This is a genomic window from Streptomyces sp. NPDC025806 (assembly GCF_055558275.1).
In genome coordinates, this window is the sequence record NZ_JBVHMU010000007.1 from 109,009 (window position 1) to 164,422 (window position 55,414).

54 protein-coding genes (2 of these 54 running past the window's edge) are annotated in these 55,414 nt (G+C 72.1%); 25 read left to right on the plus strand and 29 right to left on the minus strand.

Features of this window, described 5'->3' with window-relative positions; all coding sequences use genetic code 11:
* The 9 genes from ACZ4E1_RS18100 to ACZ4E1_RS18140 all read right to left on the minus strand — a co-directional run.
* A protein-coding gene (locus tag ACZ4E1_RS18100) for a hypothetical protein (RefSeq protein ID WP_467540222.1) crosses the window boundary here: on the minus strand, positions 1 to 174 show its 5' portion. It extends 60 nt beyond the left edge of the window; only the first 174 of its 234 coding nucleotides appear in the window; its start codon is at positions 172 to 174; its stop codon lies off the left edge, out of view.
* Positions 171 to 902, minus strand: a complete 732-nt coding sequence (locus tag ACZ4E1_RS18105; RefSeq protein WP_467540224.1) for an exonuclease domain-containing protein — start codon at positions 900 to 902, stop codon at positions 171 to 173. The genes ACZ4E1_RS18100 and ACZ4E1_RS18105 overlap by 4 nt, the downstream gene beginning before the upstream one ends.
* Positions 899 to 1,915, minus strand: coding sequence for a recombinase RecT (locus ACZ4E1_RS18110; RefSeq protein WP_467540226.1), 1,017 nt, complete (start codon positions 1,913 to 1,915; stop codon positions 899 to 901). Before ACZ4E1_RS18110 ends, ACZ4E1_RS18105 begins: the two co-directional genes overlap by 4 nt.
* Before the next feature lie 2 nt (positions 1,916 to 1,917).
* On the minus strand, positions 1,918 to 2,988 hold the full coding sequence (locus ACZ4E1_RS18115) for a YqaJ viral recombinase family nuclease (protein ID WP_467540228.1): 1,071 nt from the start codon (positions 2,986 to 2,988) through the stop codon (positions 1,918 to 1,920).
* Entirely contained in the window at positions 2,985 to 3,299 is a 315-nt protein-coding gene (locus ACZ4E1_RS18120) for a hypothetical protein (RefSeq protein ID WP_467540230.1), read from the minus strand. The genes ACZ4E1_RS18115 and ACZ4E1_RS18120 overlap by 4 nt, the downstream gene beginning before the upstream one ends.
* Positions 3,296 to 3,847, minus strand: coding sequence for a hypothetical protein (locus ACZ4E1_RS18125; RefSeq protein WP_467540233.1), 552 nt, complete (start codon positions 3,845 to 3,847; stop codon positions 3,296 to 3,298). Before ACZ4E1_RS18125 ends, ACZ4E1_RS18120 begins: the two co-directional genes overlap by 4 nt.
* Positions 3,847 to 4,062 carry a hypothetical protein gene (locus ACZ4E1_RS18130; protein ID WP_467540235.1) on the minus strand — a complete coding sequence of 72 codons (216 nt, stop codon included), beginning with the start codon at positions 4,060 to 4,062 and terminating at the stop codon, positions 3,847 to 3,849. The genes ACZ4E1_RS18125 and ACZ4E1_RS18130 overlap by 1 nt, the downstream gene beginning before the upstream one ends.
* 88 nt (positions 4,063 to 4,150) lie before the next feature.
* Positions 4,151 to 4,453: a hypothetical protein gene (locus ACZ4E1_RS18135; protein ID WP_467540237.1), complete on the minus strand. Its 303-nt coding sequence runs from the start codon at positions 4,451 to 4,453 to the stop codon at positions 4,151 to 4,153.
* Entirely contained in the window at positions 4,450 to 4,707 is a 258-nt protein-coding gene (locus tag ACZ4E1_RS18140; protein WP_467540239.1) for a helix-turn-helix domain-containing protein, read from the minus strand. The genes ACZ4E1_RS18135 and ACZ4E1_RS18140 overlap by 4 nt, the downstream gene beginning before the upstream one ends.
* Positions 4,708 to 4,956: 249 nt before the next feature.
* On the opposite strand from ACZ4E1_RS18140, the gene ACZ4E1_RS18145 reads away from it, so the two are divergent.
* Together ACZ4E1_RS18145 and ACZ4E1_RS18150 are read left to right on the plus strand one after the other, a co-directional pair.
* Positions 4,957 to 5,427 (plus strand): helix-turn-helix domain-containing protein, encoded by a 471-nt coding sequence (locus tag ACZ4E1_RS18145; RefSeq protein ID WP_467540241.1) that lies wholly within the window; start codon positions 4,957 to 4,959, stop codon positions 5,425 to 5,427.
* Positions 5,428 to 5,437: 10 nt separating this feature from the next.
* Positions 5,438 to 6,136: a hypothetical protein gene (locus tag ACZ4E1_RS18150; protein ID WP_467540243.1), complete on the plus strand. Its 699-nt coding sequence runs from the start codon at positions 5,438 to 5,440 to the stop codon at positions 6,134 to 6,136.
* 82 nt (positions 6,137 to 6,218) lie between these two features.
* On the opposite strand, the gene ACZ4E1_RS18155 is transcribed toward ACZ4E1_RS18150, so the two are convergent.
* The 4 genes from ACZ4E1_RS18155 to ACZ4E1_RS18170 form a co-directional block, all read right to left on the minus strand.
* A complete protein-coding gene (locus ACZ4E1_RS18155) occupies positions 6,219 to 7,955 on the minus strand; it encodes a tyrosine-type recombinase/integrase (protein ID WP_467540245.1) in 1,737 nt (578 codons plus the stop codon).
* A gap of 197 nt (positions 7,956 to 8,152) precedes the next feature.
* Positions 8,153 to 9,598: an aldehyde dehydrogenase family protein gene (locus ACZ4E1_RS18160; RefSeq protein WP_467540247.1), complete on the minus strand. Its 1,446-nt coding sequence runs from the start codon at positions 9,596 to 9,598 to the stop codon at positions 8,153 to 8,155.
* A gap of 333 nt (positions 9,599 to 9,931) precedes the next feature.
* Positions 9,932 to 11,581: a PucR family transcriptional regulator gene (locus ACZ4E1_RS18165; protein WP_467540249.1), complete on the minus strand. Its 1,650-nt coding sequence runs from the start codon at positions 11,579 to 11,581 to the stop codon at positions 9,932 to 9,934.
* Between the two features lie 134 nt (positions 11,582 to 11,715).
* Positions 11,716 to 14,145 (minus strand): type IV secretory system conjugative DNA transfer family protein, encoded by a 2,430-nt coding sequence (locus tag ACZ4E1_RS18170; RefSeq protein ID WP_467540251.1) that lies wholly within the window; start codon positions 14,143 to 14,145, stop codon positions 11,716 to 11,718.
* Positions 14,146 to 14,424: 279 nt separating this feature from the next.
* Between ACZ4E1_RS18170 and gabT the strand changes: the two genes are divergently transcribed.
* From gabT to ACZ4E1_RS18205, 7 genes are all read left to right on the plus strand, one after another.
* The gene (gene gabT / locus ACZ4E1_RS18175; RefSeq protein ID WP_467540253.1) at positions 14,425 to 15,759 is read left to right on the plus strand and encodes a 4-aminobutyrate--2-oxoglutarate transaminase; all 1,335 of its coding nucleotides are present in this window, start codon (positions 14,425 to 14,427) and stop codon (positions 15,757 to 15,759) included.
* A gap of 439 nt (positions 15,760 to 16,198) precedes the next feature.
* Complete coding sequence (locus ACZ4E1_RS18180; protein ID WP_467540255.1) at positions 16,199 to 16,750, plus strand: phosphatase PAP2 family protein; 552 nt, start codon at positions 16,199 to 16,201, stop codon at positions 16,748 to 16,750.
* A gap of 125 nt (positions 16,751 to 16,875) precedes the next feature.
* Positions 16,876 to 18,147 carry a flavin-containing monooxygenase gene (locus tag ACZ4E1_RS18185; protein WP_467540257.1) on the plus strand — a complete coding sequence of 424 codons (1,272 nt, stop codon included), beginning with the start codon at positions 16,876 to 16,878 and terminating at the stop codon, positions 18,145 to 18,147.
* 10 nt (positions 18,148 to 18,157) lie between these two features.
* Entirely contained in the window at positions 18,158 to 18,616 is a 459-nt protein-coding gene (locus tag ACZ4E1_RS18190) for a RidA family protein (RefSeq protein ID WP_467540259.1), read from the plus strand.
* On the plus strand, positions 18,613 to 19,287 hold the full coding sequence (locus ACZ4E1_RS18195) for a DUF1028 domain-containing protein (RefSeq protein ID WP_467540261.1): 675 nt from the start codon (positions 18,613 to 18,615) through the stop codon (positions 19,285 to 19,287). The genes ACZ4E1_RS18190 and ACZ4E1_RS18195 overlap by 4 nt, the downstream gene beginning before the upstream one ends.
* A complete protein-coding gene (locus ACZ4E1_RS18200) occupies positions 19,287 to 20,456 on the plus strand; it encodes a M20 family metallopeptidase (protein ID WP_467540263.1) in 1,170 nt (389 codons plus the stop codon). The genes ACZ4E1_RS18195 and ACZ4E1_RS18200 overlap by 1 nt, the downstream gene beginning before the upstream one ends.
* The gene (locus tag ACZ4E1_RS18205; RefSeq protein ID WP_467540265.1) at positions 20,453 to 21,388 is read left to right on the plus strand and encodes a LysR family transcriptional regulator; all 936 of its coding nucleotides are present in this window, start codon (positions 20,453 to 20,455) and stop codon (positions 21,386 to 21,388) included. Before ACZ4E1_RS18200 ends, ACZ4E1_RS18205 begins: the two co-directional genes overlap by 4 nt.
* A 19-nt stretch (positions 21,389 to 21,407) precedes the next feature.
* On the opposite strand, the gene ACZ4E1_RS18210 is transcribed toward ACZ4E1_RS18205, so the two are convergent.
* Positions 21,408 to 22,025, minus strand: a complete 618-nt coding sequence (locus tag ACZ4E1_RS18210) for a TetR/AcrR family transcriptional regulator (RefSeq protein ID WP_467540267.1) — start codon at positions 22,023 to 22,025, stop codon at positions 21,408 to 21,410.
* A 247-nt stretch (positions 22,026 to 22,272) separates the two neighbouring features.
* Here ACZ4E1_RS18210 and ACZ4E1_RS18215 point away from each other — a divergent pair, with 247 nt between their 5' ends.
* From ACZ4E1_RS18215 to ACZ4E1_RS18230, 4 genes are all read left to right on the plus strand, one after another.
* Positions 22,273 to 23,748: an aldehyde dehydrogenase gene (locus ACZ4E1_RS18215; protein WP_467540269.1), complete on the plus strand. Its 1,476-nt coding sequence runs from the start codon at positions 22,273 to 22,275 to the stop codon at positions 23,746 to 23,748.
* A gap of 73 nt (positions 23,749 to 23,821) precedes the next feature.
* The gene (locus tag ACZ4E1_RS18220; protein WP_467540271.1) at positions 23,822 to 25,189 is read left to right on the plus strand and encodes an aminotransferase family protein; all 1,368 of its coding nucleotides are present in this window, start codon (positions 23,822 to 23,824) and stop codon (positions 25,187 to 25,189) included.
* Between the two features lie 134 nt (positions 25,190 to 25,323).
* A complete protein-coding gene (locus tag ACZ4E1_RS18225) occupies positions 25,324 to 26,814 on the plus strand; it encodes an APC family permease (protein ID WP_467540273.1) in 1,491 nt (496 codons plus the stop codon).
* 136 nt (positions 26,815 to 26,950) lie between these two features.
* Positions 26,951 to 27,592 carry a hypothetical protein gene (locus ACZ4E1_RS18230; protein WP_467540275.1) on the plus strand — a complete coding sequence of 214 codons (642 nt, stop codon included), beginning with the start codon at positions 26,951 to 26,953 and terminating at the stop codon, positions 27,590 to 27,592.
* A 189-nt stretch (positions 27,593 to 27,781) separates the two neighbouring features.
* On the opposite strand, the gene ACZ4E1_RS18235 is transcribed toward ACZ4E1_RS18230, so the two are convergent.
* Positions 27,782 to 28,234, minus strand: coding sequence for a hypothetical protein (locus ACZ4E1_RS18235; protein ID WP_467540277.1), 453 nt, complete (start codon positions 28,232 to 28,234; stop codon positions 27,782 to 27,784).
* 116 nt (positions 28,235 to 28,350) lie between these two features.
* On the opposite strand from ACZ4E1_RS18235, the gene ACZ4E1_RS18240 reads away from it, so the two are divergent.
* The gene (locus ACZ4E1_RS18240) at positions 28,351 to 28,731 is read left to right on the plus strand and encodes a DUF4440 domain-containing protein (protein WP_467540279.1); all 381 of its coding nucleotides are present in this window, start codon (positions 28,351 to 28,353) and stop codon (positions 28,729 to 28,731) included.
* Between the two features lie 15 nt (positions 28,732 to 28,746).
* On the opposite strand, the gene ACZ4E1_RS18245 is transcribed toward ACZ4E1_RS18240, so the two are convergent.
* From ACZ4E1_RS18245 to ACZ4E1_RS18270, 6 genes are read right to left on the minus strand one after another with little or no spacing between them, the layout of a single operon-like run.
* Positions 28,747 to 30,174 carry an NAD(P)/FAD-dependent oxidoreductase gene (locus ACZ4E1_RS18245; RefSeq protein ID WP_467540281.1) on the minus strand — a complete coding sequence of 476 codons (1,428 nt, stop codon included), beginning with the start codon at positions 30,172 to 30,174 and terminating at the stop codon, positions 28,747 to 28,749.
* A gap of 38 nt (positions 30,175 to 30,212) precedes the next feature.
* Positions 30,213 to 31,001, minus strand: a complete 789-nt coding sequence (locus ACZ4E1_RS18250) for an ABC transporter permease (RefSeq protein ID WP_188336575.1) — start codon at positions 30,999 to 31,001, stop codon at positions 30,213 to 30,215.
* Positions 31,001 to 31,933, minus strand: a complete 933-nt coding sequence (locus tag ACZ4E1_RS18255) for an ABC transporter permease (RefSeq protein ID WP_467540283.1) — start codon at positions 31,931 to 31,933, stop codon at positions 31,001 to 31,003. Before ACZ4E1_RS18255 ends, ACZ4E1_RS18250 begins: the two co-directional genes overlap by 1 nt.
* Positions 31,930 to 33,087 carry an ABC transporter ATP-binding protein gene (locus ACZ4E1_RS18260; protein WP_467540285.1) on the minus strand — a complete coding sequence of 386 codons (1,158 nt, stop codon included), beginning with the start codon at positions 33,085 to 33,087 and terminating at the stop codon, positions 31,930 to 31,932. The genes ACZ4E1_RS18255 and ACZ4E1_RS18260 overlap by 4 nt, the downstream gene beginning before the upstream one ends.
* A 55-nt stretch (positions 33,088 to 33,142) precedes the next feature.
* Positions 33,143 to 34,396, minus strand: coding sequence for a polyamine ABC transporter substrate-binding protein (locus ACZ4E1_RS18265; RefSeq protein ID WP_467540287.1), 1,254 nt, complete (start codon positions 34,394 to 34,396; stop codon positions 33,143 to 33,145).
* Positions 34,397 to 34,446: 50 nt separating this feature from the next.
* On the minus strand, positions 34,447 to 36,006 hold the full coding sequence (locus ACZ4E1_RS18270; RefSeq protein WP_467540289.1) for a gamma-aminobutyraldehyde dehydrogenase: 1,560 nt from the start codon (positions 36,004 to 36,006) through the stop codon (positions 34,447 to 34,449).
* A 216-nt stretch (positions 36,007 to 36,222) separates the two neighbouring features.
* Here ACZ4E1_RS18270 and ACZ4E1_RS18275 point away from each other — a divergent pair, with 216 nt between their 5' ends.
* Positions 36,223 to 36,804: an NADAR family protein gene (locus tag ACZ4E1_RS18275; protein ID WP_467540291.1), complete on the plus strand. Its 582-nt coding sequence runs from the start codon at positions 36,223 to 36,225 to the stop codon at positions 36,802 to 36,804.
* 33 nt (positions 36,805 to 36,837) lie between these two features.
* Here the strand turns inward: ACZ4E1_RS18275 and ACZ4E1_RS18280 are convergent, their stop codons facing one another.
* Positions 36,838 to 37,482, minus strand: coding sequence for a DUF4190 domain-containing protein (locus ACZ4E1_RS18280; protein ID WP_467540293.1), 645 nt, complete (start codon positions 37,480 to 37,482; stop codon positions 36,838 to 36,840).
* Between the two features lie 129 nt (positions 37,483 to 37,611).
* Between ACZ4E1_RS18280 and ACZ4E1_RS18285 the strand changes: the two genes are divergently transcribed.
* Positions 37,612 to 38,676, plus strand: a complete 1,065-nt coding sequence (locus ACZ4E1_RS18285) for an adenosine deaminase (protein WP_467540692.1) — start codon at positions 37,612 to 37,614, stop codon at positions 38,674 to 38,676.
* Between the two features lie 57 nt (positions 38,677 to 38,733).
* Positions 38,734 to 39,408 carry a glycerophosphodiester phosphodiesterase gene (locus ACZ4E1_RS18290; protein WP_467540295.1) on the plus strand — a complete coding sequence of 225 codons (675 nt, stop codon included), beginning with the start codon at positions 38,734 to 38,736 and terminating at the stop codon, positions 39,406 to 39,408.
* A 201-nt stretch (positions 39,409 to 39,609) separates the two neighbouring features.
* Here the strand turns inward: ACZ4E1_RS18290 and ACZ4E1_RS18295 are convergent, their stop codons facing one another.
* The 3 genes from ACZ4E1_RS18295 to ACZ4E1_RS18305 form a co-directional block, all read right to left on the minus strand.
* Complete coding sequence (locus tag ACZ4E1_RS18295) at positions 39,610 to 40,155, minus strand: HXXEE domain-containing protein (protein ID WP_467540297.1); 546 nt, start codon at positions 40,153 to 40,155, stop codon at positions 39,610 to 39,612.
* Positions 40,156 to 40,187: 32 nt separating this feature from the next.
* The gene (locus ACZ4E1_RS18300) at positions 40,188 to 41,393 is read right to left on the minus strand and encodes a polyamine ABC transporter substrate-binding protein (RefSeq protein ID WP_467540299.1); all 1,206 of its coding nucleotides are present in this window, start codon (positions 41,391 to 41,393) and stop codon (positions 40,188 to 40,190) included.
* A gap of 192 nt (positions 41,394 to 41,585) precedes the next feature.
* Positions 41,586 to 42,434, minus strand: a complete 849-nt coding sequence (locus ACZ4E1_RS18305; protein WP_467540301.1) for a helix-turn-helix transcriptional regulator — start codon at positions 42,432 to 42,434, stop codon at positions 41,586 to 41,588.
* 149 nt (positions 42,435 to 42,583) lie between these two features.
* On the opposite strand from ACZ4E1_RS18305, the gene ACZ4E1_RS18310 reads away from it, so the two are divergent.
* Positions 42,584 to 43,615, plus strand: a complete 1,032-nt coding sequence (locus tag ACZ4E1_RS18310) for an aldo/keto reductase (protein WP_467540303.1) — start codon at positions 42,584 to 42,586, stop codon at positions 43,613 to 43,615.
* An 85-nt stretch (positions 43,616 to 43,700) separates the two neighbouring features.
* Here the strand turns inward: ACZ4E1_RS18310 and ACZ4E1_RS18315 are convergent, their stop codons facing one another.
* From ACZ4E1_RS18315 to ACZ4E1_RS18325, 3 genes are all read right to left on the minus strand, one after another.
* On the minus strand, positions 43,701 to 46,298 hold the full coding sequence (locus ACZ4E1_RS18315; protein ID WP_467540305.1) for an MXAN_6230/SCO0854 family RING domain-containing protein: 2,598 nt from the start codon (positions 46,296 to 46,298) through the stop codon (positions 43,701 to 43,703).
* 174 nt (positions 46,299 to 46,472) lie between these two features.
* The gene (locus ACZ4E1_RS18320) at positions 46,473 to 46,952 is read right to left on the minus strand and encodes a DUF1990 family protein (protein WP_467540307.1); all 480 of its coding nucleotides are present in this window, start codon (positions 46,950 to 46,952) and stop codon (positions 46,473 to 46,475) included.
* Positions 46,953 to 46,966: 14 nt separating this feature from the next.
* Positions 46,967 to 48,409, minus strand: a complete 1,443-nt coding sequence (locus tag ACZ4E1_RS18325; RefSeq protein WP_467540309.1) for a gamma-aminobutyraldehyde dehydrogenase — start codon at positions 48,407 to 48,409, stop codon at positions 46,967 to 46,969.
* Between the two features lie 218 nt (positions 48,410 to 48,627).
* Between ACZ4E1_RS18325 and ACZ4E1_RS18330 the strand changes: the two genes are divergently transcribed.
* The 7 genes from ACZ4E1_RS18330 (at position 48,628) to ACZ4E1_RS18360 (ending at position 55,246) form a co-directional block, all read left to right on the plus strand.
* A complete protein-coding gene (locus tag ACZ4E1_RS18330; RefSeq protein ID WP_188336588.1) occupies positions 48,628 to 49,143 on the plus strand; it encodes an Lrp/AsnC family transcriptional regulator in 516 nt (171 codons plus the stop codon).
* Positions 49,128 to 50,507, plus strand: coding sequence for an aspartate aminotransferase family protein (locus ACZ4E1_RS18335; RefSeq protein ID WP_467540311.1), 1,380 nt, complete (start codon positions 49,128 to 49,130; stop codon positions 50,505 to 50,507). The genes ACZ4E1_RS18330 and ACZ4E1_RS18335 overlap by 16 nt, the downstream gene beginning before the upstream one ends.
* 240 nt (positions 50,508 to 50,747) lie before the next feature.
* On the plus strand, positions 50,748 to 51,488 hold the full coding sequence (locus tag ACZ4E1_RS18340) for an ABC transporter ATP-binding protein (RefSeq protein ID WP_467540313.1): 741 nt from the start codon (positions 50,748 to 50,750) through the stop codon (positions 51,486 to 51,488).
* The gene (locus tag ACZ4E1_RS18345; RefSeq protein WP_467540315.1) at positions 51,470 to 52,645 is read left to right on the plus strand and encodes a hypothetical protein; all 1,176 of its coding nucleotides are present in this window, start codon (positions 51,470 to 51,472) and stop codon (positions 52,643 to 52,645) included. Before ACZ4E1_RS18340 ends, ACZ4E1_RS18345 begins: the two co-directional genes overlap by 19 nt.
* An 82-nt stretch (positions 52,646 to 52,727) precedes the next feature.
* Positions 52,728 to 53,147: a VOC family protein gene (locus ACZ4E1_RS18350; RefSeq protein WP_399129511.1), complete on the plus strand. Its 420-nt coding sequence runs from the start codon at positions 52,728 to 52,730 to the stop codon at positions 53,145 to 53,147.
* Positions 53,148 to 53,242: 95 nt separating this feature from the next.
* On the plus strand, positions 53,243 to 54,361 hold the full coding sequence (locus tag ACZ4E1_RS18355) for an LOG family protein (protein WP_467540694.1): 1,119 nt from the start codon (positions 53,243 to 53,245) through the stop codon (positions 54,359 to 54,361).
* 201 nt (positions 54,362 to 54,562) lie between these two features.
* Positions 54,563 to 55,246 (plus strand): LAETG motif-containing sortase-dependent surface protein, encoded by a 684-nt coding sequence (locus ACZ4E1_RS18360; RefSeq protein WP_467540317.1) that lies wholly within the window; start codon positions 54,563 to 54,565, stop codon positions 55,244 to 55,246.
* Positions 55,247 to 55,316: 70 nt separating this feature from the next.
* Here the strand turns inward: ACZ4E1_RS18360 and ACZ4E1_RS18365 are convergent, their stop codons facing one another.
* On the minus strand, positions 55,317 to 55,414 hold the 3' end of the coding sequence (locus tag ACZ4E1_RS18365; protein WP_467540319.1) for a maleylpyruvate isomerase N-terminal domain-containing protein. 715 nt of this gene lie beyond the right edge of the window; 98 of the gene's 813 nt are visible here — the last part of the coding sequence; its start codon lies off the right edge, out of view; its stop codon occupies positions 55,317 to 55,319.

The following is a 55,414-nucleotide window of genomic DNA, read 5'->3' on the forward strand; positions in this document are numbered from 1 at the left end:
CGCGTGGGGGCGCACGCGCTGCTCGCGCGGGCAAAGGTCGTAGTCGAGGGAGTCGAAGTCGCTGCCGTTGAACAGGCCGTCGGCGTCGACGTGGGAGGGGAAGCCGGGGTCTTCGGGGGCGGGCTGCCGCCCGGGCCCGATGGCCCGGACGACAGCGGCGAGCAGGCCGCTCACGAGGCGGCCCCCGACTGGGCCTGGCGAGGGATGACCGGCCACTCGGTGCGCACGGTCAGCGCCTGGTGCTCCTTGCCGGGCGTACGCGCGAAGTAGTCGCGCAGCCCGGCCTGCTGCTCCGCCGCCCAGTACGTCTGCTGCTCGTGCAGCTCCGGGAGCGACAACTGCGTCAGCCAGCGGTGCCGGTTCGCGATCTTCCAGGTGACGCCGCACGCGGCGACCGCGTCCGCCGCGCAGTCGTGCGCGGCGGTGAGCGGCACCACGTAGTGGCCGCACAGGTCCTCCAGGCGGCGGCCGCCGCGCCGGTACCGGTCGACGTGCTTGTCCAGCACGCGCGGGTCCAGCACCAGCGGCGAGACCTGGGCGAACAGCGACGCCACACCGTGCCGGGCGGCCTCGGCCTCCAGCATCGTCAGGTCGTACGTCGCATTCATCACGACGAGGGGAAGGCCCTCGTCGGCCAGCTCGGCGAGCGCAGCCACGATCTCGCCGACCACGGCCCCCGCGGGGCGGCCCTGCTCGCGGGCCGCCCACGTCGTGTAGCCGTGCACGTCGGTCGCGGCGGCGGGGATCTCCACGCCGTCGACGTCCGAGACCCAGGTGCGGGTCTCGGTGGGCTGGCCGCCGCCGTAGCGGACGACGGCGGCCGTGACGATCCGGTCCTCGCCGGGGTCGATGCCCGTGCTCTCCAGGTCGAACCCGGCGAGCGGGCGACGGTGCCAGGTCACCGGCGGCGCCCCTTCCCGCGGCGGGCCTTCCGGCTGTCCCGCTTGGGCTGCACCCGCTTACGGGGCAGCCGCGCCGTGGCCGTCGTACGGGGCTCCTGCGAGCCCTCCGCCGCCTCGTGCGCCCACTCGGCGTCGGCGACGAGCTGCGCGTCCTCGGACGGCGCGTGCACGACCTGCACCTGACCCGCGTCACCGGCCTCGTCGGCCTTCAGCAACGCGACCAGCTCGGCCGACATCGGGACGACCTTGTGCAGCCGCCGCAGCGCGCTCTTCCGCCACATCGCGTCAAAGTCCGTGTGCCAGAACGAGTCGGTCCGGCCGGCCGCCTTGGCCCGCTGGTACGCCTGGCTGTACTCGTCGCGGATGTCCTCGGCGTCCTCGCGGGTCAGCACGACGACCTGCGAGCGGGCGCCCGACTCCATCCACGCGAAGGCGTAGGCGAGGATCGGCTCCCCGCGCTCGGCCTTCGGCTTCGTGAGCGCGGGCTTGTGCGTGAAGTCGAGCGGGGCCGGGGCGGTGGGCTCGTAGTTCCACTCGTCGCCCTCGTGGACCATCCCGACGTGGACCGAGCCGACGCGGCCGGACCGGTACATCAGCTCGACGTAGCCCTGGGCCATCGGCACGAACACGGCGGTCCTGCCCTCGCGCCGGATGACCGCGTGGCGGCCGTCCGGCACGAGACCGAACCTGGCGCAGGTCAGCAGCGACTGGAGCAGGGACGCCGGGGTGCAGCGGATCAGGCCGGGCAGGGCGGCCCGCACGGCGGTGAGGAACGCGGTGCTGTCGATGTGCGACGGCAGGGCCTTCGTGAACTCCTCGCTGTACCGCTCCAGCCAGCCGAGCGCGATGTCGGCCATGTTGTCGCCCTCGGCCTGCGCCGAGGTGTGGAGGGCGTCCGGCAGCGAGTGGTTCGGGGAGTCGGCGGCTCGCGCCACCGTGCCCGCGACGGTCGGCTGTTCGGGCGCCGGAGTGGTGGCCGCGCGCACGCGGTCCTTGAGCGTGGACAGAGCCATGGTCAGATTCCCTTCGCGGGGACGTGGAACTTGCGGGCGCGGAACTTCGCGTAGACCGCGGGGTCCTCGGCCTTGAGCCGGTCCATGTCGAGGGCGGGCACCATGTGCGTGTACTTCTTCGCCAGGTCGGGGTGCGCCTTGGCGAACTGCTTCGGCGCGAAGGTGCCGTTGCCCTTCCACGTCCAGGCCGGCTTGCCGCCGGACTTGGCGATCTCGTTCTCGCCGGTGAGGAGCTTCATCTCGTTCTCGACGAGCCGCAGCTCCTCAGCGAGGGCCTTCTCGCGGGCCTTGATCTCCGCGTGCCGAGCCCGCAGCTCCTTGGCCTTCGCGACGTCGATCTCGGCGATCGTCTCGGCCTTGACCGACCACAGCTTGGCCAGCAGGTCCGACGTGGCCTCCAGGCCGTCAGCCGGGGGCTCGAAGCCCTCGACGATGTGCCGCTCGTACCACTTCCCGCAGTAGTCGACGAGGTACTCGATCATCTCCTCGTCCCGCTCAAGCCGGACCCAGCGGAACTTGTTGCCGCCAACGAGCGCAGCCACGAAGCCGTGGTCCCAACCGCCGACCGCCATGCCCCAGTGACACTGGATCGCGGGGGCGTCGGGAACAGCCCCCTCCTCCCACTGGTCCGCCTGGTACTCGCTACGACTCTTGAGCTCCAGCACACCCGAGGCGGGACCGGGCCGCTCGAAGGTGAGCCGGTCCACGTTGACCCGCATCCACGGCCGCTCGACGTGCACGAGCGTGCCCGGAGCCTCGGCGGTCGGGACGCCAGAGCGCTTCGTGAAGAGGTGAGCGAGGAACGGCTCGATCTCCGAGCCGATCTCGGCGGCCTCGTTGCCCTCGAACGTCGGGCGGCCGTGCTTCTCCTCGAAGACGTGGCGCGGGCCGGTGTACTTCCCGGCCAGGCCGAGGATTCCCGCGACGTCGGAACCGCCGATGCCGCCGCGGCGGACCTCCAGCCACTCGTCGCGGGACGCGTCGGCGGGGAGCAGCAGCCGCGCCGTGGGGGCGTCGACCAGGGGCGTGCTCTCGGCGGAGGCGTCGAGCAGCGCGTCGGACATCGTGCTCATGCAGGGCTCCCGTTCTTCTGCGTCCGCAGGCTGGTGAGGTGGTGGTGGAGGCGGCAGGCGTCGCAGGGGCAGCCGGCGAGGTGGAGGCGGGCCTCTTCGCGGAGGCGCCGGACCCCGGCGAGGGCCTCGATCTCCGCCGCGAAGCGGACCGGGTCCTCAAGCCCGCCACGGCAGTTGGCGAGGTCGACGCCGAGGCAGATGTCCTGTGTGGCGTCGGCCAGGGCCGCGCGGAACCGGTCGGGGTCCTCGGACGCGGCGACGCGCATCCAGGCGACGTCAGGGATAGGCGGCGGCACGATCTGCTGCGTCACCGGGCACCACCCGCGGCGGCCTGGGCGGACAGGGGCTCGGGCGGGATGTGCGTCGACCGGGCCTCGCGCAGGACGTTCTCGTAGTAGTCCGTGTGTCCGCACGCGTTCGTCCAGCAGTCGACGACGTACCAGTCGCCGTCCTCGTGGAACCGGTACGGGCGGACCGTGTCGAAGCCGCGCGGGCCGCCGCACCGGGGGCAGCGCGTCGAGATCGTGACGGTCACGATGCACAGGCCGACGTAGGCGGTGCCGCTGCCCCGATCGCTGACGCGGACGGCCATCGTGTCGGGCAGCGCGGGCACGGGGGTGCCCCCGGCGACGTAGCGGACCCAGACCGCGGCGCCGTCGTCGTGCCGCGCCCGGTACGCCTCGAACTCTCCCGCCGGGTATGCGGGTACGCCCTCGCCGGCCTGGATGTTGCGGACGATGGCCTGGGCGCTCGCACTGCCCGGGTACACGCCGGCGAGGAGCCAGCGGCCCCGCTCCTGGCGGGCGTTGGCGGCCACGGTGGCGTGGTCGGTCTTGGCGCGGTGGATCGAGGTACCCATCAGCGGTCACCGCCGTTGCTCTGCATCGGCATGAGCGCGGCGAGCGCCATGCGAGTCTGCCGCTGGGCGGGGTGCCTCATGAAGGTGCAGTGGGGGCACGTCTTCGGGTCGTGCGGCTCCTGGGGCGCGTCCTGCGCCGCGCGGCGGACAAGAACCGCCATCAGGAGCAGGAGCGCGATGGCGGGGAGCGCCACGGCGATAAGGTTTGCGTTCAAGGTGTGAACCTCACTTGGCTCTGGATGAGGTGAATCGCCTGGTGAGCGGGGCTGTTGGACCCGGCATGGTCCGGCGGCCCCGCAGCCGTCACAGGGCGGCGGCGTTTGCCCGGCCCGCACTGGGCCGGATCGACCGGAGCGTCATGGGCGCGGGTCCGGTCTGCTTCTGAGGGGGCGTGACGAGCGCTTCAATAGCGCCGGGGAGAACCGTGAACATGCGCTGGATGAGCGCGAGTTCGCAGTCGCAGAAGGCGACGGACTCGCCCAACTTCTGGTGCGGGAGGCCCTTGATGCGGTCCTCCAGGAAGCGGCGCTTGCAGCGGAGCTTGGCCGCGGCCTCGTCGTAGCTGTAGTTCTGCACGACGGTGCACCGGCAGTAGGCCCGGCTCATGCGCTCGCTCCGCCGGTCGCGGCTCCAGCCTGAATCGGCACGGAGGCGGCCGGGACGAGGGCGTCGAGCGTGACGCCGTACGCGGCACGGAAGGCACAGAGGGCCGCCACGGACGGCGACGTCTGCCCCGTCAGGAGTCGCGACACCGTCGACTGGCAGAGCCCGACGCGACGGGCGATGGCGCCGTCGGTGGTGTCTCCTGCCCGCTGGGCCGCGGAGCGGACGGTGTCCGCATGGAGGTGATGCCTAGACACAATCACTCCCTGAAATGGAGTCTTGCACGCATGCAAGCCTTGCATGCGTGCACAACATAGACGCCTCGCGTGCACGCATGCAAGCTCGAACGCGCAATGTCGCGGCGTGTCGTTGTTGTGTTTTTTCTGTGATGTGCCCCGGCGCACCACCCCGCTGACAGGGAGATATCCGCTAGAAGTGCCTCAACCTGCATTTATGCATGCATGCAAGCCCTGGTCGCTGGCTTGCGTGCGCGCTACCTTCGTGGGATGCGGAGCACAGACACCACCCATGGATCACCGGCGGAGGCCTTCGGTGCCCTCGTCAGTGAGCTCGCAATCTCGGCGGGCTACGACCTATCGCCACAGGGCGGAGGGCGAGTCAGACTCGCCCGAGCCATCAATATGAGCCCGTCCTCGGTGGGCCGGATGCTCGCCGGCAAGACCCTGCCGATGCCCCATCAGTTCGAGGTCATCGCCAAGGCGCTCAGCGTCGACGTGCGCGAGCTACTCGTTGCCGCAGGCATCATTTCGGCGGAAGCCTGGCCGAAAGACGTCATTCCGGATGTACGCTCAGTCACCACACAGTCACCGCTCTCCCCAGAGGAAGCAGTAGACGCAGTGGGCGTCACGGACCCAGTCATTCGCCAGATGGCCGTGTCCGGCCTGGAGCAGGCGGTGCGGCTGCAACACGAACTGAACAAGTCTGCGGCCGCGGGGGGCACGCAGCGCGGTACCTAGGGGGAACCTGTTGCCGAAACGAACGAGCGCCGCCGTCCTATGCGGACTGACCACCGGTATAGCCCTGACACTCGCCCACTACGGCGAGTTCACCCCGAAGGGCGTCGGCGGCGTCGCCTTCCACTCTGCACTCCGCATGCTGCCCGTCTTCGCCATCGCGGCGATCGTCCTCGGATGTGTACACCGCTGGTTCGCCTCACACGAGGAGCGAACCCGCCGTGACGTTGCGGCACTCACCGAGCACCGCCGCATCTTCAGCGAGGAGTTCGACAAGCGCCGCGACTGGCTGGAGGAACGCAGCAGGGGCCTGGATGCGCGCAGCGCTCAGATGGACCGCCGCGAGGAGGCGCTGAGAGAGCAGCGCGGGTACCAGAACCGCACCATGGGCGACCTGGCGAACCAGCTGCACCAGACCCTCGACCAACTCGCCCGCGAGCAGGAGGCACGCGCCGCCATACAGGTTGACTACGACGAACTCGCGGCAGAGCACAACCAGTTGGTGCAGCAGTGCATGCAGGAGCGGGCCTCGCGTTTCACTCACCGGTCCCACCCGCCTTCACCCACGCCGCGCCCCACGGTCATTCCGCCGCCCAGCGTCGCCCACCACAAGGCCGATGTCCCCTCGGTTGCCCGCCTCCGCGCCCGCATCCAGCACGCGGACGAGGAGCCGGAGCACTCCCGCTCCGAAGGGCTGGGCGACCCCGCCTAGCCCGCCGCACGAAGAAGGGCCCCGACAGTGTCGGGGCCTTCGTCACGTCGGGGCCCTCAACGAACCCCTGCACCACCAGGAATCAGGGGGCGGCTTCCAGTTGCCTCTTCCCTCCGCTCTGGGACCTGGTCGAGGAGCTCGCGAGCATTTGTGTCCTGGCCTCAGCGAACAGATCGCGGACGACCTGCTCGTCCGTCCCGTACACCCGGAGCGTGGTCAGGGATTCCCGGCCGGCGCCGTCGATCTCCTGAAGCGCAGGTTCGTCCGTGTAGGAGTCCTCGAAGCTCCAGCGCCACACACCACGGACCTCCACCGCGGCGGGATCCACGACGATCTCGGCACCGTCCGGGGCGTAGGTCACTGGTCCCGCTTCCCAGACCCAGCCTCGCCTCACCGTCCCGGTCGGCTTCCCCGCAGCCACGGCCTCGTTGGCCTTCTCGACCCTGACGGAGCCGCCACGTTCGCGGGCCCAGCGCTCCGCGACGGACTCTGCAGCGTCTTCGGAGTCGAACGCGACCGCGTACTGGCCGAGCGTGGCCACGTACACCGCGGCGGCAAGGCCCGTTGCGGCCGTGGGCGTTCGGGAGTCCTGCGAGGTCCCCATGACCCGCTCTAGAGTCTCCAGGGCGGCCGTGTGGGCCGACTCCAAGAGGTGGCCGTAGCGGTCCGACGTGGTCTTGATCGACTCGTGGCCCAGCCGCCGCTGCACGTAGGTCAGGCTGTGCCCGTCGGACAGTAGGGCCGCAACGTGCGAGTGCCGGAGGTCGTGGAAGGTGGGGAACTTCCAGTCGGGCAGGACTCCGCACGCCTTTGCCTTCTTCACCGCGCGGTTCCAACGCTCCCAGAACGACGAGTACTTGAGCTGCCCGCCGGCGATGCCCGGGAACACGAGGGCGTCCTTGCTCTGTTCGGCGAGCCCGAAGTCCTGCAACTCCTGCCACAGCCCGGCCGTGATCTCGACGTTGCGGCGGCCAGCGCGGGTCTTCGGTGGTCCGAGGTAGAACGACGAGGCGGTCCGCCGCTTCCAGGCGCGCGCGACGCGAATCTCGTGGCTGCCCCGCGCGGAGACGCGCACGTGCCGAGTTGCGAGGGCCGTGATCTCCCCCCACCGAAGGCCAGTGCCGTACGCGGTCCGGATCAGCATTCGGTCGGAGGGCCGGTTGAACGCCTCGACCAGGCCGGCGACCTCCGCGGGCGTCAAGAACTCCATGTCGTCGCTGGAGTCGTCGTCGAGGCCGTGGTCGTCGTCCTTCGGGAGCCGGGTCAGGTCGCACGGATTGCGGTCCCGCAGGGGCGGCTCGGTGACCGTAGCCTCCTTCAGGATCGACGACAGCAGACCGTGCAGGCCCCGCAGCGTCTCCGGCGACATGTTCTTGGGCTTCGCCTTCTTCTGATTCCCCCGCCGGACCTGGGTCGTGCGCATCTTGTTGATCCAGGCCGCGATGGTCGCCTTGCTGAAGTGCTCGGCGGACCGGACATCGCAGTTCCCGAACGTGGGGAAGACGTACATTTCCAAGTTCCGGATGCGCTGGTGCTTGTAGTAGTCCCCCGCGGTACGGTTCCCGATCGAGCGGCGGGCCCAGTTCTCAAACCGGTACTGCTGCTCGTCGTCCTCCTCCGGGTCGATGTACCCCTTGCCCTTGACCCAGCCCGGGGGCCAGTTGTGCCCCGCCTCCTCGACGGCTCCCCTGAAGATCTCCGCCGCTTCCTCCTCGTCGAAGCGCTCGATCTGCCAGCCGGCACCGCCCGGGTCACGCCACTTCACCTGATAGCTGGTGACGACCCCGCCCTTGTTCTTGCGTGGAACTACGCTCGCCATGCGCGGACAGTAGCCCAACGTGTTCCCAGGGTGTTCCCATCACCCATCTGGTCTCGGCCAAGATCGAGGCGTTCTAGCAGGTCAACGCCAGAAAAGCCGAAACGGCCCGAACCCCCGCACAGTGGGCTCCGGCCGTCGGTCTCGGTCCGTACGGGCGCGCGCGTCGGCGGGCGCCCGTACGGGTTGCTCAGGGGCTGCTAGAGGGCGAGGCCCGTCAGGACCAGGACGCGCTCGTAGGTGTAGTCGTCCATCGCGTACTTGACGCCCTCGCGGCCGACGCCGGACTTCTTGGCGCCGCCGTACGGCATCTGGTCGGCGCGGTAGGACGGGACGTCGCCGATGATCACGCCGCCGACCTCGAGGGCGCGGTGGGCGCGGAACGCGGTCTGCAGGTCGTGGGTGAAGACACCCGCCTGGAGGCCGAAGTCCGAGTCGTTGACCGCGGCGAACGCCTCGGCCTCGCCGTCGACCTTGGCGACCGTGAGGACCGGGCCGAAGACCTCGGCGCGGGCCAGGGTGACGCCCTCGGGCAGCTCGGTGAGGACGGTCGGGGCGTACGAGGCGCCCTCGCGCTTGCCGCCGGCGAGCAGCTTGGCGCCGGCCGCGACGGCCTCGTCGACCCAGGACTCGACGCGCTTGGCGGCGTTCTCGTCGACGAGCGGGCCGACGTCCGTGGCGTCGTCGGCCGGGTCACCGGTGACCTGCGCCTCGACGGCCGCGACGATCTTCGGCAGCAGCCGGTCGTACACGGTGGCGTCGGCGATGACGCGCTGCACGGAGATGCAGGACTGGCCGCCCTGGTAGTTGGAGAAGGTGGCGATGCGGGTCGCCGCCCAGTCCAGGTCCTCCTCGGAGGCCCAGTCGCCGAGGACGACGGCCGCGGCGTTGCCGCCGAGCTCCAGGGTGCAGTGCTTGTGCGGCACGGACTCCTGGATGGCGAAGCCGACCTTGTCGGAGCCGGTGAAGGAGATGACCGGGAGGCGCTCGTCCTGGACGAGGGCGGGCATCCGGTCGTTCGGCACGGTCAGCACGGACCAGGAGCCGGCCGGCAGGTCGGTCTCGGCCAGGATCTCGCCCAGGACGAGGGAGGAGATCGGGGTGGACGGGGCCGGCTTCAGGATGATGGGGGCGCCGACGGCGATGGCCGGGGCGACCTTGTGGGCGCTCAGGTTCAGCGGGAAGTTGAACGGCGCGATGCCCAGGACGACGCCCTTGGGGATGCGGCGGGTGAGCGCGAGGCGGCCGACGCCGCCACCGTCGGTGTCCAGGCGCTGGGCCTCGCCGCTGTTGAAGCGGCGGGCCTCCTCGGCGGCCCAGCGGAACACGGAGACGGCGCGGCCGACCTCGCCGCGGGCCCACTTGATCGGCTTGCCGTTCTCGGCGGAGATCAGCTGGGCGAGCTCCTCCGTGCGCTCGGCGAGGCGCTTCGCGACGTGGTCCAGGGCGGTGGCACGGACGTGGGCCGGGGTGGCGGCGAACTCGTCCACGACGGCGTGGGCGGCGGCGACGGCCTCCTCGACCTGGGCCTCGGTGGCGATGGAGACGGTGCCCACGACGCGGTTGTCGTAGGAGTTGGTGACGTCGAACGTCTCGGTGCCGGTGGCCTGGCGGCCGGCGAGCCAGAAGGCGTGGGTGGCGGTCATGGGTCGTGTACCGGCCTTTCCGTGAACGGGGGTGATGTGCCCACGGTAGGGCTCCGCCGGGCGGGATCTTGTTGGCCGGGGTGGAGTGTGCGGGTTTTCTCGTTCGACGGAATGGCGAACGCGCCGTTGGTGGCTGACGTGCGTCGGCCGCTGCGGGCCGGTGGGGCTTCTCGCGCAGTTCCCCGCGCCCCTGGAGATGCGCACTTCGTGCGCGATCTCCATCGGGCGCTCACCCGTCGGGGAAATGTGACCCGAAGGGTCTGCATTTCAGGGGCGCGGGGAACTGCGCGACCAGCCACGACGCACCCGCACCCGGCGACGAAAGCAGGGGGCCTACGAACCCGTCGCTTTCAGCGCGAGCCAGAGTTCCATGCGGACGTCCGGGTCGTCGAGGGAGCGGCCGAGGATCTCCTCGACGCGGCGCATGCGGTAGCGCAGGGTGTGGCGGTGGACGCCCAGATCGGCGGCCGCCGCGTCCCACTGGCCGTGCCGGGACAGCCAGGCCCGCAGCGAGGCCACGAGGTCACCGCGGCCCGTCGCGTCGTGGTCGCGCAGGGCCCGCAGGAGCCCGTCCGCGAACGCCAGCACCGCGTCGTCCGCGAGGAGCGGCAGCACGGACCCGGCGACGACGTCCTCGTGCTCGACGAGGATGCGACCGCGCCGGCGCGCGACGGACAGCGCCTGTTCGGCCTGCTTGAAGGCACCGGCGGCGGCGATCGGACCGGACGGCGCGGAGAAGCCGATCACGGGCTCCTCCCCCGTCGCGCCCTCGGCGCGCACGGCCTCGGCCCGCATCGCCTCCAGCGCCTCCGCGTACCGCACACAGGCCTCGACCGCCGCGCCCCCGTCGGCGGCGAGCAGCACGAGCCGTCCGCCGTCGGGCACGACGAGCACCGCCTCACCGGCCCGCGCGGCGGCGGACTCCACGATGTCGGCGAGCGCCGAGAGGGGGTCCTCGCCCGCGCCGGTGACGGCTTCCGCGAGGAGTACGGCCGCGCCCGCCGGGGTGTCGCCGCTCGCCGCGACCCCGGTGGGCGGCGGCGCGACGGCCTCGGCGAGCACCATGCGGAACGGCGCGTCGAGCAGCGCCCCGTACAGGCCGCCGGCGACGGCCCGCGCGTGGTCGGGTTCGCCGGCGAGCAGCATCCGCAGCACGGCGGAGCCGATGCGCTGCTCGGCGGCGTGCAGGGCGCGGGAGCGTTCGGTGGTGAGGGTGAGGAGGGCGATCGCGGAGTGCAGGGCGTAGCGCTCGGCGGTGCCGAGGGTGGCGGCGGTGCCGACGGCGAGCGCGGCGCGCGGTCCGCGTCCGGTGCCGATGGAGTGCAGTTCGATGCGGTCGTCGGTGCCGGACGCGACGACGGCGCTGGCGGGCGCGGGCCGCTCCCGCAGCCGTTCCACGTCGGGGGTGAGCCGGGCCGCGCGGCGGCCGGCCCATTCGGGCGCGGCGGCGACGACGGCGCCGGACGCGTCGTAGAGGGCGGCCCAGCCGTCGACCTGGGCGGCGAGGACGGAGAGGAGGCCCTCGGGGCCTTCGCTCAGGGCCTGCTTGGTCAGTTCGCGCTGGGCGGCGAAGCCGGAGGTGACGGCGCGGTACTGGTCGGCGGCGATGGCCGCGGAGACGGCCTTGCTGATGGCGATGAACGGGGTGCGCGGCGGGACCGCGAGCAGGGGCAGGCCCTCGCTCTGGGCAGCGTCGACGAGGGCCTGCGGCACGTCGTCGTAGTTGACGCCGACCGCGAAGCCGAGGCCGACGACGCCGGCGCCGACGAGCCGCTTCACGTACCGCCGCATCGCCTCGGGGTCCTCGGCGTCCAGCTTGAGGGCGGTGATCAGCAGCAGCTCGCCGCCCTCCATGTAGGGGACGGGGTCGGCGAGCTCGCTGACGTGGGCCCAGCGGACGGGCGTGTCCAGGCGTTCCTCGCCCGCGCGCACGGTGAGCTTGAGCGCCGAGTGGTGGACGAGCGAGGCGAGCGTGGGCGGCATGAGGCCTTCAGGTGTGCGGTACGTACGGGTGGCTCTGCGGCGGGCGTTCTGTGAAGCTTTTGGCCGCTCCGTATGAACGTCCTGAGCCGATTCTGCCTCACCGTACGTACTCCTGGCGCCGGAGTGGTGCCTCCTCAGCCCCTCAGGTCCACCAGGAGCGGGGGTGCGTGGTCGCCCCGGACGGTGGTGAGGGAGAGGACGGCGTGGCCGGGCGGGACCTCCTGGGCCAGTTCGGACGCGGACCAGCGCTCGCGCTCCACCTCGCGGACCGTGACCGCCTCGGTGGTCACGGCCTTGCCCGTCACCAGCTTGCGCAGCCGGTGGTAGGCCCGGGTCATGGGCTGGTCGGCGAAGACGGTGTGGTGGGCCACCTCCTTGGTCTCCACGCGCTCGGTGCCCCAGGCCTGGGCGAAGGCCCGGCCGTCCCAGGTGGAGACGCCGGCGAAGGCCATCCGGCATCCGACTCCCGCGAGCAGCGGCCCGTGCAGCGGCTCCGGGACCTCGGCGAGGGTGCGCAGGGCGAGCACGACGCCCGCCTGACTGCCCCGCAGTCCCTGCAGGCCCCGTACGGTGCCCGGTGTGAGGGCGCCCGCGGCGTCGTCGAGCACCAGGCAGGCGAAGTGCCCGCTGTCCGACCGTTCGCCGCGGCCCCGTGCGACGCTCTGGAACTGGGCGAGGACGAGCCGGTTGAGCAGCCGGGCCGCCTCCTCGTGCGCGCCGTCGGGGAGCGCGATCCGGACCCGGACCGGGTGCAGCGCGACGGCCCGCAGGGCGAACGTCCGCTGGTCGCCGTCCGCGCCACCACCGAAGAAGTCCGCGAACACCGGCCGGTCGAGCGTGGCGAGCCGATCGGCCAGGGCCGGACCCAGGTCCGTCGCCGTGCCGATCTGGCGGATGCGCGAGTCGAGTTCGCGGCGCATGGCGGAGGCCGTGTCCTCGGGCAGCAGGTCGAGCAGCTCCCGCAGGGCTTCGGGCCGGGCCTCCAGCAGTTCGCGCAGCACCGGCACCGTGGGGAACCGTCCGTACGCGGCCCGGTAGGGGCCGAGGAGCTGGGCGAGCACCGTCGCGGCACGGGCGGTCTCGACGCCCTCCAGGTCGCCGACGAGTCCTTCGGCGAGCACGGCAGCCGCCTGGTCGGCGTCCTCGGCCCCCGCGTACAGGTCGAGGTCGTGCGGGGAGGTGGGGTCGCCGAGCCGGATCACGACGTCGTACGCCTCGGCGGGGCCGAGCGGGGCCGAGGCCGCGGCGACGGTGACCACGGAGCAGCCGCCGGCGAGCGCCTGGAGGTTGAGGGACTCGACGACCGGGGCGACGAGGCCACGGGTCTTGCCGGAGCCGGAAGGGCCGACGGCGAGCAGCGAGGTGCCCAGGAGGGCGGGGTCGAGCGCGGACCCGGCATCGTGGAAGGGCTTCGGGGTGCGCTCGGCGGCGACGTAGCGGCCGATGCGGACCTGGCCGAGGAGCAGGTCGTGGGTGGCCGTGCGGCCGGGCAGGTCACGGTGGCCGGAGGGATGCGTCCGGGTCGCGCCGCCCTTCTCCAGGAGATCCCGGACGAGAGCCTTGCGGAGTGCGGCCTCCTCGTCGGTGCGCTGCCAGGCGCGGCGCACCCGGGCGACGTCGACCTCGTTCATCCGGTCGTCGGCCACTTCGGCGGCGAGCCGGTCGGCGGCCCGGTGCTCACCGGCCGCGCGCAGCTGCGGCCACTGGGAGCGAGGGGTGACGGCCCCGGCCGGTGTGGTGGGAGCCGCAGGCCTGGCGCGGAGGTCGCGCCACAGTTCGCGCCATTCACCGATGCGGGCGAACGGCCAGACGACGAGGGCCGTGATCAGCGCGTACAGGGCGTAGACGAGGAAGGGCGAGGTGAAGGCCTCGTACCCACCGGTGATCAGGGCGACCAGTCCGAACACGGTGTCCACGACGGGCAGCGGGTTCCAGTCGAGACCGAAGGCGCTGGGCCAGACGAGGGCGAGGGCGGCCAGGGCCGTGCCCGCGGCGAGGGCGGCGCGGACGGGCCGGCGGAACAGGCCGAGGTAGTGGCGGGTGATCTTGCCCCAGGAGCCCAGGAATCCGATCGCGCAGACCAGGCCGATGAAGAACAGCCCGTCGTACACGCCCCGCGCCGCCACGCCCTGCCAGTTCTTGGGGCTGCTCGTGTAGCCGTACCACCACCAGTCCCTCGGGGTGAGGAGGTGCAGGATCTCGTTCTTGTAGGGAAAAAGGTCCCGGCTCCACAGGTTCCACAGGAACAGGCCGATGATCAGAGGAATGACCATGCCCAGGACCGTCACGGGCCGCATGCGGGAGGCACGGTCCACAGGCGGCGTGTACCGCAGGCGCCAGATGCCGGCCTCGGCGCGGGGCCGCGGGGCGTCGAGCCACTGGGCGAGAGCGCTCGCGCCGGGGGCCCGCGCGGGCTTCGGCGGAGCGGCGGGCGGAGCCGGCGGGGCGCTTCCCGGAACCGGTGGAGTCGACGGCCTCGGGACCGATGGAGGACGCCCCTGAGGGGGCGAGGTCGGCGCGCCGCCGGGGGTTCCGCTCGCCTCGTACGTGCCGTCGCTCTCCATGAACCCCTGCCCCTTGACCAGCCAGGTCGCCGTAACCGTGTCGCCGCCAATCTAGTGCGCGGGACAGGGGAGTTCACCGCTTACGCGGCGTGCGCGGCCGGACCCGTCCGGAATCCCATGTGTCCACCACGGACAACAGCCCCGCCGAATCCCACCCCGATGGAGCATGACCACCCCGCCGGGGCGGCCCTAACCTGCGAAGGAACCCCCGATGAAACCGGCGAAACCGGACCCACGCGGATCCCGGCCCAGCCGCCCCACCTGAACCAGGAGCCCCGCATGAGCGACATCCCGCAGGAGCGCCGCGTCGTCACCGCCATCCCCGGCCCGAAGTCGCAGGAGCTGCAGCAGCGCCGCGTCGCCGCCGTCGCCGCGGGCGTGGGCTCCACGCTGCCGGTCTTCACCGCCCGCGTGGACCGCGGCATCATCGAGGACGTCGACGGCAACCGTCTGATCGACTTCGGCTCCGGCATCGCCGTGACCTCGGTCGGCGCCTCCGCCGAGGCCGTGGTGCGCCGCGCCTCCGCGCAGCTCCAGGACTTCACCCACACCTGTTTCATGGTCACGCCGTACGAGGGCTACGTGGCCGTCGCCGAGGCGCTGGCCGAGCTCACGCCGGGTGACCACGCGAAGAAGTCGGCGCTGTTCAACTCGGGCGCCGAGGCCGTCGAGAACGCCGTCAAGATCGCCCGCGCGTACACCAAGCGCACCGCGGTCGTCGTCTTCGACCACGGCTACCACGGCCGCACCAACCTCACCATGGGCATGACGGCGAAGAACATGCCGTACAAGCACGGCTTCGGCCCGTTCGCCCCCGAGGTCTACCGCGTCCCGGTCGCCTACGGCTACCGCTGGCCGACCGGCGCCGAGAACGCCGGCCCGGAGGCCGCCGCCCAGGCGATCGACAACATCACCAAGCAGATCGGCGCCGAGAACGTCGCCGCGATCGTCATCGAGCCGGTCCTCGGCGAGGGCGGCTTCATCGAGCCGGCCAAGGGCTTCCTGCCGGAGATCGTGAAGTTCGCCAACGACAACGGCATCGTGTTCGTCGCGGACGAGATCCAGTCCGGCTTCTGCCGCACCGGTCAGTGGTTCGCGTGCGAGGACGAGGGCATCGTCCCGGACCTGATCACGACCGCCAAGGGCATCGCGGGCGGTCTGCCGCTCGCCGCCGTGACGGGCCGCGCCGAGATCATGGACGCCGCGCACGCGGGCGGCCTCGGCGGCACCTACGGCGGCAACCCGGTGGCCTGCGCCGGTGCGCTCGGCGCCATCGAGACGATGAAGGAGCTCGACCTCAACGCCAAGGCGAAGGAGATCGAGGCCACGATGAAGGCGCGCCTCACGGCGATGCAGGAGAAGTTCGCCGTCATCGGCGACATCCGCGGCCGTGGCGCGATGATCGCCATCGAGCTCGTGAAGGACCCGGCCACCAAGGAGCCGCACCCCGAGGCCGCCGCCGCGCTCGCCAAGGCCTGCCACGCGGAGGGCGTCCTCGTCCTCACCTGTGGCACCTACGGCAACGTGCTGCGCTTCCTGCCGCCGCTCGTCATCGGTCAGGACCTGCTCAACGAGGGTCTCGACGTCATCGAGAGCGCCTTCGCGGCGCTCTGATCACAGCTCTCGCACGGCCCGGCCGGCGCCGTCGTCACGGATGACCGTTCCGTGACCTGCGGTAACGGTCGGGCCGTGTGAAGAAGGTGTGGGGGGCCGAAGGGGGGTTGGCCAACCGTCTGTCGTCCCCTCACCCCCTGACGTACGGTTTCTGCAGATGAGAGAAACACCTCGCCCACGGGGGACTGTGGGTGATGCCGGGTCGGAGCCTCCCCAGCCCCGCCCTGGTCGTGCCCTCGCGCACACACCCGGAGCCTCCGGCTCCGGAACTCCTCACCGATCGGACGGTCGCCCGCCCCAAACCCCCCGGGGCGCGCGGCACGCCGGTCAGTTCGGCCGGCCCGGAACCACCCCCCCTGTTCCGGGCCGGCCGACCATTTTTCTCCCCCTTCTGCGGCCCGCCCTCTGGGCCCTCCTCTTCGCCGCGCTCACCTGGCAGGTGGCGGCCTCCGGCCCGCTCCTCGGCCCCGACGAGCGCCTCGGCGACGCACTGCGCACCGCGTCCGCGATCCCGGCCGGCCCCGCCGAGTTCTTCGCCGACCTGGGCAATCTCCCGGTCGCCCTGCCGATCCTGGCGGCGGCCCTCGCGTACGCCACCTGGCGCGCCCGCAGGTGGCGCCCCGCCGCGATCGCCGTCCCGGCCATGGCCCTGATCCCGGCGCTCGTCGCCCCGCTCCAGTCCCTGATCGCCCGCCCCGGACCGCCCCCGATGTCCCCCGAGACCGGCTTCTACCCCTCGGGGCACGCGGCGACGGCGGCGGTCGCCTACGGCCTGTGCGTCCTGCTCCTGCGCCCCCACCTGCCGGCCCGCTTCCGCCGCGCGGCCCTCGTCGCCTGCGCCGCGCTGAACCTCGCGGTGGGCCTCGGCCTGATCCGCCAGGGCTACCACTGGCCCCTCGACGTCCTCGGCAGCTGGCTGCTCTCGCTCGCGCTGCTCGACGTCTGCGCCTGGGTGTGGACGCGCGTACAGGCCCAGGCACCTCACCTCTGATTTTCCGATAGCTCAGCGCGGAAACATCTGTTCGACAGAAGTCGGCGAGCGGCTCACGATGGCGGTGCGGCAGCTCGGGGCGTCAGCGCGACACCGGGAGGCGCTGCCGCCGGAGGGAGGCTGACATGTCGAGTGAAGTGACCGAAGTGGTCGTCGTCGGGGCCGGGCAGGCCGGGGTGGCCATGAGCGAGCACCTGGGGGCCCACGGCGTCCCGCACCTCGTGCTCGAACGGGACCGGATCGCCGAGCGGTGGCGGACCGGCCGCTGGGACTCCCTCGTCGCGAACGGGCCCGCGTGGCACGACCGGTTCCCCGGGATGGAGTTCGCGGACGTCGAGCCCGGCGCGTTCGCCGGCAAGGACCAGGTCGCCGACTACTTCGCCGCGTACGCCGAGAAGATCGACGCGCCCGTGCGGTGCGGCGTCGAGGTGACCTCGGTGCGGCGGCACGCCGGGCGGCCCGGGTTCCGGGTCGAGACGTCCGCGGGGAGCATCGACACGCGCTACGTCGTGGCGGCCACCGGTCCGTTCCAGCGGCCGGTGTTCCCGCCGATCGTGCCGGACGGCGCCGTCCCCGTGCAGATCCACTCCCACGCGTACCGCAATCCGGGGCAGCTGCCCGAGGGCGCGGTCCTCGTCGTCGGCGCCGGGTCGTCCGGGGTGCAGATCGCCGACGAGCTGCGCCGGTCCGGGCGCCGGGTGTTCCTGTCCGTCGGGCCGCACGACCGTCCGCCGCGCTCGTACCGCGGCCGCGACTTCTGCTGGTGGCTCGGGGTGCTCGGGCTCTGGGACGCGGAGACGCCGCCGCAGGGCGCCGAGCATGTGACCATCGCGGTCAGCGGCGCGCGCGGCGGCCACACGGTGGACTTCCGCACGCTGGCCGCCGACGGGATCGAACTCCTCGGCATGACGGAGGCGTACGAGGACGGTGTGCTGCGCATCGCCCCGGATCTCGCCGGGAACATCGCCGCCGGTGACGAGAAGTACCTCGCGCTGCTGCGCGCGGCCGACGCGTACGTGGAGCGCAACGGGCTCGATCTGCCCGAGGAGCCCGAGGCGCACGTCCTCGGCCCGGAGCCGGACTGTGTGACCGCGCCCCGCGAGCGGCTCGACCCGGCCGCAGCCGGGATCACCTCGATCGTGTGGGCCACCGGATACACCGCCGACTACGGCTGGCTCCAGGTCGACGCGTTCGACGAGCAGGGCCGGCCCGCGCAGCGGCGCGGCGTGTCCACCGAGCCCGGCGTGTACTTCCTCGGCCTGCCGTGGCTCTCGCGCCGCGGCTCCAGCTTCATCTGGGGCGTCTGGCACGACGCCCGCCACGTCGCCGACCACATCGCGATCCAGCGCGGCTACCTCGCCCAGGACGCCACCGCACCCGTAACCCACCAGGACTGAGGAGCAGTTGATGACCTCCAGCAGCCACGCCGCGCCGATCGTCGTCGGCGGACACACCCGCGTCCGCCCGTTCAACACCCGTGACACCTATCCCGAGCAGAGCCTCGACAACGACCTGTGCCAGGCGGTCGTCGCCGGGAACACCGTGTACGTGCGCGGGCAGATCGGCCAGGACCTCGACACGAGCGAGTCCGTGGGCGTCGGGGACGCCGAGGCCCAGGCCGAGCAGGCCATGGCCAACATCAAGATGCTGCTCGAAGAGGCCGGTGCCCGTACGGAGCACCTGGTCAAGCTGACGATCTACCTCGTCGACCCGCGCTACCGCGAGGCCGTGTACCGCACGGTGGGCCGCTGGACCAAGGGGGTCCACCCCATCTCCACCGGTCTGGTCGTCTCCGCGCTCGCCCGGCCGGAGTGGCTGTGCGAGATCGACGCGATCGCCGTGATCCCGGGTGGTGAGGGCGCGTGACGTTCTCCCTGGTGGTGCGCGACGGCGGGCGGTTCGGCATCGCGGTCAGCTCGTCGAGCCCCGCGGTCGCCGCGCGCGTCGCCCATCTGCGGCCGGGCGTCGGAGCGGCGGCGTCCCAGAACGTCACCGATCCCACGCTGGGCGCCGACCTCCTCGACGCCCTCGCGGAGCACGGCGACGGGGAGCGCGCCCTCGATGCGGTCACCGGGCACCCGCGCAACGAGAAGAGCATCCAGTACCGGCAGTTGACGGTCCTCGGCCGCTCCGGCCCCGGCTTCGCCTTCAGCGGTGCGCAGACCCTCGGCACCCACGCGACGGCGACCATGGACGGCGCGGTGGCCGCGGGCAACATGCTCTCCGGGGCCCACGTCCCGGGCGTCCTGCTGGACGCCTTCGCCGCCGCCACGGGCGAGCTGGAGGAGCGCCTGATCGTCGCCATGCGGGCCGCCCTGGAGGCCGGCGGCGAGGAGGGGCCCGTGCACTCCGCCGGGCTCGCGGTCGTCGCCGACGCCGGCTGGCGGGTCACCGACCTGCGCGTGGACTGGGCCGAGGACCCGATCGACCGGCTCGCCGAGCTGGTGGACGTCTGGCTGCCGCAGCGCGACGACTACGTGCGGCGCGGACTCGACCCGGCGTCGGCGCCGTCGTACGGCGTGCCGGGAGACCTGTGATGGAGCGGCTCAAGGAAGCGTCCCGGGCGGTCGTCGCGCGGCACGCGGAAGCGCTGATCGCCCTGTCGGAGCGGCTGCACGCCGACCCGGAGACCGCGTGGGAGGAGCACCGGGCGGCAGCCGCCGTGCCCGCGCTCCTGGAGCGCGCCGGGTTCGACGTGACCGTCTCCTACCTGGGGCTCGACACCGCGTTCCACGCCCGGTTCGGCAGCGGCCCGGTGCGGATCGCGCTGTGTGCGGAGTACGACGCGCTGCCCGGCCTGGGGCACGCGTGCGGGCACAACCTCATCGCCGCGAGCGCGGTGGGCGCCGCCCTGGGCCTGGCCGCCGTCGCCGACGAGGCGGGGCTCACCGTCGAGGTGTACGGGACCCCGGCCGAGGAGGGCGGCGGCGGCAAGATCGAGCTGCTCGACCGGGGCGCGTTCCAGGGCGTGGACCTGGCGATGATGGTGCACCCCGCGCCCGTCGACGTGGCCGAGGCCCGGCCCTTCGCGGTCAGCCACTCGAAGATCGCGTACACGGGGAAGTCCGCGCACGCCGCGGCCTACCCGGAGGCGGGCATCAACGCGGCCGACGCGTTCACCGTCGCCCAGGTCGCGATCGGGCTGCTGCGCCAGCAACTCCCGCCCTCGGCCCGGGTGCACGGCGTCGTCACGCACGCCGGTGACGCGCCGAACGCCATCCCCGAGCGGGCGACGGGCCGTTGGTACGTACGGGCCGAGACGCTCGCCGAACTCGCCGAGCTCGAACCGCGCGTGATGCGGGCGTTCGAGGCCGGCGCCCTCGCGACCGGCTGCGAGCTGAGCGTCGAGGCGGAGAGCAAGCCGTACGCGGAGTTCCGCGCGGACGAGGGCGCGCTGGCCCAGTACCGGGCGAACGCGGTGGCGCTGGGCCGGGAGTTCGCCCCGCCCGGTCAGGCGGCGCGCATGAACCGCGCGTCGACCGACATGGGCAACGTGTCGCAGGTGGTGCCCGCGATCCACCCGTACCTCGGCATCGGCTCGCTGCCCGCGACCAACCACCAGCGGGAGTTCGCCGCGCACTGCGTGGGCGGCCCCGCCGAACGGGCGCTGCTCGACGGGGCCGTGGCCCTGGCCTGGACGGGCATCGACCGCGCCGCCGGTAGGGTCGCCACGGAAACGGGACACGGGCGCAAGGGTCGGGCATGACATCACCGGTGGGGTTCACCCTCGTTCAGCTGCGCTACTTCCTCGTGGCGGCGGAGCGGGGGTCGATGTCGGAGGCGTCGGCGGAGCTCCACATCGCCCAGTCCGCGGTCTCCGCGGCGATCCACAACCTGGAGAACGACCTGTCGGCGCAGCTGTTCATCCGGCGCCGGGGCAAGGGCCTGACCCTGACCCCGGCCGGGGAGCGGCTGCAGCACCAGGCCCGTGAACTCCTCGCCCGGGCACGGGAGATGGAGCGGGAGGCCCGGGGCGAGGGCGACGCGCTCACCGGCCCGGTGACGGTCGGCTGCTTCGTGACCCTGGCCCCGCACTATCTGCCGCGCCTGTTCACCGAGTGCACCCGGCGCCATCCGGGCATCGAGGTGAACGTGGTGGAGGGCGAGACCGACCAGCTCGTGGAGGCGCTGAAGGCGGGCCGGGTCGACTTCGCGCTCGCCTACGGTCTGGGCCTGTCGGCCGAGCCGGAGCTGCACGGCGAGACGGTCGCACGGGCCCCGGCGTACGCGGTCGTCGCGGCGGGCCACCCGCTGGCCGGGCGGGGCCCGGTGCACCTGGCGGAGCTGGCTACGGAGCCCCTGGTGCTGCTCGACCTGCCGCACAGCCGCGACTACTTCCGCTCGCTGCTCGCCGCGGCCGGCGTCTCCCCCGACGTGCGCTACCGCACCCAGAGCTACGAGACGGTCCGCTCGCTGGTTGCGCGCGGGCTCGGCTTCTCACTGCTCAACCAGCGGCTGCCGATCACCCAGACGTACGGCGGCGGCGAGGTCGCGGAGCTGGAGCTGCGCGATCCGGGGCCGCCGCTCGACGTACGGATCGCGTCGGTGAAGGGCGTGACGCAGACGGCCCGGGCCCGCGCGGTGCGGGACGTGCTGCGGGACATCGCGCGCGACACCGGCCCGACCCAGGTGTTCTGAACCAGATTTCAAAGACCGCTCAGAGCTCGGCGCAGCCCGTGATCGCCCGTGCGTGGGCCAGGATCAGCGCGCGGGCGCTCTCGGGCCGCACCGCCGCGTTGTGGCTGATGATGTGCAGCCCGTACCCGTCCTCCATGGCGACGAGCCCGTGCGCGAGATCGCGGGCGCTCGCGCCGAGGGTGAACGCGCCGGTGGCGGCACCGACTTCGAGCGCCGTCGTGTAGAGCGCGACCTCGCGGGCGTAGAGCGAGGTCATGAGTTCGGCGTGGCCGGGGCTGCGGCCGGCGCGCCGGTGCAGTTCGTAGAGCAGTCCGTGCTCGGCGTTCTCGGTGCTGTCGGGCAGGCCGCTGGCGACCAGGGCCCGCAGGCGGGCCACGGCGTCGCCGGCCGGGGCGTCCTCGTAGGCCTGCTGGCGCGAGGACAGGAAGCTCTCCACGGCGCCGCGGTGCACCTCGAGGACGAGGTCGCCGAGCTCGGGGTAGTAGTACAGCACCGAGCCCTGCGAGACGCCCGCCTCGTCGGCGATGTCCTTGATCCGCAGGCCCTCGAGTCCGCGCTGCGCGATGGCCCGCCCCGCCGCCGTGACGAGGGCCTCTCTGCGCGCCGTCTGGTTCCTCGGCCTGCCCACTTTCCCCATGGCGGGGATTCTCTGCCACCCGGACCAATTTCTGCAAGAAGAGTCCGCCGGGAGCATTGACGGGCGCTTCGGCAATTGTTTGAATCTCAGCTCAAAGAACGCGACCTGTCGAGCACAGCCCGATGCACACAGATCCCGGGGGTCCCCCGGGGAGCCGGGCCCCTGTCTCACCTCGCCTCATCTCGTCTCACCTCGCCTCATCTCGTCTCACTTCACCTCGCCTCACCTCGTAAGCGAAGGCCACACCATGACGACGTACTCGCAGTGGCGGCAGCGCGCCGCCGAGCTCGTGCCGCGCACGCGCCTGTTCATCGACGGAGCCTGGAGCGACCCCACGGGTGACACCGGGTACGTCCCGACCGTGAACCCGGCGACGGGCAAGACCGTCGCCGAGGTCGCCGCCGCCTGCCCGGCGGACGTGGACCGGGCGGTGGCCGCGGCGCGGACCTCGTTCGAGGACGGCCGCTGGTCGCGCACCGCTCCGGCGGAGCGCCGGCGCGTGCTGCTCGCCCTGTCCCGGCTGATCGAGGAGAACGCCGAGGAGCTCGCCCTGTGCGACACCCTCGACATGGGCAAGCCGATCGCCGAGTCCTTCGGCACGGACGTGCCCGGCGCGGCCGGCGTCTTCGCCTGGTACGCGGAGGCCGTCGACAAGCTCTACGACGAGGTCGCCCCGGCCCCGCCCGGGAATCTGGCGCTGGTCCGCCGGGCCCCGCTCGGCGTGGTCGGCGCGGTCGTGCCGTGGAACTTCCCGCTGGACATCGCGACCTGGAAGCTGGCCCCCGCCCTGGCCGCGGGCAACAGCGTCGTGCTGAAGCCCGCCGAGCAGTCACCCCTGTCGGCCCTGCGCCTGGCCGAGCTGGCCGCCGAGGCCGGGCTGCCCGACGGCGTGCTCAACGTGGTGCCGGGCCCCGGGGACGTGACCGGCCGCGCACTCGGACTGCACCCGGACGTGGACACGCTCGTCTTCACCGGCTCCACGGCCGTCGCCCGGCGCTTCCTCGGCTACGCCGCCGAGTCGAACATGAAGCAGGTCTGGCCGGAGGCCGGCGGCAAGAGCCCCAACGTCGTCTTCGCGGACGCCGATCTGGAGGCCGCCGCCGAGCGCGCCGCCTGGGGCTTCCTCTACAACACCGGGCAGGTCTGCTCCGCCAACACCCGCCTGCTCGTGGAGGCCTCGGTCGCCGAGGAGTTCACCGCGAGGGTGGCCGAGCACGCGCGCGGCTGGCTGCCCGGCGACCCGCTGGACCCGGCCACCCGGCTCGGCCCGCTCGTCGACGAGGCGCAGGCCGAGCGGATCGTCGCGGCGGTCGCGGCCTCGGGCGGCACCGTCGTGTGCGGCGGCACCCGCCCGGACCGCGAGGGCGCCTATGTCGACCCCACGATCGTCACCGGCCTCGGCCCGGACGCCCCGCTGGTCCGCGAGGAGCTCTTCGGCCCCGTCCTCACCGTCGTGCCGTTCCGCGACGAGGCCGAGGCGGTCCGGCTCGCGAACGACTCCGTGTACGGGCTCGCGGCCAGCGTGTGGACCCGCGACCTCGCCCGCGCGCACCGCGTCTGCGACGCCCTCACCGCCGGCACCGTCTCCGTGAACACCGTGGACGCGCTCAGCCCGTTCACCCCGTTCGGCGGCTTCAAGCAGTCCGGCCACGGACGCGACCTCTCGCTGCACTCCTTCGACAAGTACACCGGCCGGAAGACCACCTGGATCGCTTACGGCTGACCGGCGCACCGCCGCCCGGCCGCCCCGACCACGTCCCCGCCACGCCCACGAGCAACAAGGGAGCACCACCGCCATGACCCACGACGCAGCCGAACTCGCCCGCCTCGACCGGGCGCACATCATCCACCCGTACCTGCCGGGCTCCGCGACCGAGCGCGTCGTCATGACCGAGGGCTCCGGCTGCCGGCTCACCGACTCCGAGGGGCGCGGCTACCTCGACGCGACCGGCGGTCTGTGGCTCGCGCAGGTCGGTCACGGCCGCGAGGACCTGGCGGACGTCGCCCGCGAGCAGATGAAGAAGCTGGAGTACTTCACCAGCTTCTGGGAGTTCTCCAACGACCGCGCCATCGCGCTCGCCGCCCGCCTCGCCGAGATCGCGCCCGATCCGCTGAACCACGTGTACTTCACGTCGGGCGGCTCCGAGGGCAACGAGGCGGCCATCAAGATGGCCCGCTACTACCACCACCGGCGCGGCGTCACCGACCGCACGTGGATCCTCGCGCGCAGCAAGGCGTACCACGGCATCGGCTACGGCGGCGGCTCCGCGACCGGCTTCCCGCTGTACCACGAGGGCTTCGCCCCGATGATGCCGCACGTCAGCCACCTCACCCCGCCGTGGCCGTACCGCTCGGAGCTGTACGGCGGCGAGGCCTCCACGCCGGAGCAGGTCACGGACTTCCTGATCCGCGAACTGGAGGAGCGGATCGCGGAGATCGGCCCGGACAAGATCGCGGCGATGATCGGTGAGCCGATCATGGGCGTCGGCGGCATGCTCGTCCCGCCGGCCGACTATTGGCCGCGGGTGCGCGAGGTCCTGGACCGGCACGGCATCCTGCTGATCTTCGACGAGGTCGTCACGGCGTACGGGCGCGTGGGCCAGTGGTTCGCCGCCCAGCACTTCGGCGTGACGCCCGACATCATCGTCACCGCCAAGGGCATCACCTCGGGCTACGTGCCGCTGGGCGCGCTGCTCGTCGCGGACCAGGTCGCCGAGGTGCTGCTGCGCGACCACGGCTTCCCGATGGGCTACACGTACAACGGCCACCCCGTCGCCACGGCGGTCGCCCTCGCGAACCTCGACATCATCGAGAAGGAGGGCCTCCTCGGCCGCGCCACCACCATGGGCGCCTTCCTGCACGCCGAACTCCAGGCGCAGCTGGGCGAGCTGCCGATCGTCGGCGAGATCCGCTCGGTCGGCATGATGCTCGCCGTCGAGCTGGTCGAGGACCGCGAGACGCGCGTGCCGCTGCCGCTCGACCCGGCCAACATGCCGCACGACGTGATCCGTCGCGAGACCGGAGTCATCGTCCGCGACTCCGCGCACAGCCTGGTGCTGTCGCCGCCGCTGATCATGACCGAGGCCGAGGCCAAGGAGGCGGCGTCCGCGCTGCGCGGTGTGCTGGAGCGCACCGCGCCGACGGGCGAGATCCGCGGGGCCTGACCCCGCCCGGGAGGCCCGGTCCCCGCCGGGCCTCCCCCGTCGCCGCTCCACCCGACACGGATCCCACACCGTCCCGCGGCCCTCCGCCGCCCCCGCAGTCCCGCAGTCCCCTCTACCCCGCCAAGGAACTGCCCGTGTCCTCCCACCTCTCCCCCGCCGCACCGCACGCCGCCGACGAGACGCCGGACGCCCCGGCCGGGCTGCAGCGCAGCCTCAAGCGCTTCGACATCACCGCCATGGCCATCGCCGCGGTCATCTCCTTCGACACCGTCGGGCAGATCGCCACCGGCGGCGGCGAGGCGGTCACCTGGACCGCGGCGCTCGCCCTGTTCTTCCTGGTCCCCTACGCCCTGCTGTTCGCCGAGACCGGCGCCGCGTTCCCGCAGGAGGGCGGCCCGTACGTCTGGGTGAAGCTGGCGCTGGGCCGGCCGGCGGCCGCCCTCACCACCCTCTTCTACTGGGTCACCAACCCGATCTGGCTGGGCGGTTCGCTGGTCTTCCTCGCCGCCGAGACATGGGACGGGTTCGTCTTCCACCTCGGCTCGGGCACCGTCGCCGACTACGTCTTCAAGCTGCTGTTCGTGTGGGCCGCGATCCTCACCGCCGTGGTGTCGCTGAGCCGCGGCAAGTGGATCACCACCCTCGGCGCCCTGGTCAAGGTGCTGTCCCTCGCGCTGTTCACCCTCACCGCCACGCTCTACGGCATCGAGCACGGCTTCCACGGGCTGGCCGAGGCACACTTCAGCCCGACCGCGGCCGGCTTCCTGGCCCTCGTGCCGATCCTGCTGTTCGCGTACGTCGGCTTCGAGGCACCCAACGCCGCCGGCGAGGAGATGCACGACCCGCAGAAGGACGTGCCCGCGGCGCTCGGCCGCTCGGCGACCGTCGCCGCCGCCTGCTACCTGCTGCCCGTGCTCGCCCTGCTCGCCGTCGTCCCCGTCAAGCAGGTCACCGGCATCGGCGGCTTCATGGAGGGCGCGCGGCTCGTCTTCGGCGTCTACGGTCCGGCCGCCGGTCCCCTGCTGACCACCACCGCCGTGATGTTCGTCTTCGCCCTCCTGACGCAGGGCAGCGCCTGGATGATCGTCAGCGACCGGATGCAGGCCATGGCCGCGGCCGACGGCGGCTTCTTCACGCGCAAGCTCGGCGCCTTCCACCCGAAGCTGGGCACGCCGGTCCGCACCAACCTGCTCTCCGGTGCGGTGGCCACGGTGTTCATGCTGACCGCCATGCAGCTCGCCGCCGGGGACGCCGGAGCCGTCTTCGCCGTGGTGCTCACCGTCGCCGTGACGACGCTGCTGCTGTCGTACCTCGTCGTCGTGCCCGCCCTCGTCCTGCTCCGGCTGCGCCGGCCCGAGGTCGAGCGGCCGTACCGGGTGCCCTTCGGTGACCGGGGCTTCCTCGCCTGCGCCGGTCTCGTGTACGCGTGGATCCTGGTCGGCTCCTGGTCGGCCCTGTTCCCCGGCGTCCTCGAAGGCCTCTTCGGTATCGAGTACGACTTCATGGACGCGTGGGGCGTCTCCCGCCTCTCCTTCGAGTCGTTCACCCTGGGCACGGTCGCTCTGCTCCTGGTCGTGGGCACGATCGGGGTCCGCGTGGCACGCCGCGAACCGGCCGCTGAATAACCCTCGCTCGGGTGGGACGCGGCGTGCCCCGACGTCTCCGCCACCTCACGCGCACCAAATATGCACACAGGCCTGACAAACTGCGCGGGACATCGCCGCATCGGCGGACAACTCACCCAAAGCGAGGGTTTGGCACATGCGCAAGGCGCGTATCGCACTGACGGCCGTTCTGGTCACCACGTTCGGCCTCGGACTCACCGCCTGCGGCGGCGACGGCGAGGACAAGGCGGCGGAGAAGGAGTCGCCGGCGGCGACGGCGCCCACGCCGGAACAGGAGAGCCCGAGCGCCGACAGCGCCGAGAACGCGGGCGGCGACGCCCAGCCCGCGGGTGATGTCACCGCGCCGGGCTCCGGGCTCAAGGTCGGCGACAAGGCGGTCCTCCCCTTCGAGTACGCCAAGAAGAAGGGCACCCTCGCGATCACCGTCACGGCGATCGACAAGGGCGCCGAGGCCGACATGTCCCAGTTCGGCGCACGGGCGAAGGGCCTGACGCCGTACTTCATCAAGATGAAGGTGGAGAACGTCGGCGCCACCGACCTGTCGCGCGCGTACGTGCAGCTGAGGGGCCTGCTCGACGGCGGGCAGAGCACGGGCGTCTCGCTGATCGGCGACATCCCGGGCAAGTGCGACAAGGAGTCCGCGCCCGCCGAGTTCGGCAAGGGAGCGTCGTTCGAGACCTGCTCGCTCGCCGCGTCGCGCAGCGGCGATGTCACGGGTGCCGAGTTCGACGAGGGCGACGCGTACAGCGACAAGCCGGTCATCTGGACCACCGGCTGATCCCTCACCGGCGCTAGGGCGTGTGTCGAAAGTCCCGTCGTCCGCCCGAAGGGCGGGCCCCGCGGTGTCCGGTGCGTGCGATCGCAAGGCGCCGGAGCGTCCTCATAGCGGAGCTATCAGGTCGTTTCGGCAACGCCGCGAGCGTGCGTGCCGGGCGCCGCGGGGCAGGCGGGACTTTCGACACACGCCCTAGCCCGGGCGGCTCGGGCCCGCCGCCGCCTCGTGCAGGGACAGTTCGAGGACCGTCGGGTCCGTGAGGGTGCCCGAGCCGTCGGGTGGGACCAGCCAGCGGACGGCTCCGGTCGTGCGGCCGGGGTACGGGACCACGATCCAGGTCCCGTACCCCGCGCCCCGCACCCCCGTGCCGAGCCAGCGGGCCGCCGTGCCGGCCGGGACGAAGAAGCCCATGCGGGCGTCGCCGAAGTCGGCGAGGACGGGGCCCGGCCGGTCGATGACGCGGGTCAGCACGTCGAGGGTCGGGTAGCCGAGTTCGGCCGGCACGATCAGCACGTCCCAGCGCCGGCCCGCCGGCAGCAGCGCGACACCCTGCGGGTCGCGCTCCCAGGCGCGGCGACAGGCGGCCGGGTCCGGCGCCACCGACGCGAGCCATTCGACCGCCGGCCCGTTCGCCGAGTCCGTCATGGCGAGTCCTCCCTGTTGCTGTGACGCGTTCCGTTCACAGACGAGAGGGGCAAGGGGGCGCCGCGTTACGCCAGTTCAGCAGACTTCTTCGTGGGCCCGTCCGTTACAGTGCGCCCATGACGGACGACGAGCGGCAGATCCAGGCGGCGATCGACGGCGAACTGCGCCTGCTCGAACCGGCGGTGCGCCGGGACGACGCGCAGGCGAGCGCCCTGCTCGACCCGGAGTTCTTCGAGTTCGGGGCGTCCGGGCGGCGTTGGGACCTGACGTCGATGCGGGAGCTGATGGGCTCGACGCCGGTCGAACCCGAACACCCGGTGGAGGTCACGGAGATGGCGGGCGTCCTGCTCGCGCCGGGGCTCGTGCATCTGACGTACCGGACGGACGAAGGGGACCGCCGCGTGCGGCGCAGCTCGGTGTGGCGCCGCCACCCGGAGGCCGGGTGGCGGCTGTACTTCCATCAGGGGACGCCTACGCCCATGCCTGCGAAAGAGTAGGCAAAAAAGCAGGCGTCAGCTGTCGAAGCCGAGGCCGACGGAGTCCATCGCCTTGAGCCAGAGGTTGCGCCGGCCGCCGTTGTCGTCGGCGCGGGCCAGCGACCACTTGGTGAGCGCGATGCCGGTGTAGGCGAACGGCTCGGGCGGGAACGGGAGCGGCTTCTTGCGGACCATCTCGAGTTCGGTGCGCTCGGTGCGCTCGCCGGACAGCAGGTCCAGCATCACGTCCGCGCCGAAGCGGGTCGCGCCGACCCCGAGCCCGGTGTACCCGGCGGCGTAGGAGACCCGCCCGCCGTGCGCCGTGCCGAAGAACGCGGAGAACCGCGAGCAGGTGTCGATCGCGCCGCCCCACGCGTGGGAGAAGCGCAGGCCCTCCAGCTGCGGGAAGCAGGTGAAGAAGTGGTCCGCGAGCTTGGCGTAGGTCTCGGGCCGGTGGTCGTGCTCGGCGCGCACCTTCCCGCCGTACGGGTAGATCGCGTCGTAGCCGCCCCACAGGATCCGGTTGTCGGCGGAGAGCCGGAAGTAGTGGAACTGGTTGGCGCTGTCGCCGAGACCCTGGCGGTTCTTCCAGCCGATCGAGGCCAGCTGCTCCGCGCTGAGCGGCTCGGTCATCAGCGCGTAGTCGTAGACCGGGACGGTGTACGAGCGGACGCGCTTGATCAGGGACGGGAAGACGTTGGTGCCGAGGGCGGCGTGCCGGGCGAAGATCCGGCCGTACGGGGTGCGGACGGCGAGGCCCGCCCCGTTGGAGGCCAGCTGGGTCGCGGGCGTGTTCTCGTAGATCCGGACGCCGAGGTCGAGGCAGGCCTGCTTGAGGCCCCAGGCGAGCTTGGCGGGGTGGAGCATGGCGACGCCGCGCCGGTCGTGCAGCGCGCCGAGGAAGGTCGGCGAGTCGACCTGCTCGCGGGTCTGGTCGGCGTCGAGCATCTCCAGGCCGTCCGCGAGGCCGGCTTCCTGGAGTTCGGTGTGGAACTCGCGCAGTTCGGCGACCTGGTGCGGCTGGGTCGCCACGTCCAGTTCGCCGGTGCGCTCGAAGTCGCAGTCGATGGAGTAGCGGGCGACCGCCGCCTCGATCGCGTCGAGGTTGGCGGCGCCCAGCTCCTCCAGCTTGTGGATCTCGTCGGGCCAGCGGGCGAGCCCGTTGGCCGTGCCGTGCGTGAGGGAGGCGGCGCAGAAGCCGCCGTTGCGCCCGGAGGCGGCCCAGCCGATCTCGCGGCCCTCGACGAGGACGACGTCCCGGCCGGGGTCGCGCTCCTTGGCGATCAGCGCGGTCCACAGGCCGCTGTAGCCGCCGCCGACGACGAGCAGGTCGCACCGCTCGTCACCGGTCAGCGCGGGCAGCGCCGCCGGGCGCCCCGGGTCGTCCAGCCAGTACGCGACGGGCTGGGCGTCCGCGAGGGCGGCGGTCCAGCGGCTCCGACGATTCATGGCGCCAGCGGCCATGATTCCAACTCCCTCAGAAATGAGCAGTCCCCTGAGACTCAGGCGACCTTGTTCTTTCGCTTGCCGGCGAACATGCCGACAAGGACGCACAGTACGGCGACCAGGAACATGGCCGTACCGATGACATTGATCTGAACGGGTGTGCCGCGCTGCGCCGAGCCCCACACGAACATGGGGAAGGTGACCGTGGAACCCGCGTTGAAGTTCGTGATGATGAAGTCGTCGAAGGAGAGCGCGAAGGCGAGCAGCGCGCCCGCCGCGATGCCCGGTGCCGCGATGGGCAGGGTGACGCGGAGGAAGGTCTGCACGGGGCCGGCGTAGAGGTCCTGTGCGGCCTGTTCCAGTCGCGGGTCCATCGACATGACGCGCGCCTTGACGGCGGTCACCACGAAGCTGAGGCAGAACATGATGTGGGCGATCAGGATGGTCCAGAAGCCCAGCTGGGCGCCCATGTTGAGGAACAGGGTGAGCAGCGAGGCCGCCATGACGACCTCGGGCATCGCCATGGGCAGGAAGATCAGCGAGTTGATCGCGCCGCGCGCCCGGAAGCGGTAGCGGACGAGGGCGAAGGCGATCATCGTGCCGAGCACGGTCGCGCCGATCGTGGCCCACAGGGCGATCTGGAGGCTGAGCGACAGCGAGCCGCACATGTCGGCGACGCCGCAGGGGTTCTTCCAGGCGTCGAGGCTGAACTCCTGCCACTCGTAGTTGAAGCGGCCCTTCGGCTTGTTGAAGGAGAAGGCCGTGACGACGACGTTCGGCAGGAGGAGATAGGCGAGGGTGATCAGACCCGCGATCACCACGAGGTTCTTCCGCAGCCAGCGCATCAGACGAGGTCCTCCGTTCCGGCCCGCCGGATGTAGACGGTGACCATCACGAGAATGGCCGCCATGAGGATGAAGGAGAGGGCCGCCGCGGTCGGATAGTCGAGGATGCGCAGGAACTGCGTCTGGATGACGTTGCCGACCATGCGGGTGTCCGTGGAGCCGAGGAGGTCCGCGTTCACGTAGTCGCCGGCCGCCGGGATGAAGGTGAGCAGGGTGCCGGAGACGACGCCGGGCATCGACAGCGGGAAGGTCACCTTGCGGAAGGTGGTGGCGGGCGAGGCGTAGAGGTCGCCCGCGGCCTCGTGCAGCCGGCCGTCGATCCGCTCCAGCGAGGTGTAGAGCGGCAGGATCATGAACGGCAGGAAGTTGTAGGTGAGGCCGCAGACCACGGCGAGCGGGGTGGCGAGGACGCGGTCGCCCTCGGTCATCCCGAGCCAGGTCGTCACGTCGAGGACGTGCAGGGTGTTGAGCGCGCCGACGACCGGTCCGCCGTCCGCGAGGATCGTCTTCCAGGCGAGGGTGCGGATGAGGAAGCTGGTGAAGAACGGGGCGATCACCAGGACGAGAACGACGTTGCGCCAGCGGCCCGCGCGGAACGCGATGAGGTAGGCGAGCGGGTAGCCGAGCAGCAGACACAGGATCGTGGCGCAGCCGGCGTACAGGACGGAGCGCAGGAACTGCGGGTAGTAGTCGCTGAGCGCGTCCCAGTACGTGGCGAAGTGCCAGGTGACCTTGAACCCGTCCTCGAGGGAGCCCTGCTGGATCGAGGTGGAGGCCTGGTAGACCATCGGCAGAGCGAAGAAGACGATCAGCCAGAGGATGCCGGGCAGCAGCAGCCAGTACGGGACGAGGCGGCCACGCTTGCGGATCTTGCGGGGCGGTTCCTCCGCCGGGGCGGGCGCCAGTGGCGGCGCTTCGGTGACAGTGCTCATGCGGCCGTGTCCTCCGAGACCTTCTCCACGCCCGCTTCGGCGTCCTGGTCCGCGTCGAGGCCGAACGTGTGCGCGGGGTTCCAGTGCAGGACGACCTCAGCGCCGGGCGTGAGGCGGCCGTCGCGCTCGATGTTCTGGGCGTAGACCTCGAACGAGTCGCTGAGCGGGGTGTCGATGACGTACTGCGTGGAGACGCCGATGAAGCTGCTGTCGGCGATGGTGCCGGTGATGCGGTTGCGGTCCTCGGGGATGGTGCCCGCGTCGTCGGCGTGGGTGAGGGAGATCTTCTCGGGGCGTACGCCGACGAGGACCTTGCCGCCCGCGCCGGTGTCCGCGGTGCAGCGCTCGGCCGGCAGCGACAGCTTGCCGTCGCCCGCGCGCAGGGTGAGCTCGTCGCCCGCCCGGCCGGCGATCTCGGCCTCGATGAAGTTCGAGGTGCCGAGGAAGTTGGCGACGAAGGTGGAGCGCGGGTTCTCGTACAGGTCGGTGGGGGCACCGAGCTGTTCGACGACGCCCTGGTTCATCACGGCGACGGTGTCGGCCATGGTCATGGCCTCCTCCTGGTCGTGCGTGACGTGGATGAAGGTGATGCCGACCTCGGTCTGGATGCGCTTGAGCTCCAGCTGCATCTGGCGGCGCAGCTTGAGGTCGAGGGCGCCGAGGGGCTCGTCGAGGAGCAGCACCTTGGGGTGGTTGATGAGGGCGCGGGCGACCGCGACGCGCTGCTGCTGGCCGCCGGAGAGCTGGTGCGGCTTCTTGCGGGCGTGCTCGCCGAGCTGGACCAGGTCGAGCATCTCGTCGACCTGCTTCTTCACCGACTTGATGCCGCGCCGGCGCAGGCCGAAGGCGATGTTCTCGAAGATGTCGAGGTGCGGGAAGAGCGCGTACGACTGGAAGACGGTGTTCACGGGCCGCTTGTAGGGCGGCAGGTTCGTGACGTCCTGGTCGCCGAGGAGGACGGTGCCGGTGGTCGGCTCCTCCAGGCCCGCGATCATGCGCAGGGTGGTGGTCTTGCCGCAGCCGGAGGCGCCGAGGAGGGCGAAGAAGGAGCCCTGGGGCACGGTGAGGTCGAGCGGACGTACGGCCGTGAAGCCGTTGTCGTACGTCTTGCTGATCCCGGTGAGACGGACGTCGCCGCCGTGGTCGGTCGTCATGGTGAGTCCAAGGATTCGTCGGGGACGGGGGCGGGGCGGGTGGCGGAGAGCCGGTTCAGCCGCCGGTGAGCTGGGCGAACTTCTCCTCGAACGCGGTCTCTTCCTTGGCCGTCAGGGAGCGGAAGCCGTGTCCCTTGGACTGCATGGCCTTGTCGGGAACGATCAGCGGGTCGTTCGCGACGTCCTTGTCGATCTTGGCGAGCTCCGGCCGGACGATGCTCGTGTCCAGCGGGCTCACGTAGTTGATCCACGCGGCGAGCTGCGCGCCGACGGCCGGCTCGTAGTAGTAGTCGATGAGCCGCTCGGCGTTCGTCTTGTGCCGCGCCTTGTTGGGGATCAGCATGCTGTCGGTCGCCGTGATGTAACCGGCGTCCGGGATGGCGAACTTGACGTGCGGGTTGTCCGCCTGGAGCTGTACGACGTCACCGGCCCAGGCCAGACAGGCCGCGAGGTCGCCCTTGCTGAGGTCGGCGATGTAGTCGTTGCCGGTGAAGCGGCGCACCTGCCCGCGGTCGACGGCCTTCTGGAGGCGGGCGATCGCCGCGTCGAAGTCGTCGGCCTTGAAGTCGCGGGGGTCCTTGCCCATGTCGAGCAGGGTCATGCCGACGCTGTCGCGCATCTCGGACAGCAGGCCGACCTTGCCCTTGAGCTTGGGGTCCTCGAGCAGCTCGGTGACCGAGGTGATCTCCTTGCCGCCGGTCGCCTTCGTGTTGTACGCGATGACGGTGGAGACGCCCTGCCAGGGGTACGAGTAGGCGTGCCCGGGGTCCCAGTCGGGATTGCGGAACTGGGGCGCCAGGTTGGTGAAGGCGTGCGGCAGGTTGGCGGGGTCGAGCTTCTGCACCCAGCCGTAGCGCACGAGCCGGGAGGCGATCCAGTCGGTGAGGACGATCAGGTCGCGGCCGGTGTCCTGGCCGGCCGCGAGCTGCGGTTTGATCTTGCCGAAGAACTCGACGTTGTCGTTGATGTCCTCGGTGTACTTGACCTGGATCCCGGTGCGCTTGGTGAACGCCTCCAGCGACGGGCGGTGCTTCTCGTCGTCGCTCATGTCGATGTACTCGGTCCAGTTGGAGAAGTTGATGACCTTCTCCTTGGCCGAGTGGTCCTCGGACGTGGTGCCGCCCTGGGACTTGCTCGCGGCGGGGATGCCGCAGCCGGTGAGCGCCCCGAGGCCGCCGACGGCGAGTGCGCCGCCGGCCGAGGCGCGCAGCAGTGAACGGCGGGTCATGGCGGCCCTGCCGTTCCTGAAGCTGCGCCGCATGGCGGCCAGTTGGGCCGGGGAAAGGCGGTCGGGCTCGTACTGCTCCATGCGCGTGGTGCCCTTTCGGGATGGTGGCCGCGGGTCGGGCGGCCGGGCTGCTATCGGTCCCCGAAGATCGTGCGGTGCCAGTCCTTCCTGACGACCGCGGTGTTGTCGAACATGACGTGCTTGATCTGCGTGTACTCCTCGAAGGAGTAGGCAGACATGTCCTTGCCGAAGCCGGACGCCTTGTAGCCGCCGTGCGGCATCTCGCTGAGGATCGGGATGTGGTCGTTGACCCAGACGCAGCCGGCCTTGATCTCGCGCGTGGCGCGGTTCGCCCGGTACACGTTGGTGGACCAGGCGGAGGCGGCGAGTCCGTAGGGGGTGTCGTTGGCCAGCCGGATGCCCTCCTCGTCGGTGTCGAAGGGCAGCACGACGAGGACGGGGCCGAAGATCTCGGACTGCACGATCTCGCTGTCCTGCGCCGCGTCGGCCACGAGGGTGGGCCGGTAGTAGGCGCCGTCCGCGAGGGCGCCGCCGGGGGCCTCGCCGCCGGTCACCACGCGCGCGTAGGAGCGGGCGCGGTCGACGAATCCGGCGACGCGGTCGCGCTGGGCGTGCGAGATGAGCGGACCGAGGTCGGTGCCGTCGGCGAACGGGTCGCCGAGCCGGACGCTCGCCATGACGTCGGCGACGCCGGCGACGAAGGCCTCGTAGAGGGGGCGCTGCACGTACGCGCGCGTGGCGGCGGTGCAGTCCTGGCCGGTGTTGATGAGGGCGCCGGCGACGGCGCCGTGCACGGCGGCGGCCAGGTCGGCGTCGTCGAACACCACGAAGGGCGCCTTGCCGCCGAGCTCCAGGTGGAGCCGCTTGACGGTGGCGGTGGCGACCTCGGCGACGCGCTTGCCGACGCCGGTGGAGCCGGTGAAGGAGGTCATGGCGACGTCCGGGTGCCCCACGAGGTGCTCACCGGCGTCCCGGCCCGCGCCGGTGATCACGTTGACCACACCGGCCGGAATGCCGGCGTCGGCCGCGGTCTGCGCGAAGAGCAGCGAGGTGAGCGGGGTGAGCTCGGCGGGCTTGAGGACGATCGTGTTGCCCGCGGCGATGGCGGGCAGCACCTTCCAGGCGGCCATCTGGAGCGGGTAGTTCCAGGGGGCGATGGAGCCGACGACACCGATCGGCTCGCGCCGTACGTACGAGGTGTGGTCGCCGCTGTACTCGCCGGCGGACTGGCCCTGGAGGTGGCGGGCGGCGCCCGCGAAGAACGCGGTGTTGTCGACGGTGCCGGGCACGTCGAACTCGCGGCTCAGCTTGAGGGGCTTGCCGCACTGCAGCGACTCCAGGCGGGCGAACTCCTCGGCACGCTCGGCGAGGGCCCCGGCGAAGGCGTGCATCGCGTCGGACCGCTCGCCCGGGGTGGCGCCGGCCCAGCCGGGGAAGGCGTCGCGGGCGGCGGCGACGGCGGCGTCCACGTCGGCCGTGCCGGCCAGCTCGTACGTGAAGACGTCGGTGCCGGTCGCGGGGTCGACGACCGCGTGCGTGCGGCCGGAGGTGCCCTGGGTCAACCGTCCGCCGACGAAGTTCGCTCCGTCGGCGAAGCGTTCCTGCGCGGCGGCCGCGACGGTCTTCGCCGACGGGCGGTCGGGGAGTTCGGCCGAGGTGGGGTTGTGCATGAGTGCTCGCTCTCGCTTTCCTCGCCGGGCGCCCGTCCCACGGGCCCCTGCGTGGCTCCAGCTCGATTTGAGTGCCGATCCTGACAGAGGACCGACACCTCAACAAGTGATTCCGTTGTTGCCTTTTGGTTACGCGACGGAATCTGTCGACCAGGTGTCGAGTGCACCTGGAAAACCCAGGACGGTGTGTCAGTGGTGCGTGTCAGACTCGCGTGCATGAACGAAACGGGGGCCGCGAGCATGATCGACAGCAGGGAATCACTGGTCAGCGCCCTGGCGGCGGGGACGCGCGTGAAGTGGCTGCATTTCTGGGGGCACACCCCGCGGCCGGACGGCAGGCTGGGCGCGAGCTGCCTGAGTCAGTGGTGGCCGTCGCCGTTCACGGTCGACGGCGTGGAGTACGCGACGGCGGAGCACTGGATGATGGCCGGCAAGGCGCGGCTGTTCGGGGACCCGGAGGCGGAGCGCAGAGCCGTCGAGGCCGGTCACCCGGCGCAGGCGAAGAAGGCGGGGCGTCTGGTGAAGGGCTTCGACGAGGAGGTCTGGGAGCGCGAGCGCTTCGGGATCGTCGTCGCGGGCAGCCTCCACAAGTTCGGCTCGGACCCGGCACTGCGCGACTTCCTGGTGGGCACCGGCGACCGCGTCCTGGTGGAGGCCAGTCCCGTGGACCGCGTCTGGGGCATCGGCCTCGCGGCGGACTCCCCGGCGGCGGAGGACCCGGAGCGCTGGCGCGGGCCGAATCTGCTGGGGTTCGCGCTGATGGCGGCGCGGCGGGAGCTGGCCGCGGCGACGTCCTGAGCCGGCCGCCCGGCGTGATCGCGCCGGGCCGGTTCAGCGCGTGGCGTTGAGGATCACGACCAGGACGAGGACGCCGACGCCCAGGAGCAGGCCGAAGGCGCCGCAGATGATGCCCGCGAGCGCCTGCCCGCCGTTCGTGGCCTCGCCGCGCCGCACCTTGCTGCGGCCGACGAAGCCGAAGGCGACGCCGAGGATCCCGGTGATGATCGAGATCGGCCAGAACAGACCGAGCACCGCGGAGACGATGCCGGTGACCATGCTCGTGACGCCGAGCCCGTTGCTCGGCTGCAGGGGCATCCCGCCGGCCCAGCCGTAGGGGGCCTGCGGGTAGGCCGCCATGGGTTGCTGCGCCGGGTAGCCGTACGGGGCCTGCTGCGGGCCGGGCGCCGGGTGGCCGTAGGCCGCGGCGGGCAGGCCCGGTCCCGCGGGCGAGACCGGCGGGGGCGGTACGGGGCCCTGCTGTGCGTACTGCGGGTGCTGCGGGGCGGGCGGCGCGTACGGAGACGGGGCCTGCGGGGACGGCGGGTGCGGGGTGGCGCTCGCCGCGGGCATGGCCGTCACCGTCTGACTGTCGTGGATGTCGCGCCCGCCGGCCGGGCTCTGCGGGGCCGGTGCCGGGACCGCGTCCTGCGGCTTCGCCCAGGGGTCGCTGCCCTGCGGTGTGGTGCCGCCTGCCATGGGACGGGCCCCCTTCGTTGCGTACGTCGTGCTCGGTGCCGCGCGTCCGGCCATGCTACGTGCCGGGCGTCGGGCCCGGTCCGCGGTCCCCCGCCGCCCGCATACGATGCCGGGGACCCCGATCAGCCGATCACCCGAGTTCCTGGGGAGGAATCCGTGAGCCAGCGCCTGCAGACCTTCATCGCCGGACTGCCCAAAGCAGAACTGCACGTCCACCATGTGGGCTCCGCCTCCCCGCGGATCGTCTCCGCCCTCGCGGCCCGGCACCCCGACTCGAAGGTGCCGACCGACCCCGAGGCGCTGGCCGACTTCTTCACGTTCACGGACTTCGCGCACTTCATCGACGTCTACCTGTCGGTCGTCGACCTGATCCGCACCCCCGAGGACGTCCGCCTGCTGACGTACGAGGTCGCGCGCGACATGGCGCGGCAGAACGTGCGCTACGCGGAGCTGACCATCACCCCCTACTCGTCGACCCGGCGCGGGATCGACGAGAAGGCCTTCATGGACGCGATCGAGGACGCCCGCAAGGCGGCCGAGGCGGAGTTCGGCACGGTGCTGCGCTGGTGCTTCGACATCCCGGGCGAGGCCGGTCTGGTCTCCGCCGAGGAGACGGCCCGGCTGGCCACGGACGACAAGCTGCGCCCCGAGGGCCTGGTGTCGTTCGGGCTCGGCGGCCCCGAGGTCGGGGTGCCGCGCCCGCAGTTCAAGCCGTACTTCGACCGGGCGATCGCGGCCGGGCTGCGCTCGGTGCCGCACGCCGGCGAGACCACCGGACCCGAGACGGTCTGGGACGCGCTGCGCGACCTGCGCGCCGAGCGGATCGGGCACGGCACGTCCTCGGCGCAGGACCCGAAGCTCCTCGCGCACCTGGCCGAGCACGGGATCCCGCTGGAGGTGTGCCCGACGTCGAACATCGCGACGCGCGCCGTGCGCACCCTGGAGGAGCACCCGCTGAAGGCGTTCGTGGACGCGGGCGTCACGGTGACGATCAACTCGGACGACCCGCCGATGTTCTCCACGGACCTGAACACGGAGTACGCGGTCGCGGCGCGGCTGCTCCGGCTCGACGAGCAGGGCCTGGCCGACCTCGCGAAGAACGCGGTCCGCGCCTCCTTCCTCGACGACGCCGGCAAGTCCCGGATCGCCGCGGAGATCGACGCGTACACGCGGAACTGGCTCGCGGACGCCTGACGCGCGGACGCCGGACACGACAGGGCGCGGCGGCCGTCGGGCACCACAATGGTGCGCATGCGTACCGTGACTGCCGTGGCCCATCGAGGCGACCCCTACCGCGTCCGTGAGAACACCCTCCCGTCCCTGCGCTCGGCGCTGGAGCGGGGTGCGGACGTGGTGGAGGTCGACGTCCGGCTGACCCGCGACGGTGTCCCGGTCCTGCTGCACGACTCCACGCTCGAACGGCTGTGGAAGCACGACCGCCCCCTGTCCGCGCTCTCCTCGGACGAGGTGCGGGGCCTGACGGAGGGCGGTGTCCCCACCCTCGCGGAGACGCTGGCCGCGACCGGGGACGCCCGCCTGATGATCGACCTGCCCGGCGCGGACCGGCGTGCCGTGCGGGCGATCGTGGGGCTGATCGACGACTGCGGCGCCGCCGAACGCGTCTACTACTGCGCCGGTGCCGAGACGATGCTGAAGGTGCGGGAGGCCGATCCCTCCGCCGAGATCGCCCTGACCTGGACGACTCTGGCCCCGCCCCGCCCGGCGCTCCTCGCGGCGGTCCGGCCGCGCTGGCTCAACTACCGCTTCTCGCTGCTGACCCGTGACCTCGTGGCCCGGGTCCACCATGACGGGCTGCTGGTGTCGGCCTGGACGCCGGACACGCGGCGCTCGATGCGGAGGCTGCTGGCCGCAGGCGTCGACTCCATCACGACCAACCGTGTCGACGTCCTGGCCGCGATGCGCTGAGGGCGGGGCCGGTTCGTCGCCGGGTGCGGGTGCGTCGTGGCTGGTCGCGCAGTTCCCCGCGCCCCTGAAATGCAGACGCTTCGCGTCGCATTTCCCCGATCGGGCACTGCCCCTATGGAGATCGCGCACGAAGTGCGCATCTCCAGGGGCGCGGGGAACTGCGCGAGAAGTCCCACCGGGCCCGCACCCGGCGACGAACGGTCAGCCCCGAGCTCTGACGACCCGCCGCGCCACCCCGTGGGACACCACGGTCGCCGCCCCGGCCCACGCGAGCCCGGCGACGACATCCCACCCCCGGCCGGCGCGCAGCACACCCGCCCGCTTCAACCGCCCCCGCGCCCACACGGCGAACGGCACGACGAGCGTCGGCGAGGTGGCGACCCCCGGCGTGTACCCCCGCACGGCGAGCGCCTGCCCCATGTGCACGAGCCCGTGCAGCCCGAACCCGTTGAGCATCGCCTGATAGACGGCGCTCCGTCCGCCACTGGCCCACCCCGCGACGGCCCCCGCCCCCACGATCCCGGCCATGACCCCGACGGCCACCCCGAACTCCCGCTCGTCGACGCCCTCCACCGCCCGCCACACCCCGTCCGGCACCCCGGGCCACCGCTCCCGCAGCACGGGCACGTTCTCCCGCACCCACCGCGGCCCGGCGACGAGCTCCTCGATGTCGTGCAGGGCCCAGGCCGCGAAGAGCCCCAGCGTGACGGCGGCGGACACCTTTTCATCGTTCGATGAATTCCCCATGCGGGCAAGGCTACTTGGGCCGGCCGGAGCCCTCACAGTCCGGCGATCGCGTTCCACCGCTTCGCGAACTCCGTGCGCTCCGTGGACTTGATGTCGCGGGCGATCGCGAGACGCGACCGCATCCGGTCGTCCGGGAAGATCAGCGGGTCCTCGGCGAGCGCGGCGGTCTCCTTGTCCTTCGAGGAAGCGAGGACGTGCTGGGCCGCGGGCACGGGACACACGTAGTTGACCCAGGCGGCGAGTTCGGCGGCGACCTCGGGCTCGTAGTAGTAGTCGACGAGGCGCTCGGCGGTGGCCTTGTGCTCGGCGAGGTTGGGGATCATCAGGGACTCGGCCCAGAGTTCGGCGCCCTCCTCGGGGACGACGAACTCGATGTCCGGGTCGTCGGCCTGGAGCTGGATGACGTCGCCGCTGTAGGCCTGGCAGGCGAGGACGTCGCCGCTGGAGAGGTCCTTGATGTAGTCGTTGCCGGTGAAGCGGCGGATGTGCTTCGACGCGACGAGCTTCTCCACCTGGTCGCAGGTGCGGTGGAAGTCGTCGGCGGTCCAGCGCGTGATGTCGACCCCGTTGCCCTGCATGAGGAGCGCGAAGGACTCGTCGAGGCCGGACAGCAGGGTGACGCGGCCCTTGAGGTCGGGGGCCCAGAGGTCGGAGACGTGCCGGATCTCGCGGCCGAGGCGGCGCTTGTTGTACGCGATGCCGGTGATGCCGGACTGCCACGGGACCGTCGACTTGCGGCCGGGGTCGAAGGCAGGGTCGCGCAGCAGCGGGTCGAGGTACTTGGTGACGTTCGGCTGGCGCGAGCGGTCCATCTCCTGGACCCAGCCGAGCCGGACGAACCGGGAGCACATCCAGTCGGAGATGACGATGAGGTCGCGTCCGGTGCTCTGGTGGTTCATCAGGGACGGACTGATCTTGCCGAAGAACTCGTCGTTGTCGTTGATCTCCTCGGTGTACCGGACCTGGATGCCGGTCCGCTTCTCGAAGGCGTCCAGCGTCGGACGCCGGGCCGGGTCGTCGTCGTCCACGTCGATGTAGAGCGGCCAGTTCGCCCAGGTGAGCCGCTTGTCGTCGGCCGAGCGGTCGCGGTCGGCGGCGCGGTCGCCCGGCGCGACGTAGGCGGCGGGCACCCCGCAGCCGGAGGCCAGGGCACCGACGGCCACGGCGGCGGCACCACCGCCCAGGGCGCGCAGCAGGGAACGGCGGTCGAGGCGGGGGGTGTCGTGGTTGGCTCGCACCCCGGAAGCATGCCGGGGCCACGCACCCCGGCTCAATGGACGCTGCGTCCGGGCAGGCGCCCCAGGGGGCGACACCTTGTCGATCTCCCGGGCATCACTCTGCCGGTTCCGCGGGCGTCACTCTGCCGGTTCCGCCGGGGGGAGAGAGACTGCGCCGACTCCGCGTACGCCCCCGGCCGATCCGCGGGACGCTCAACCGGTCCAGCTGGCGAGCAGCCCGAGATTCTCGGCGGCCTCGGTGCCGGGCGCCGGCAGATAGCTGACCAGGACCTGTCCGGTGTCGGGCAGATGCAGGATCTCGAAGTCGAGGTCGAGCGGGCCGACGACGGGATGCCGCAGGGCGTACCGCCCGGCCTCCTTCTCGTGGACGTCCTGGCGGGCCCAGAGGGTGCCGAACTCCTCGCTCTTCATGGCGAGCGTACCGATGAGGGAGGCGAGGGCCGGATCATCCGGGTACCGGCCCACGCTCACCCGCAGGAAGCCGACCGTCGCCGCCGCCTTGGCGCGCAGGCTTCCGGCGAGGAGTGCGCGGTAGTCCTCGTCCAGGAAGACCAGATGTGCGAAGGTGCGCCGCTCCTCGGGAAGCCGGGCGAAGTCGCCGAAGACGGCGGCGGCCTGCGTGTTCCAGGCGACGACCTCGGTGAGCGGCCCGCACAGGTAGGCGGGGCCGGGCTGCGCGTCGAGGAGGCGCCGCAGCCCGGGGCGTACGGGCTCGCGGTGCGGGACGGCCGCCCGGGCGGACGGCCGGGCACGGTCGGGGCGGGCGAGATTGCGCAGATGGTCCTGCTCGGCGGGGTCGAGCCGCAGGGCGCGGCCGACGGACTCCAGGACGCTGTCGGACACGTGCGGGTTGCGCCCCTGCTCCAGGCGTACGTAGTACTCGACGCTGACGCCCGCGAGCTGGGCGAGCTCCTCGCGGCGCAGGCCCGGGACGCGCCGCTGCCCGTACGAGACGAGGCCGACGTCCGCGGGGCGCAGGCGGGCCCTGCGGGTGCGCAGGAACTGGCTCAGTTCGGTCCGGCGTTCGACGGTGAGGTCCATGGCGACGAGTATCACCGCTCGCGCCGGCGCGTGGGTGGTCAACTCTTTCCCCCCTCACGGGTGTGCCTGTCAGGGGGTGGTGCCGGGGCCGCAGAGTCTTCCTCGTCAGCACGGAGACACCACACCCACCGACCTTGAGGACGCACACCATGAACTCCCCTGTCACCCCGGCCTCCTCCCCCGCCACGCACCGCGAGCTCGGCACCACCGGCATGCTGCTCTCCCCCATCGGCCTCGGCAGTTGGGCCTTCGGCGGCGAGGGCTGGCGCTTCTCCTGGGGCGGGCAGGACGACGCCCGTTCGATCGCCACGGTGCACGCCGCCGTCGAGAACGGGGTGAACTGGATCGACACCGCCGCGGTCTACGGCCTCGGCCACTCCGAGGAGGTCGTCGGCAAGGCGATCGCCCAACTCCACGAGAACGAGCGGCCGTTCGTCTTCACGAAGGTGGGACTCGTCTGGGATCCGGAGAACCCGGCCGCCGCGCCCCGGCGCGTGATGCGGGCGGACAGCGTGCGCCGCGAGGTCGAGGACTCGCTGCGCCGGCTCGGCGTCGAGGCGATCGACCTCTACCAGGTGCACTGGCCGGACACCGGTGCCTCGCTCGACTGGGACGGTGACGGCTCGGGCGCCGGGGAGGATGTGCGGGTCACGCCTCTGGAGGAGTACTGGCAGACGATGGCCGACCTGAAGAAGGAGGGCAAGGTCCGCGCGATCGGCCTGTCGAACCACGATCCGGCGCAGCTCGCCGCGGCCTCGGCCGTCGCCCCGGTCGACGCGATCCAGCCGCCGCTCTCCCTGATCAACCGCTCCGCCGAGCCGGAGATCGACTGGGCCGCGGACCACGGCACGGGCGTGATCGTGTATCAGCCGCTGCACTCCGGGCTGCTGTCCGGGACGTTCACCCGGGAGCGGGCGGCGCGGCTGGACGCGGGTGACTGGCGCCGCACCCACCCGGACTTCACCCGCGACCTGGACCGCAACCTCGGGATCGTCGACCGCCTGCGCACCGTCGCCGCACGCCACGGCGTCCCCGTCGGTTCGGCGGCGATCGCGTGGGCACTGGCCCGGCGCGGGGTGACCGGGGCGATCGCGGGTGCCCGCGGCCCGGAGCAGGTACGAGACTGGTCCCAGGCCGCAACCCTCCGCCTGACCCCGGACGACCTGGCCCACCTGGCCTGAACCGACACGGCCCCGCCCGCCTGGGGCGGGGCCGCGTCGCTGTACGGGGCTCCACCCACAGGGGCGGACCCGGTACCGACGAGCCTCAGTCCCGCGACCGTCCCGGCCCCGGCTCCAGCCACCCCACCAGGTCCCCGGCCGTCACCCGCTCCAGGGCACCCGCGTCGGCCGCCCCGGGGAACAGTCGGTACAGGGTGCCGTGGTCGGCGTCCGGGAGCTCCCCGTATTCCAGCGCGGCGAAGACGCGCCGCCCCGAGAGGTCCGGCACCGCGGTCACCAGGTCCGGCTCCCATCCCTCCCGCACGCGCAGCGCGAACCAGGCGCGGGGTTCGTCCGGCTCCCGGCGGTAGATCCGCGCGAGCCCCGACCCGTCGCGCACGGCGATGTCGCCGTCGGTGCGGGCGGCGGCGGCCCAACAGGCGACGTCCCAGAGCGTGGCCCGGTCGCCGGCCTGGAACGCGTCGAGCAGGTCGCGGCCGAGCCGGCGCAGGGCCTCCCGGTGCCGCCACACACCGTGGTTCCCCTCGCCGGTCGGCAGGGTCGTGTCCGCCCACCAGGCGCGCAGGGTGCGCAGGTCGACGATCATCGGCACGAGCGCCTTCGCGTCCCCGGCGAGGTCGAAGCGCTGCCGCACGGCCCGCGCGTCGAACCGCCCGCGGGCCCCGCGCTCGGCGCCCATGAACCCGGCGAAGGCGTCGGGCAGTTCCTCGAACGGCACGTCGTTGTAGGAGAAGACGACCGGCAGCGCGTAGCGCACACCCCCCGCGCGCAGCCGGCCGAGGTCGAGGTCGACGTACTCGGTGGCCCCGTGCGGCGCGGGCGCGGACGTGAGGTCGCCGGAGTGCAGCGCGGCCTCGCCGCCCCACTCCAGGCTGGTGTAGTCGCACAGGCCGACGAAGCGCCACTGGTCGTCGTAGAAGGCGACGGACAGGTCGAGGTCGACGCGCCGGCCACGCTCCTGCATCCAGTGCAGGAACAGGCGCAGCGCCTTGCCGTCCCCCGGCGCGGGCACCTTGAGGGCGCTGCCGCGCGGCACGGCGACGAGGGACGCGGCCGAGGCGCGCTCGGCGTAGGGAACAGGCAGGTCGGCGAGGCGGGCGTCGAGCACGGCGACGTCGTACCGGTCGTCCGGCACGTCCATGCGGCGCACCGCCTCGGCCTCGATGGCTTCGGCGGCCCGCTCGACGCTGCGGCGGGGCAGCGGCGGGCGGGTGTCGTCGATCGCGTGGGCCTTGGTGACACGGCCGCGCGGGAAGAAGACCCGGCGGTGTCCGGGCACGGCCCTTACCGCGAGCTTGCCCCAGGCGCCGAGCAGCGGTCCGACGCCCGCGCCGGGCAGCGCGTCGACGAGGGCGTCGGTGACCCGCTCGGGCATCCCTTCGACGACGGCCCGGGACAGCAACACGTCGAGTCGGCGCAGCAGTTCACCGGGGCGGGCGCGCAGCAGTTCGGCGGCGCGCTCGACGTCCCAGTACGCGAGGGCGCTCTCGATGCGGGCCGCCGGGCTGACGGTGCGCAGGCGGTCGCCGACGAGCTTGACCTCGGCGCCCTGCCGTGCGGCGCGGGAGAGCAGCACGTCCGGCAACGGCCCCTCGTCCTCCACGCGGTGGCCGCGCAGCACGGCGAAGGCGAGCGCGGCGCGCGGGAAGCGGCGGGCGTGCTCGAAGGGGTGCAGCAGTTCACCGACGCGCTTGAACGCGCCGGGCCGCCGCCGCAGGTCCTCGACGACCTGTTCGAGGTCCAACCCGTCGAGGATCGCGAGCAGTTGACGGCGCAGAGGGCGCGGGGCGTTCCGCAACCGCACGGTCTCCAGGAGGTCCGGGTCGCCGCCCGAGCGCACGACGAGCAGCCGCAGCACATCGGTCGCGGAGTCCGCGTACCGCGCCAGTGCGGCCGGTTCGTGCTCGGCGAGCCGCGCGAGCAGCAGCGCCTTGGACTCGCGTACGGGAATGTCGGCGGGCAACGCGGTGAGGTCCGCGGGGTCGAGGGAGCCGAGGAGGAGGACGAGGTCGTCGTGGTCCTGCGGATTGAGCGGGGTGCGGCGGGCGAGCAGGGCGGTGAGCTCGGCGGTCGCGTCCGCGTCGGGGGACGTGCCGAGGCCGAGGGTGCGCAGCACGGTGCGGTCGCCGCCGGCCGGGGGTACGTCGAGCCAGGGCTCGGTGGGCTCACCGGTTTCGTACCGGGTCTCGCAGACCGGGCAGGCGTACCAGGTGTCGCACAGCTCGCAGCAGCCGAAGTCGAAGCCGCCCAGGCACTTCTCGCACACCAGGTGGGCGCAGGGCGCGACGGCGCGGACCGGGTCGCCGGCCCGGCCGCAGGCCATGCAGGGCTGGTGCGGCTGGACGGCGAGCGCGGCGAGGACGCGCTCCGCGTACAGGCGGCCCGCGCGGCGGTAGGGAATGTCCTGCGGGAAGCCGCGGAACAGCGGCGCGTGGTGCCGGTCCGCGCCGGTGAGCGCGGCGACCCCGGCGAGCATCCGGGTCCCGGCACGGGCGAGCCCGTCCTCGTCGAGCATGCCGAGGGCCGTGCGCAGCGGGGCGGTCAACAGGTGGCCGAGCGCCGCGAGTTCGGCCTCCAGTACGAGGACTCCGGCGGCCGTGGTCACACTCGGACCGGTCCCCTGCTCGACGTACACCCGCTGCACGCGGCGCAGCAGCAGTGCCTCGATGTCGTCCTGGATCACGCGCCGTCCACCCCCGTCGGTCTTCATGCGAAAGCGGGGGCGGGAAGTGGGCGCACTACGGTCTTTTCGCAGAAGAAGGAAGGAGGAAGCGCACCGCGGAGCCGCCCCCGCCAGCTCACGGTACGTGCCGCGCAGCGGGCCCCGCACCCGGATTTCCGGGGGCCGGAAAGGCGTCTACGGCAGCAGCGCCCGCAAGTACCGCCGGGTCACCGCGAGTTGGACCACGCGCGCGAGGGGCCCCGCGAGCCGTGTGTACCAGCGGCCCGGCCGGGAGAAGGCCCGGATGCGGAACCACACGGAGCCGTCCGGCTCCCGGGTCACGAGGAACGCCTCCTCGCCGCACTCGGGATGCCCGGCGAGGGTCCCGTAGGCGAAGCCGATCCGGTCGGGCTCAAGCACGACCCGCACCACCCGGCACGGGATCCGCAGCATCAGGAAGCGCAGGACGACGTCGGCGCCCTCGCGGACGTCGTCGCCGGGGGTCACGCTCAGTCCGGCGCCGCGCTGGGCCCGCCACGCGAGAACCGCCGCGCCGGCCCGCTCCAGGCACTGCTGCCCGGAGCCGAGCCGGACACGGCGGTCCAGGTGGGCGTACCCCGGCGGCAGTTCGCCGTCCGCCAGGGTCGCGCCCGTCTCCGTATAGGTGAGGCTCACCCGAGGGGTGGGACTCAGCCGTCCAGGGAGGTCATGACGTGCTTGATGCGCGTGTAGTCCTCGAAGCCGTAGCCGGAGAGGTCCTTGCCGTAGCCGGACTTCTTGAAGCCGCCGTGCGGCATCTCGGCGACCAGCGGGATGTGGGTGTTGATCCACACACAGCCGAAGTCGAGGGCCTTGGACATGCGCATCGCGCGGCCGTGGTCCTTGGTCCACACGGAGGAGGCGAGGGCGTAGTCGACGCCGTTGGCGTACGCGACGGCCTGCTCCTCGTCCGTGAAGGACTGGACGGTGATGACGGGGCCGAAGACCTCGTTCTGGATGATCTCGTCGTCCTGGTTGAGGCCCGAGACGACGGTCGCGGCGTAGAAGTAGCCCTTGTCGCCGACCCGGTGGCCGCCGGCCTCGACCTTGGCGTGGGCCGGGAGGCGCTCGATGAAGCCGGTGACCTGCTTCAGCTGGTTCGGGTTGTTCAGCGGGCCGTAGAGCACGTCCTCGTCGTCCGGCTGACCGGTCTTGGTCTCGGCGGCGATCTTCGCGAGCGCGCTCACGAACTCGTCGTGCACGGACTCGTGGACCAGCACGCGCGTGGCGGCCGTGCAGTCCTGGCCGGCGTTGAAGTAACCGGCCTCGGCGATGCCCGCGGCGGCCTTCTCGATGTCGGCGTCGCCGAAGACGACGACCGGGGCCTTGCCGCCCAGCTCCAGGTGGACCCGCTTGAGGTCCTTGGAGGCGGACTCGGCGACGGCCATGCCCGCGCGGACCGAGCCGGTGATGGAGGCCATCGCCGGGGTCGGGTGCTCGACCATGAGGCGGCCGGTGTCACGGTCGCCGCACACGACGTTGAAGACGCCCTTGGGGACGATCGAGCCGATGATGTCGGCCATCAGGGCCGTCGACGCCGGGGTGGTGTCGGACGGCTTGAGGACCACCGTGTTGCCCGCGGCGAGCGCCGGGGCGAACTTCCACACGGCCATCATCATCGGGTAGTTCCACGGCGCGACCTGGGCGCAGACGCCGATCGGCTCGCGGCGGATGATGGAGGTCAGACCCTCCATGTACTCACCGGCGGAGCGGCCCTCGAGCATGCGGGCGGCACCGGCGAAGAAGCGGATCTGGTCCACCATCGGCGGGATCTCTTCGCTGCGGGTGAGGCCGATCGGCTTGCCCGTGTTCTCGACCTCGGCCGCGATGAGCTCCTCGGCCCGCTCCTCGAACGCGTCGGCGATCTTCAGGAGGTACTTCTGGCGCTCGCCCGGCGTGAGGTCGCGCCACGCGGGGAACGCCGCCTCGGCCGCGGCCATCGCCGCGTCCACGTCGGCCTGCCCGGACAGCGGCGCGGTCGCGTACGCCTCGCCCGTGGCGGGGTTGACCACGTCCGTGGTCCGTCCGTCGGCGGCGTCCCGGAACTCACCGTCGATGTAGTTACGCAGACGACGCAGCTCACTGGTGGTCACTGCCGGCCCTCCTGACCTGAGAAGACGTTCGGTTTCTGCAGGATTGTGGCGTCCGGCGCGCGGCGCGCGCCGGTGTCCAGCACCTGAGACGTCCCACCCTAGTCGGCCCGCCGACGTTTTCAACACCCCCCGACCCTCACGAACTACGGAATCAGTGAAGTTCGAGGGTGCAGACAACGAATTTCATCGATCTGGGGTTGCGAAACGGACGAGACCTCGTGCACAGTGAGGTCGTGGCCAGTCGCAGCGCAGACCCCAAGGGACCCAGTTCGAGGAACGGCGGAAGCCCGCCTCTGGACTCCGTCTCCCTCGCCATCATCGAACAGCTCCAGGAAGACGGCAGGCGCCCGTACGCCGCCATCGGAAAGGCCGTGGGCCTGTCCGAGGCAGCGGTCCGCCAGCGCGTCCAGAAGCTGCTCGACCAGGGCGTGATGCAGATCGTCGCCGTCACGGACCCGCTCACCGTGGGTTTCCGCCGGCAGGCGATGGTCGGGATCAACGCCGAGGGCGACCTGGATCCCGTGGCGGATGCGCTGACGGCCATGCCGGAATGCGAGTACGTCGTGATGACGGCAGGCTCGTTCGACCTGATGGTGGAGGTCGTCTGTGAGGACGACGACCACCTTCTGGACGTGATCAACAAACGCATCCGGGCCCTGCCCGGCGTGCGCTCCACCGAGAGCTTCGTCTACCTCAAGCTCAAGAAGCAGACCTATATGTGGGGAACCCGATAGCCGTGAGCAAGGACCTCAGCCAGAGCGCGTACGACCACCTGTGGATGCACTTCACCCGCATGTCGTCGTACGAGAACGCGCCCGTACCCACCATCGTTCGTGGCGAGGGCACCTACATCTACGACGACAAGGGCAAGAAGTACCTCGACGGTCTCGCGGGCCTGTTCGTGGTCCAGGCCGGCCACGGCCGCCGGGAGCTCGCCGAGGTCGCCGCGAAGCAGGCCGCCGAGCTGGCCTTCTTCCCGATCTGGTCGTACGCCCACCCCAAGGCCGTGGAGCTCGCCGAGCGCCTCGCCCACTACGCCCCGGGCGACCTGAACAAGGTCTTCTTCACCACCGGTGGCGGCGAGGCCGTGGAGACCGCCTGGAAGCTGGCGAAGCAGTACCACAAGCTCAACGGCAACCACACGAAGTACAAGGTCATCTCCCGCGCGGTCGCCTACCACGGCACCCCGCAGGGCGCCCTGTCCATCACGGGTCTGCCGGCCCTCAAGGCCCCCTTCGAGCCGCTCGTCCCGGGCGCGCACAAGGTGCCGAACACGAACATCTACCGCGCCCCGATCCACGGCGACGACCCGGAGGCCTTCGGCCGCTGGTGCGCCGACCAGATCGAGCAGGAGATCCTGTTCGAGGGCCCGGAGACGGTCGCGGCCGTCTTCCTGGAGCCCGTGCAGAACGCCGGTGGCTGCTTCCCGCCGCCGCCCGGCTACTTCCAGCGCGTGCGCGAGATCTGCGACCAGTACGACGTGCTGCTCGTCTCCGACGAGGTCATCTGCGCCTTCGGCCGTCTCGGCACGATGTTCGCCTGTGACAAGTTCGGCTACGTGCCGGACATCATCACCTGCGCCAAGGGCATGACCTCGGGCTACTCCCCGATCGGTGCCGCGATCGTCTCGGACCGCATCGCCGAGCCGTTCTACAAGGGTGACAACACCTTCCTGCACGGCTACACCTTCGGTGGTCACCCCGTGTCGGCGGCCGTGGGTCTGGCCAACCTCGACATCTTCGAGCGCGAGGGCCTCAACCAGCACGTGCTGGACAACGAGGCGAACTTCCTCAACACGCTGCAGAAGCTGAACGACCTGCCGATCGTCGGCGACGTCCGCGGCAACGGCTTCTTCTACGGCATCGAGCTCGTGAAGGACAAGGCCACCAAGGAGTCCTTCACGGACGAGGAGTCCGAGCGGGTCCTGTACGGCTACGTCTCGAAGAAGCTCTTCGAGTACGGCCTGTACTGCCGCGCGGACGACCGTGGCGACCCGGTCATCCAGCTGTCGCCGCCGCTGATCTCCGACCAGGCGACGTTCGACGAGATCGAGGGCATCATCCGCCAGGTCCTCACCGAGGCCTGGACCAAGATCTGAGCCCTCCGCCCAGGCCCTGAGCCACACCTCAGGATCTGAGCCGCGCGCACCACGGAACCAGCGCGCACCACGGCCCGGCTGCACCCGTCCGAGTGAGATGGGAGCGGCCGGGCCGCGTCGCGTCCGGACCCACCGGCCGGAAAACCTAGCGTGCCCTGTGACCGATCGGCCCTGCCTTCGTTCCCCCGTACGGGGGACGGGAACTTCCCGGCATATCTGATCTGAACCGAGGTGTACGCCATGGTGGCCCCGCCGGACAACGACGTGCTCTGGGCACGCGCCCTGCACTTCTCCCACAGCGGCTCGCCCGCGCTCACCGGTGTCTCGCTCGGGGTGCGCCAGGGCGAGATCCTCGCCGTCGGCGGCCCGCGCGGCGCCGGCAAGACGACCCTGTTGCAGTGCCTTTCCGGACAGCTGCTGCCCCAGCAGGGCGAGGTCTGGTTCAACAGCGCCCCGGTCCACACGATGGGCCCGCTGGTGCGCGAGCGGCTGCGCCGGGACCGCTTCGGCTGGATCGACCCCGAGCCGGCCCTGGTCCCCGAACTGAACGTGTGGGAGAACACCGCCCTGCCGCTCATGCTGCGCGGCGGCGGCCGGCGGCCGGCCAAGACCGCCGCCCACGAATGGCTGGAGCGGCTCGACGTCGGCCATCTCGCCCGCAAGCGCCCGCACGCCCTGCACATGGCCGAGCGGCAGCGCGTCGCCATCGCCCGCGCCCTCGTGCACGCGCCCGACATCGTCTTCGCCGACGAGCCGACGGCGACCCTGCACCAGGCCGACCGCGCGCACGTCCTGCGCACCCTGACCGCGGCGGCCCGCTCGCACTCCATCACCGTGGTGCTCGCCACCAGCGACGCGGAGGTCGGCGCGCTCGCTGACCGCACCGTGCCGCTGCTCGACGGCCGCCGCGTGAACACCGTGCACCTGCCCGCCGGGCAGCCCGAGGCGGAAGGCCGGGCCGCGTGCTCGCTCTCCGTCTAGCCCGCGGGGCCCATCCCCTGGTCCAGCTGCGCAGACTCCTGGTGGCCGCCGCCTCGGCGGGCACCGGCTTCCTGCTGCTGTGCACGCTGGGCTACGCGATGGGGCACCCCGAGTCCTCCGGCGACGCCGTGCTCCGGCTCGCCTGGTGCGTGGTGCCGCTCGCCGCGACCGTCTATCTGGCGGTCGCCGTCGCCCGCTCCGACCCCGGCACGAAACCGCGCTCCGGGCTCTCCGCCGTCGGCCTCGGCCCCGGCCGCCTCACCCTGCTCGCCTCGGTGTCCACCGCCGTCGCCTGCACGCTGGGCTCGACGCTCGCCCTGCTGCTCTTCCTGCATCTGCGCGGAGACCTGACCGGGCTGCCGTTCGACGGCGCCGCCCGCGGGCTGCTCGCCGCCGACCGGCCGCTGCCGCTGGCCGCCACCCTCACCCTGCTCGCCTTCGTGCCCCTCGCCGCGTCCACGGCCAGCGCCCTCGTGCTGCGGCCCCGGATCGTGAAGGCGGGCGGCGACAAGGCGGCCGGCGACGCGCCGCAGGACCTGAAGGAACCGGCCCCGGCGCCCAGCGGGCTGCCCTGGGGCGTGGCGCTGCTCGCCGCCGGACTCGCCGTCGAGACGTACGCGGCGCACGCGCGCGGCGGCTCCGGGTTCCCGATGCCCGGCGGGCTCGGCGGCAGCCCGTCCGGCGTGCTGGCCGGCTGGGCGCTCACCGCGGTCGGCCTGGCGCTCGTCGGGCCCGGTCTGACCTACCAGTGCGGGCGCGCCCTGCAGGCCGTACGGCCCGGTGCGGTGCGGCTGCTCTCCGGGCGGGTGCTGATGGAGGAGGCCGGACGGATCGGCCGGCCGCTCGGCGTCGTGTGCGCGGTGGCCTCCGGTGTGTACGCGGCGACCGTGCTGGCCGGCGCCCGGCCGGTGCTCGGTCCGCTGTCCGCGCTCGGCGGCGTCCTCGTCGTCGGCTGCACGCTCGCCACCCTCGCCACGGCGGCCGTCGAGGCGCGCCAGGTCCGCCGGCACACCCAGACGGCGCTGCTGCGGCTCGGCGCCCCCGCGACCCTGCTGCGGAGCTCCGCGGCGCTGCGCGCGGGCGCGCTGCTCGCCGTTTTCGGGCCGCTGACCTGGGCCGTCGCGGAACTTTCGGCGGCTCCGCTGCTGGCGCGATGAGTTTTGCCCGCGCCGCGCGTCTAACCCTGCGAGCATCACGACAGCTAAGCGACCGCACGACACAGAAGGCGACGGGCTCCTCATGACGCAGCACCAGTACCAGCAGATGATCTTCGTGAACCTGGCCGTGAGCGACCTGGACGCGTCCAAGAAGTTCTTCACGGAGCTCGGCTTCACGATCAACCAGCAGTTCACGGACGAGACCGCGTCCGCCGTGGTCGTCAGCGACACGATCATCCTCATGGTGATGACCAAGGAGAAGTACTCCGGCTTCACGAAGAAGACGATCATCGACTCGACCACCTCCAGCGAGGTGCTCCTGTGTCTGAGCGCCGAGAGCCGCGAGAAGGTCGACGAGCTCGTCGAGAAGGCGATCGCGGCCGGTGGCACCGAGACGGGCGAGAAGCAGGACCACGGCTTCATGTACGGGCGGGCCTTCGACGACATCGACGGCCACACCTTCGAGGTCGCGTGGATGGACCCGAGCGTCATCCAGGACTGAGCAAGTCCGCGCCGGGCGGGCGTGCTTAAGCTGGGCGGGTGCAGCCGACACCGTCACCTTCGAGTGATCCCTCAGCGCCTTCGGGTGAACCCGCCCTGCCCGGCGCCGCCCACGACCGCGAGATCGAGACGGTCGCCGAGTTCGACGCGGTGGCCGCGAGCGGTTCGATCGCCGGGCACCGGGTGCAGGCCGTCGACCTGACGGACCGCACCGACCGGCTGCTCGCCGTGGAGACGGCGGGCGCCCTCTTCCTCGGCTGCCCCATGACGCCGGAGGCGTCCCTGAGCGTGCGGGCCCGGGGCGCCCTCGTCTTCCCGCCGGTCCCCGGCCTCCCCTTCGACCCGTACCGCGGGCACCTCTACACGCCGGACCAGCTGTTCACGCATCTGGCATCCGGTGGCTACGAGGCGACGCCGGACGCCCGCGCGTACGCCTGGTTCCAGCACACGAAGGCGGACGGCGACGTCTTCGCGTCGATGCTGCGCGCGATCCACGACGACTCCGTCTCGGACGCGCTCGACGAACTCCTCACCGGGGCGCGGGTGGTGGGCGTCATGGGCGGCCACGCCATGGCGCGCGGCACCGAGGACTACGCGGAGGCCGCGCGGCTCGGCCGCACCCTCGCGCGGTCGGGGCTCACGGTGGCGACGGGCGGCGGCCCGGGCGCGATGGAGGCGGCGAACCTGGGCGCGTACGCGGCCCCGTTCGACGACTCCATGCTCGACGAGTCGCTCGAACTCCTCGCGAAGGCACCGTCGTTCGCCCCGTCGGTGACGGACTGGGCGGCCGCCGCGTTCGAGGTGCGGTCCCGGTATCCGCGCGGCGGCGCCTCGGTCGGCATCCCCACCTGGTTCTACGGGCACGAGCCGCCGAACGCGTTCGCCGAGCACATCGCCAAATACTTCGCCAACGCCACGCGGGAGGACGGGCTGCTCGCCCGGTCGAACGCGGGCGTCGTCTTCCTGCCGGGCGCCGCCGGCACCGTGCAGGAGGTCTTCGACAACGCCACGCCCAACTACTACGAGTCCCGGGGCGAACCGACGCCGATGGTGCTGGTCGGCCGCGCGCACTGGACCGAGAAGCTGCCCGCCTGGCCCCTGCTTCAGGCGCTGGCGCGCGAGCGGTCCATGGAGCACCGGATCGCGCTCGTGGACACCCCGGCGGAGGCCGCCGCGGCGATCCGGGCGCTCGGGTCAAGCACGGGTCAAGTCTGACCGGTCTTCATCGCACCGTATTGACGCTGTGTCACGGGCACTTGTAAACGTTTGGTGACCGTGAGGGTGCCGAGGCCGGAGCTGTGGCGTGTGCCGCGTGGTGGGCGCCTGTGGCGTGTGCCGCCCGACGTGCGCCGTGACGCTCCCTCACCGCACCCCTCTTCTGTACGGCATCCCGTACTGATCCCGTGAAGGACAGCCGTGTCCCCAACCCCCCGCACCTCCGCACGCATATCCGCCCGTGCCGCCCGCTTCGCCGGTGTGGCCGCGGCCGCCTCGGCGCTGGCGCTCGGCGCCGCCGGCACCGCGTCGGCGTGCAACATCAGTGAGTTCACCGCCGCCGCCGAGTGCACCGGCGAGCAGGGCGTCATCACCGTGGTCGACAAGGACCCGTCCGGCGTGCAGGCGACCGTCTCGGTCTACCTGAAGTCGGGCGGCGCCGAGAAGCTGATCGGCTCGCAGGACGTGACGGGCACCCGCGAGGGCGCCACGCTCACGTTCAAGGAGAACTGGCAGCCGAACGCCACGTACCGCGTGCACGTGAAAGCCGGCGACCAGGTCGACGAGGACATCTCGCCGGAGCTGACCACGCCGGGCAAGGCCTGCGCCACCACCCCGGCTCCGTCGAAGCCGGCCCCCTCCGAGCCCGCCCCGTCGAAGCCGGCGCCCTCGAAGCCCGCGCCGAGCACCTCGGCTCCCGAGTCCGCCACCCCGGCCGCCCCGGCGCCGAGCAACTCGCCCTCCCCGGCGGGTAGTTCGGACAACCTGGCGGAGACCGGTTCGAGCTCGAACACCCCGCTGTTCGCCGGTCTCGCGGCGGCGCTCGTCGTCGCGGGCGGCGGCATCGTGTTCGCGCTGCGCAAGCGGGGCGCGGCTCAGCGCTGACCCTGCTCACCGCGTGCGGGGCGTCACCGACGGTGGCGCCCCGTCGTGCTGTCGTGCCGTCGTGCGGCCCTCAGCCGAAGGTGGCCCGCTCCAGCCAGAAGTCCAGCAGCTCGCGGTCGCCGAGGACCTCCAGGGCGGCGTCGTCGGGCGAGGCCCGGCGGTAGAACG

Bases quoted from the DNA above. Each gene is read 5' to 3' on its own strand.
- ACZ4E1_RS18110 (WP_467540226.1), bottom strand. From the start codon at position 1,915: ATGGCTCTGTCCACGCTCAAGGACCGCGTGCGCGCGGCCACCACTCCG.
- ACZ4E1_RS18115 (WP_467540228.1), bottom strand. From the start codon at position 2,988: ATGAGCACGATGTCCGACGCGCTGCTCGACGCCTCCGCCGAGAGCACG.
- ACZ4E1_RS18125 (WP_467540233.1), bottom strand. From the start codon at position 3,847: ATGGGTACCTCGATCCACCGCGCCAAGACCGACCACGCCACCGTGGCC.
- ACZ4E1_RS18135 (WP_467540237.1), bottom strand. From the start codon at position 4,453: ATGAGCCGGGCCTACTGCCGGTGCACCGTCGTGCAGAACTACAGCTAC.
- ACZ4E1_RS18145 (WP_467540241.1), top strand. From the start codon at position 4,957: ATGCGGAGCACAGACACCACCCATGGATCACCGGCGGAGGCCTTCGGT.
- ACZ4E1_RS18155 (WP_467540245.1), bottom strand. From the start codon at position 7,955: ATGGCGAGCGTAGTTCCACGCAAGAACAAGGGCGGGGTCGTCACCAGC.
- ACZ4E1_RS18160 (WP_467540247.1), bottom strand. From the start codon at position 9,598: ATGACCGCCACCCACGCCTTCTGGCTCGCCGGCCGCCAGGCCACCGGC.
- ACZ4E1_RS18165 (WP_467540249.1), bottom strand. From the start codon at position 11,581: ATGCCGCCCACGCTCGCCTCGCTCGTCCACCACTCGGCGCTCAAGCTC.
- ACZ4E1_RS18170 (WP_467540251.1), bottom strand. From the start codon at position 14,145: ATGGAGAGCGACGGCACGTACGAGGCGAGCGGAACCCCCGGCGGCGCG.
- gabT (WP_467540253.1), top strand. From the start codon at position 14,425: ATGAGCGACATCCCGCAGGAGCGCCGCGTCGTCACCGCCATCCCCGGC.
- ACZ4E1_RS18185 (WP_467540257.1), top strand. From the start codon at position 16,876: ATGTCGAGTGAAGTGACCGAAGTGGTCGTCGTCGGGGCCGGGCAGGCC.
- ACZ4E1_RS18190 (WP_467540259.1), top strand. From the start codon at position 18,158: ATGACCTCCAGCAGCCACGCCGCGCCGATCGTCGTCGGCGGACACACC.
- ACZ4E1_RS18200 (WP_467540263.1), top strand. From the start codon at position 19,287: ATGGAGCGGCTCAAGGAAGCGTCCCGGGCGGTCGTCGCGCGGCACGCG.
- ACZ4E1_RS18205 (WP_467540265.1), top strand. From the start codon at position 20,453: ATGACATCACCGGTGGGGTTCACCCTCGTTCAGCTGCGCTACTTCCTC.
- ACZ4E1_RS18210 (WP_467540267.1), bottom strand. From the start codon at position 22,025: ATGGGGAAAGTGGGCAGGCCGAGGAACCAGACGGCGCGCAGAGAGGCC.
- ACZ4E1_RS18215 (WP_467540269.1), top strand. From the start codon at position 22,273: ATGACGACGTACTCGCAGTGGCGGCAGCGCGCCGCCGAGCTCGTGCCG.
- ACZ4E1_RS18220 (WP_467540271.1), top strand. From the start codon at position 23,822: ATGACCCACGACGCAGCCGAACTCGCCCGCCTCGACCGGGCGCACATC.
- ACZ4E1_RS18230 (WP_467540275.1), top strand. From the start codon at position 26,951: ATGCGCAAGGCGCGTATCGCACTGACGGCCGTTCTGGTCACCACGTTC.
- ACZ4E1_RS18235 (WP_467540277.1), bottom strand. From the start codon at position 28,234: ATGACGGACTCGGCGAACGGGCCGGCGGTCGAATGGCTCGCGTCGGTG.
- ACZ4E1_RS18240 (WP_467540279.1), top strand. From the start codon at position 28,351: ATGACGGACGACGAGCGGCAGATCCAGGCGGCGATCGACGGCGAACTG.
- ACZ4E1_RS18245 (WP_467540281.1), bottom strand. From the start codon at position 30,174: ATGGCCGCTGGCGCCATGAATCGTCGGAGCCGCTGGACCGCCGCCCTC.
- ACZ4E1_RS18250 (WP_188336575.1), bottom strand. From the start codon at position 31,001: ATGCGCTGGCTGCGGAAGAACCTCGTGGTGATCGCGGGTCTGATCACC.
- ACZ4E1_RS18255 (WP_467540283.1), bottom strand. From the start codon at position 31,933: ATGAGCACTGTCACCGAAGCGCCGCCACTGGCGCCCGCCCCGGCGGAG.
- ACZ4E1_RS18260 (WP_467540285.1), bottom strand. From the start codon at position 33,087: ATGACGACCGACCACGGCGGCGACGTCCGTCTCACCGGGATCAGCAAG.
- ACZ4E1_RS18265 (WP_467540287.1), bottom strand. From the start codon at position 34,396: ATGGAGCAGTACGAGCCCGACCGCCTTTCCCCGGCCCAACTGGCCGCC.
- ACZ4E1_RS18270 (WP_467540289.1), bottom strand. From the start codon at position 36,006: ATGCACAACCCCACCTCGGCCGAACTCCCCGACCGCCCGTCGGCGAAG.
- ACZ4E1_RS18275 (WP_467540291.1), top strand. From the start codon at position 36,223: ATGAACGAAACGGGGGCCGCGAGCATGATCGACAGCAGGGAATCACTG.
- ACZ4E1_RS18280 (WP_467540293.1), bottom strand. From the start codon at position 37,482: ATGGCAGGCGGCACCACACCGCAGGGCAGCGACCCCTGGGCGAAGCCG.
- ACZ4E1_RS18290 (WP_467540295.1), top strand. From the start codon at position 38,734: ATGCGTACCGTGACTGCCGTGGCCCATCGAGGCGACCCCTACCGCGTC.
- ACZ4E1_RS18295 (WP_467540297.1), bottom strand. From the start codon at position 40,155: ATGGGGAATTCATCGAACGATGAAAAGGTGTCCGCCGCCGTCACGCTG.
- ACZ4E1_RS18305 (WP_467540301.1), bottom strand. From the start codon at position 42,434: ATGGACCTCACCGTCGAACGCCGGACCGAACTGAGCCAGTTCCTGCGC.
- ACZ4E1_RS18310 (WP_467540303.1), top strand. From the start codon at position 42,584: ATGAACTCCCCTGTCACCCCGGCCTCCTCCCCCGCCACGCACCGCGAG.
- ACZ4E1_RS18340 (WP_467540313.1), top strand. From the start codon at position 50,748: ATGGTGGCCCCGCCGGACAACGACGTGCTCTGGGCACGCGCCCTGCAC.
- ACZ4E1_RS18350 (WP_399129511.1), top strand. From the start codon at position 52,728: ATGACGCAGCACCAGTACCAGCAGATGATCTTCGTGAACCTGGCCGTG.